At 38.0% G+C, this 45,979-nt stretch carries 39 protein-coding genes; 18 read left to right on the plus strand and 21 right to left on the minus strand.

The genetic code is table 11. The features are described 5' to 3' along the window. Positions 1-65 precede the first annotated feature (65 nt). Positions 66-4,634, minus strand: coding sequence for a glutamate synthase large subunit (gltB, locus tag ACI4WO_RS04240; protein ID WP_439806315.1), 4,569 nt, complete (start codon positions 4,632-4,634; stop codon positions 66-68). Positions 4,635-5,158: 524 nt separating this feature from the next. Here gltB and ACI4WO_RS04245 point away from each other — a divergent pair. Next, the gene (locus ACI4WO_RS04245; RefSeq protein ID WP_439806316.1) at positions 5,159-6,424 is read left to right on the plus strand and encodes an O-acetylhomoserine aminocarboxypropyltransferase/cysteine synthase family protein; all 1,266 of its coding nucleotides are present in this window, start codon (positions 5,159-5,161) and stop codon (positions 6,422-6,424) included. Positions 6,425-6,714: 290 nt separating this feature from the next. Here ACI4WO_RS04245 and ACI4WO_RS04250 read toward each other — a convergent pair whose 3' ends face one another. The 4 genes from ACI4WO_RS04250 to ACI4WO_RS04265 all read right to left on the minus strand — a co-directional run bounded on the left by ACI4WO_RS04250 (position 6,715) and on the right by ACI4WO_RS04265 (position 10,641). Further along, positions 6,715-7,341, minus strand: a complete 627-nt coding sequence (locus tag ACI4WO_RS04250; RefSeq protein WP_439806317.1) for a hypothetical protein — start codon at positions 7,339-7,341, stop codon at positions 6,715-6,717. A 53-nt stretch (positions 7,342-7,394) separates the two neighbouring features. After that, positions 7,395-8,927 (minus strand): NAD(P)H-hydrate dehydratase, encoded by a 1,533-nt coding sequence (locus ACI4WO_RS04255; RefSeq protein ID WP_439806318.1) that lies wholly within the window; start codon positions 8,925-8,927, stop codon positions 7,395-7,397. A 66-nt stretch (positions 8,928-8,993) separates the two neighbouring features. Beyond that, a complete protein-coding gene (locus ACI4WO_RS04260) occupies positions 8,994-10,133 on the minus strand; it encodes an enhanced serine sensitivity protein SseB C-terminal domain-containing protein (RefSeq protein ID WP_439806319.1) in 1,140 nt (379 codons plus the stop codon). Between the two features lie 19 nt (positions 10,134-10,152). Continuing rightward, positions 10,153-10,641, minus strand: a complete 489-nt coding sequence (locus ACI4WO_RS04265; RefSeq protein WP_439806320.1) for a hypothetical protein — start codon at positions 10,639-10,641, stop codon at positions 10,153-10,155. Between the two features lie 483 nt (positions 10,642-11,124). Between ACI4WO_RS04265 and pheS the strand changes: the two genes are divergently transcribed. Together pheS and pheT are read left to right on the plus strand one after the other, a co-directional pair. Next, complete coding sequence (pheS, locus tag ACI4WO_RS04270; RefSeq protein WP_439806321.1) at positions 11,125-12,144, plus strand: phenylalanine--tRNA ligase subunit alpha; 1,020 nt, start codon at positions 11,125-11,127, stop codon at positions 12,142-12,144. Between the two features lie 21 nt (positions 12,145-12,165). Further along, positions 12,166-14,562 (plus strand): phenylalanine--tRNA ligase subunit beta, encoded by a 2,397-nt coding sequence (gene pheT / locus ACI4WO_RS04275; RefSeq protein ID WP_439806322.1) that lies wholly within the window; start codon positions 12,166-12,168, stop codon positions 14,560-14,562. Between the two features lie 215 nt (positions 14,563-14,777). On the opposite strand, the gene ACI4WO_RS04280 is transcribed toward pheT, so the two are convergent. Further along, positions 14,778-16,289 (minus strand): oligosaccharide flippase family protein, encoded by a 1,512-nt coding sequence (locus tag ACI4WO_RS04280; protein WP_439806323.1) that lies wholly within the window; start codon positions 16,287-16,289, stop codon positions 14,778-14,780. A 171-nt stretch (positions 16,290-16,460) separates the two neighbouring features. On the opposite strand from ACI4WO_RS04280, the gene rpe reads away from it, so the two are divergent. Continuing rightward, positions 16,461-17,111: a ribulose-phosphate 3-epimerase gene (rpe, locus tag ACI4WO_RS04285; protein WP_439806324.1), complete on the plus strand. Its 651-nt coding sequence runs from the start codon at positions 16,461-16,463 to the stop codon at positions 17,109-17,111. Here rpe and ACI4WO_RS04290 read toward each other — a convergent pair. Then, a complete protein-coding gene (locus ACI4WO_RS04290) occupies positions 17,097-17,645 on the minus strand; it encodes an adaptor protein MecA (RefSeq protein WP_439806325.1) in 549 nt (182 codons plus the stop codon). The two genes, rpe and ACI4WO_RS04290, sit on opposite strands and share 15 nt — an antisense overlap. Before the next feature lie 103 nt (positions 17,646-17,748). Between ACI4WO_RS04290 and ACI4WO_RS04295 the strand changes: the two genes are divergently transcribed. The 10 genes from ACI4WO_RS04295 to ACI4WO_RS04340 all read left to right on the plus strand — a co-directional run bounded on the left by ACI4WO_RS04295 (position 17,749) and on the right by ACI4WO_RS04340 (position 27,633). Beyond that, positions 17,749-18,882, plus strand: coding sequence for a putative glycoside hydrolase (locus ACI4WO_RS04295; protein WP_439806326.1), 1,134 nt, complete (start codon positions 17,749-17,751; stop codon positions 18,880-18,882). A gap of 179 nt (positions 18,883-19,061) precedes the next feature. Next, a complete protein-coding gene (gene speD / locus ACI4WO_RS04300) occupies positions 19,062-19,871 on the plus strand; it encodes an adenosylmethionine decarboxylase (RefSeq protein ID WP_439806327.1) in 810 nt (269 codons plus the stop codon). A 16-nt stretch (positions 19,872-19,887) separates the two neighbouring features. Then, positions 19,888-21,336, plus strand: coding sequence for an aminotransferase class I/II-fold pyridoxal phosphate-dependent enzyme (locus ACI4WO_RS04305; protein ID WP_439806328.1), 1,449 nt, complete (start codon positions 19,888-19,890; stop codon positions 21,334-21,336). Positions 21,337-21,345: 9 nt separating this feature from the next. Then, the gene (speE, locus tag ACI4WO_RS04310) at positions 21,346-22,206 is read left to right on the plus strand and encodes a polyamine aminopropyltransferase (RefSeq protein ID WP_439806329.1); all 861 of its coding nucleotides are present in this window, start codon (positions 21,346-21,348) and stop codon (positions 22,204-22,206) included. 2 nt (positions 22,207-22,208) lie between these two features. Beyond that, positions 22,209-23,063: an agmatinase gene (gene speB, locus ACI4WO_RS04315; RefSeq protein WP_439806330.1), complete on the plus strand. Its 855-nt coding sequence runs from the start codon at positions 22,209-22,211 to the stop codon at positions 23,061-23,063. A gap of 1 nt (position 23,064) precedes the next feature. Next, entirely contained in the window at positions 23,065-24,000 is a 936-nt protein-coding gene (locus tag ACI4WO_RS04320; protein ID WP_439806331.1) for a YwqG family protein, read from the plus strand. 30 nt (positions 24,001-24,030) lie between these two features. Then, positions 24,031-25,233, plus strand: coding sequence for a saccharopine dehydrogenase family protein (locus ACI4WO_RS04325; RefSeq protein ID WP_439806332.1), 1,203 nt, complete (start codon positions 24,031-24,033; stop codon positions 25,231-25,233). A 22-nt stretch (positions 25,234-25,255) separates the two neighbouring features. Next, a complete protein-coding gene (locus ACI4WO_RS04330) occupies positions 25,256-25,567 on the plus strand; it encodes a YbjQ family protein (protein ID WP_439806333.1) in 312 nt (103 codons plus the stop codon). A gap of 25 nt (positions 25,568-25,592) precedes the next feature. Next, entirely contained in the window at positions 25,593-26,753 is a 1,161-nt protein-coding gene (nspC, locus tag ACI4WO_RS04335) for a carboxynorspermidine decarboxylase (RefSeq protein ID WP_439806334.1), read from the plus strand. Next, entirely contained in the window at positions 26,743-27,633 is an 891-nt protein-coding gene (locus ACI4WO_RS04340; RefSeq protein WP_439806335.1) for a radical SAM protein, read from the plus strand. Before nspC ends, ACI4WO_RS04340 begins: the two co-directional genes overlap by 11 nt. A 37-nt stretch (positions 27,634-27,670) precedes the next feature. Here the strand turns inward: ACI4WO_RS04340 and thrB are convergent, their stop codons facing one another. From thrB to ACI4WO_RS04395, 11 genes are all read right to left on the minus strand, one after another. After that, positions 27,671-28,558 (minus strand): homoserine kinase, encoded by an 888-nt coding sequence (gene thrB, locus ACI4WO_RS04345; protein WP_439806336.1) that lies wholly within the window; start codon positions 28,556-28,558, stop codon positions 27,671-27,673. Between the two features lies 1 nt (position 28,559). Further along, a complete protein-coding gene (locus ACI4WO_RS04350; protein WP_439806337.1) occupies positions 28,560-29,927 on the minus strand; it encodes a TrpB-like pyridoxal phosphate-dependent enzyme in 1,368 nt (455 codons plus the stop codon). Between the two features lie 338 nt (positions 29,928-30,265). After that, on the minus strand, positions 30,266-30,667 hold the full coding sequence (atpC, locus tag ACI4WO_RS04355) for an ATP synthase F1 subunit epsilon (protein WP_439806338.1): 402 nt from the start codon (positions 30,665-30,667) through the stop codon (positions 30,266-30,268). Further along, positions 30,667-32,061, minus strand: coding sequence for a F0F1 ATP synthase subunit beta (atpD, locus tag ACI4WO_RS04360; RefSeq protein ID WP_439806339.1), 1,395 nt, complete (start codon positions 32,059-32,061; stop codon positions 30,667-30,669). The genes atpC and atpD overlap by 1 nt, the downstream gene beginning before the upstream one ends. 44 nt (positions 32,062-32,105) lie before the next feature. After that, positions 32,106-32,966, minus strand: a complete 861-nt coding sequence (atpG, locus tag ACI4WO_RS04365) for an ATP synthase F1 subunit gamma (RefSeq protein ID WP_439806340.1) — start codon at positions 32,964-32,966, stop codon at positions 32,106-32,108. Between the two features lie 65 nt (positions 32,967-33,031). Continuing rightward, positions 33,032-34,546, minus strand: coding sequence for a F0F1 ATP synthase subunit alpha (atpA, locus tag ACI4WO_RS04370; RefSeq protein WP_439806341.1), 1,515 nt, complete (start codon positions 34,544-34,546; stop codon positions 33,032-33,034). An 18-nt stretch (positions 34,547-34,564) separates the two neighbouring features. Continuing rightward, entirely contained in the window at positions 34,565-35,095 is a 531-nt protein-coding gene (gene atpH / locus ACI4WO_RS04375) for an ATP synthase F1 subunit delta (RefSeq protein WP_439806342.1), read from the minus strand. Beyond that, positions 35,092-35,589: a F0F1 ATP synthase subunit B gene (locus tag ACI4WO_RS04380; RefSeq protein WP_439806343.1), complete on the minus strand. Its 498-nt coding sequence runs from the start codon at positions 35,587-35,589 to the stop codon at positions 35,092-35,094. The genes atpH and ACI4WO_RS04380 overlap by 4 nt, the downstream gene beginning before the upstream one ends. A 36-nt stretch (positions 35,590-35,625) precedes the next feature. Further along, the gene (gene atpE / locus ACI4WO_RS04385) at positions 35,626-35,880 is read right to left on the minus strand and encodes an ATP synthase F0 subunit C (RefSeq protein WP_439806344.1); all 255 of its coding nucleotides are present in this window, start codon (positions 35,878-35,880) and stop codon (positions 35,626-35,628) included. Between the two features lie 69 nt (positions 35,881-35,949). Next, positions 35,950-36,681: a F0F1 ATP synthase subunit A gene (locus ACI4WO_RS04390; protein ID WP_439806345.1), complete on the minus strand. Its 732-nt coding sequence runs from the start codon at positions 36,679-36,681 to the stop codon at positions 35,950-35,952. After that, the gene (locus ACI4WO_RS04395) at positions 36,678-37,064 is read right to left on the minus strand and encodes an ATP synthase subunit I (RefSeq protein ID WP_439806346.1); all 387 of its coding nucleotides are present in this window, start codon (positions 37,062-37,064) and stop codon (positions 36,678-36,680) included. Before ACI4WO_RS04395 ends, ACI4WO_RS04390 begins: the two co-directional genes overlap by 4 nt. A gap of 424 nt (positions 37,065-37,488) precedes the next feature. On the opposite strand from ACI4WO_RS04395, the gene ACI4WO_RS04400 reads away from it, so the two are divergent. Beyond that, positions 37,489-39,111: a Cof-type HAD-IIB family hydrolase gene (locus tag ACI4WO_RS04400; protein ID WP_439806347.1), complete on the plus strand. Its 1,623-nt coding sequence runs from the start codon at positions 37,489-37,491 to the stop codon at positions 39,109-39,111. A 31-nt stretch (positions 39,112-39,142) separates the two neighbouring features. Here the strand turns inward: ACI4WO_RS04400 and ACI4WO_RS04405 are convergent, their stop codons facing one another. Both ACI4WO_RS04405 and ACI4WO_RS04410 read right to left on the minus strand, forming a co-directional pair. Continuing rightward, the gene (locus ACI4WO_RS04405; protein ID WP_439806348.1) at positions 39,143-39,919 is read right to left on the minus strand and encodes a YdcF family protein; all 777 of its coding nucleotides are present in this window, start codon (positions 39,917-39,919) and stop codon (positions 39,143-39,145) included. Between the two features lie 164 nt (positions 39,920-40,083). Further along, positions 40,084-41,379: an O-acetylhomoserine aminocarboxypropyltransferase/cysteine synthase family protein gene (locus tag ACI4WO_RS04410; RefSeq protein ID WP_439806349.1), complete on the minus strand. Its 1,296-nt coding sequence runs from the start codon at positions 41,377-41,379 to the stop codon at positions 40,084-40,086. Between the two features lie 980 nt (positions 41,380-42,359). Here ACI4WO_RS04410 and ACI4WO_RS04415 point away from each other — a divergent pair. Together ACI4WO_RS04415 and ACI4WO_RS04420 are read left to right on the plus strand one after the other, a co-directional pair. Next, a complete protein-coding gene (locus ACI4WO_RS04415; RefSeq protein ID WP_439806350.1) occupies positions 42,360-42,545 on the plus strand; it encodes a hypothetical protein in 186 nt (61 codons plus the stop codon). 230 nt (positions 42,546-42,775) lie between these two features. Next, the gene (locus ACI4WO_RS04420; protein ID WP_439806351.1) at positions 42,776-44,344 is read left to right on the plus strand and encodes a recombinase family protein; all 1,569 of its coding nucleotides are present in this window, start codon (positions 42,776-42,778) and stop codon (positions 44,342-44,344) included. 8 nt (positions 44,345-44,352) lie between these two features. On the opposite strand, the gene ACI4WO_RS04425 is transcribed toward ACI4WO_RS04420, so the two are convergent. Next, positions 44,353-45,123 (minus strand): sulfite exporter TauE/SafE family protein, encoded by a 771-nt coding sequence (locus tag ACI4WO_RS04425; RefSeq protein ID WP_439806352.1) that lies wholly within the window; start codon positions 45,121-45,123, stop codon positions 44,353-44,355. A gap of 331 nt (positions 45,124-45,454) precedes the next feature. Between ACI4WO_RS04425 and ACI4WO_RS04430 the strand changes: the two genes are divergently transcribed. Next, a partial coding sequence (locus ACI4WO_RS04430) for an N-acetylmuramoyl-L-alanine amidase (protein ID WP_439806353.1) occupies positions 45,455-45,979 on the plus strand: 525 nt, incomplete at its 3' end.

Below are 45,979 nucleotides of genomic sequence, written 5' to 3' on the forward strand. Positions count from 1 at the left end.
AGGGCCTTGTTGTTGCGCCTGTTTGGCGGTGCATTGATTGTTTCTTTCACGCTACACCCTCCAAATTATTTTGTATTGGCATAAAAGGCTTCAATTCTTGCCTCTTCATGGCTCATGCCTTCTGCCTCGAATTTACGAATGCCGCTCATCATTTTTGCATATTCATGCGGTACAATCTTTTTAAACCGTGGAAGATATATATCAAAATTATCAAGAATTTCTTTTCCACGTACAGAGTGTGTAAGTTCAACATGCTCCTCAATCAGTGATCTGAGTTCTTCGATATCCTCCGGAGCAGTAACCTTGCTGAATCCTACCAGAGCCTTGTTAAGCTTTGTATATAAATCGTTTTCTTCGTCCAGAACATAGGCAATACCGCCACTCATACCTGCCGCAAAGTTTTTGCTTGTTTTACCGAGAATAACAGCACAGCCGCCTGTCATATATTCACATCCATGATCTCCGACGCCTTCAACAACAACTGTCGCTCCTGAATTTCTTACGCAGAAACGTTCACCGGCAACACCGGCAATAAATGCCTTTCCGCTTGTTGCTCCGAACAGTGCAACATTTCCGATAATGATATTTTCATCTGCTTTATATCTTGCATTTTCTGGAGCATATACAATCAATTTACCGCCTGAAAGTCCCTTTCCGAAATAATCATTGCTGTCGCCTTCAAGTTCCAGTGTAAGTCCCTTAGGAATAAATGCACCAAAGCTCTGTCCGCCTGAACCGTGACATTTCAGAACAAATGTATCGTCATCCAGAGTATTATAATATTTTCTTGTGATCTCTGCACCAAACAGTGTACCCAAAGTACGGTTAAGGTTATTTACATTCAGTTCCATTGTTTTCGGAGTTTTATTTTCAAGAGCTTCCTTCATTTCCGGAATAATAACTGTTTCATCAATAGTTTCATTAAGCTTAAAGTCATAAGCATCTTCCGGACGGAAATGAGAAGCAGCATCTGATCCTACATAAGGATTTTCAAGAATGCTTGACATATCAATTTTATTTGCTCTGCTGCCCTTCGGATATTTTTTCTGTACCAGCAGATCAGAACGGCCTACCAGTTCGTCAACTGTATGAATACCAAGCTTTGCCATATATTCACGCATTTCCTGAGCCACAAAGCGCATGAAATTTACTATATATTCCGGTTTGCCTTTAAAACGTTTTCTGAGTTCAGGATTCTGTGTTGCAACGCCCACAGGACATGTATCCAGATTGCAGACACGCATCATTACGCATCCCATAGTTACCAGCGGAGCAGTTGCAAAGCCATATTCCTCAGCACCCAGCATTGCAGCTATTACAACATCTCTGCCCGTCATCATTTTACCGTCTGCTTCAATAACGACCTTTGAACGCAGTCCGTTCATAATAAGTGTTTTGTGAGTTTCTGCAAGACCCAGTTCCCACGGAAGTCCGGCATTATGAATAGAGCTTCCCGGTGCGGCACCCGTACCGCCGTCATAACCGGAAATCAGGATAACCCCGGCACCTGCTTTGGCAACTCCGGCAGCAATTGTTCCAACGCCTGCTTCAGAAACCAGCTTTACAGAAATTCTTGCATTTTTGTTTGCATTTTTCAGGTCATAAATAAGTTGTGCCAGATCCTCAATGGAATAGATATCATGATGAGGCGGAGGAGAAATAAGAGCAACACCCGGAGTTGAATGTCTTGTTTTAGCGATCCACGGATAAACCTTCTTTGCCGGCAGATGTCCGCCCTCACCGGGCTTTGCACCCTGAGCCATTTTGATCTGGATTTCTTTTGCAGATGTCAGATATTTTGAAGTAACGCCAAAACGTCCGGACGCCACCTGCTTTATAGCAGAACATTTGTCAACAGCACCGCCGCTTGTAACAATACGCTCAAGGTCTTCGCCGCCTTCACCGCTGTTTGACTTTCCTCCTATACGGTTCATGGCAATTGCCATACATTCATGAGCTTCTTTAGAAATAGAACCGTATGACATAGCACCTGTTTTAAAACGATGCATAATGCTTTCTACACTTTCTACTTCTTCAATAGGAATTCCGCCGTCCTCGGCGTATTTGAAATCAAGTGTACTGCGGAGTGTAAGATTTTTATCTTCAGCATTCAGACATGCGGAATACTGTTTATACATATTATAGTCATCACGCCATGCAGACTGCTGAAGCAGATGAATAGTCTGAGGATTATAAAGATGCTCTTCCTGATTGCTTCTTGCCTTATGGCTTCCGATACTTGCAATGGATTCGTTTACAGTAAGGTTACATGGATCAAATGCCGCATCATGCAGTGCAATTACACGGTCGCTTATATCATCAAGATCAATACCGCCTACACGGCTTACAGTATCCGGGAAAAATTCGTTGCGTACGCTTTCGCTGATACCGAGTGCCTCAAAAATCTTTGAGCCCTGATATGACTGAATAGTTGAAATACCCATTTTAGAAGCAATTTTTACAATACCGTCCACAACCGCCTTTACATAGTCGTTTGCAGCTTCTGTGTATTCCTTGTCAAGTGCTCCGGAAGATGTCATATCATAAAGAGTATCAAGTGCAAGATACGGATTTACAGCACTTGCGCCAAATCCCAGAAGTGTTGCAAAGTGGTGAACCTCAGTAGGTTCTGCTGTTTCTACGATAATTGAAACAGCTGTATTTTTTCTTGTTTTTACAAGATATGTTTCAAGTGCTGCAACAGCCAGCAGTGATGGGATTGCCATATGTTCCTGGTCAACGCCCCAGTCTGTAAGAATGAGAATTGCCGCACCGTCTTCATGAGCCTTATCTGCCTGTACATAAAGATTTTCAATTGCATCATGCAGACTTACATCTTTTGTATAAAGCATTGAAATATCAGCTGTTTTCAGTCCTTCTATATTTGCCTTGCGGATTTTCAGCAGGTCGAGATTTGTAAGCACCGGATTCTTTACTTTAAGTACACAGCAGTTATCTTCATTTTCCTGCAGGATATTGCCTGATGCTCCCAGATAAACCGTAGTATCTGTAATTACAGATTCACGGATTGAATCTATCGGCGGATTTGTAACCTGTGCAAAAAGCTGTTTGAAGTAATCAAATAGCGGAGGATTCATTTTGGACAATGCCGGAACAGGCGTATCAACGCCCATTGCAGCCGTAGGCTCTGCACCGTTCAATGCCATCGGAATCATAACATTATTAATTGTTTCATATGTATATCCGAATGCATGCTGAAGGCGTTCAAGCTGCTCACCAGTGTTTCTTTCAGGACGCTTGTTAGGTATTTTCAGTTCATCCAGAGGATGCAGATTATGATCAAGCCATTCACCGTAAGGCTGACGCTTGCTGTAGTAATCCTTTAAAGTTTCATCATCTATCAGTTCGCCTTTTACAGTATCTACAAGCAGCATTTTTCCAGGGTGAAGGCGTTCTTTTTTAACGATTGTTTCAACAGGAATATCCAGTGCACCCACCTCAGATGAAAGAATGAGGTATTTTCCGCCGTTTCCGTCATCTGTAATATAATAACGTGAAGGACGCAGACCGTTACGGTCAAGCACAGCTCCTACCAGATCGCCGTCAGAAAAGATAATGGATGCCGGACCGTCCCAAGGTTCCATCATTGTTGCATAGTACTGATAAAATGCTCTTTTTTCACGGCTCATAGTACTTATATGCTGCCATGGTTCAGGAATAAGAGCCATAACAGCCAGAGGAAGGTCAACTCCTGCCATTGTCATAAATTCAAGTGTATTGTCAAGGCGTGCAGAGTCAGAACCAGTTACATCAAGAATAGGAACTATATCTTTCATTCGGTCGCCCAGAGGCTCGCTTTTTAAAATTGCCTCACGGCTCAGCATCTTATCAACATTTCCTGTAATAGTATTTATTTCGCCGTTATGAACCATCATACGGTTAGGATGTGAACGCTGCCAGCTTGGATTTGTATTTGTACTGAAACGTGAGTGAACAATACCAATAGCTGAATTATAGTCAGGACTGTTCAGATCCTCATAGAATTCACGAAGCTGATTTACAAGGAACATACCCTTGTATACAATGGTACGGCTTGAACATGAAACGACATAAGTTTCCTTTTCTCTCTTTTCAAATACCATTCTTGCAACATAAAGCTTTCTGTCGAATTCAATTCCCTTTTCACAGTTTTCAGGTTTTTTTATAAATGCCTGCATAATATTAGGCATACTTTCCAGTGCCTTTGTTCCAAGAACTGAAGGATTTACCGGAACCTGACGCCAGCCGATAAATTCAAGCTTTTCTTCTTCCAGAACCTTTTCAAAGGTTTTCATTGCCTTTTTTAATTTCTTTTCAGACTGCGGGAAAAAGAACATGGCTATACCATATTCACGTCTGTCTCCGATATTCATACCTGCTTCTGCCGCAACCCTTGAAAAATATGTGTGGGAAATCTGAAGCAGAATACCAACACCGTCACCGGTTTTTCCCTCTGCATCCTTTCCAGCTCTGTGTTCCAGAGTTTCTACAATACGGAGTGCATTATCAACAACCTTATGATCGCTTTCACCATTCATATTGACAACTGCACCGATACCACAGTTTTCATGTTCAAACCTCGGATCATAAAGACCATGTCTTTCAAAAGGTTCCTGATTTCTGTAATTATCCATAGCCACTGCTCCTTTATTAAATAATAAATAATTTTTTCTTAAAGTCTGCAAAACAGTATTATATAACAATTTCCTGCACACAGACAAAAAAAGACCCCCACATAAACTGTGTATACACACCGTTCATGTAAGCGTCTTTGCTTCATATATTCATTTATTCACTGCCAATTGCATTGTGTTATTATTGTACACCAAAAAAACTTTTTTGTCAATAGTAAAATCGGCTTTTTTTCTAAAAAAATAAATTTTTTCAGTATTTTTTCCTTTTTTAATTAAGAAATATCCCATTTTTTATAAATCAACTGTTCCGGCATTTAAAATATACTGTTTTTGCACCCACTTATTTATTAAATTAAGATGAAATGACTTTAATAGTATTGACCGGAATGCTAAAATGTGATATGATAAATTTGATATTATTTCAAATTCGGCATCCGTCTGCCGTAAAGACGGAAACCGACTGGAAACTGCTGCCGATAAATTATGTCCGGTACAGATTCTTAATTCGGTAACGGAGTTACATTATGAAAATCGAAACAAAATGTCTTCATGAAGGATATCATCCTAAAAACACTGAACCGAGAGTAGTGCCAATAGTACAAAGTACTACATATGTTTACGATTCGACAAATGACATTGCAGATGTTTTCAATGATCCTACAAAAAGTCTTATTTACTCAAGATTTGAAAATCCAACAGTAATGGCTGTGGAAGAAAAAATCGCAGCATTAGAGGGCGGCGTTGCAGCAATGGCAACCTCCAGCGGTCAGGCAGCGTCATTGTGTTCTATCCTCAACCTCTGCAGTGCGGGGGACAGCTTTATTTCAACCGGAACTATTTACGGCGGAACTGTCAACCTGTTTGCTGTTACCCTTAAAAAACTTGGCATTGAATGTATATTTGTAGATGCTGACGCTTCAGAAGAAGAAATCCAGAAAGCCTTCAAGCCGAACACAAAGGCTGTTTTTGGTGAAACACTTGCAAATCCTGCACTCTCAGTTCTGGACATTGAAAAATTTGCAAAGCTTGCACATCAGAATAATGTACCGCTTATTGTAGACAACACCTTCCCTACTCCTATACTTTGCAGACCTATTGAACACGGAGCAGATATAGTTGTTCATTCTACTTCAAAGTATATGGACGGACATGCAGTTCAGGTAGGCGGCGTTATTATTGACAGCGGCAACTTTGACTGGACAAACGGAAAGTTCCCTGAATTTACTGAACCGGATGAAAGCTATCATGGTACTGTTTATACAAAAGACTACGGCAAGCTTGCTTACATCGTAAAAGCAAGAATGCAGCTTATGAGAGATTTCGGATGCTATCCGTCAGCTAACTCTGCATTCCTTTTGAATCTTGGTCTTGAAACTCTGGCAGTGAGAATGAAACAGTACTGTGAAAATGCTATGAAAGTTGCTGAATATCTGGAAGCTTCTGACAAAGTGGTTTCAGTAAACTATCCGGGACTTAAATCCAATAAATACTATGACCTTGCTAAAAAATACATGCCGGACGGCTGCAGCGGAGTAATAACATTCACAATAAAGGGCGGCAAGGAAAATGCTGTTAAGTTTATGGACAGCTTGAATCTTGCTTCAAATGTAGTTCATGTTGCAGATATAAGAACATGCGTTCTTCACCCTGCAAGCTCTACTCACCGTCAGCTTACTGACGAACAGCTTAAAGCTGCTGGTATTGACGGCGGTATGATTCGTTTCTCCTGCGGACTTGAAAATATTGATGATATTATCGAGGATATTGCTCAGGCTCTTGAGAAAATCTGATTTAAGTCTTATAAATCAGATTTTACAGCAATATATCCGAAACCCTGCTGGGGCAAACCTTTCTGATGAAAGGTTCTTCCCCAGACCCCTTTCCAAAGACTTTTATTTGATTTTTTCTCAAAGGGGCATTCGCCCCCTCTTGAGAAAAAATCAGGTAAAGTTTTAGGAAGAGAGTTTGAGAGACAACCCTTTTTCAAAAGGGTTTCCCTCAATAAGTTACGAAGATAGTTGCTGTATATTCTGATACGCAAAATACCCGGAAAGAAAACAAAATCTTTCCGGGTGTTATTTTATTCATCCTGAGGGTCTTGTGCTTGTGTTTCCGCTGATGTTTCAGACTGTGTTTCTTCGGAAGCAGTTGTTTCTGCCGGAACAGTTTCTGTTGTTTCCATCGTTCCGGAACCGTTTTCCATAAAATCAGTGAAAATCATTTCAAGATTAAGGCTCGGCATGCTGAATCCTGTCAACGCACCGTTCTGAGCCATTTTCAAAGTATATTTCCCCTGATCATTTTCACCTTCCATAATGTAAAAGCCGTCTTTTTCCTCACAGCTTATCTCCTGCATTTCAGCTGTTTTGTCAACAATATCAATTAAAGATGAAATTATTGATTTAAGCGGCAAAGCACTTTTAGGTACGGAAAAGCTTAACCCCTTATATGAGGCTTCTACATTGCCGTCCCTGTACGACAGCAAAACTCCGGCAAGCGTATTGGGAGAAGAAAATTCAACATCCCAGTTATCCTTGCCAAGTCTTTTGATAACCGCATTTGATTCCTGATCATCATACTTAATCTGTGCTGTAATGCTGAACGCCTTATTTAATTTCGGTTCAAATTTAACACTGCTTTTTCCGCCGCAGGCGCACAGACTGATCATTAAAATAAAAGATAAAAATAAACTAATATACTTTTTCATATAAAGCTCCTTAAAATTATTTTATAAAGCTTTACATTCCTTTTATTTTATTACTATTCCGTCAATTGTTTAAAAGCCTCCGGCAACTCATTGATTATATCAGTTGCCGTCATGCTCTGCATGGACTTTTTTTCTGCCGCAATATCACCGGCAATACCATGAACATAAGCTCCCAGAACTGAAGCGTTCAGAGTACTGATTCCCTGAGCCGCAAGAGAACTGATTATTCCGCTTAAAACATCTCCGCTTCCCCCTTTGCCCATTCCGGGATTACCGGTAAGATTTACATATACATTACCGTTTTCAGCGATAACCGTTCCGGCTCCTTTTAATACAACTGTCGCATCATACTTTTCTGAAAAGCTTACCGCAGTTCCAAGTCTGTCGGACTGAACTTCCGCCGTGCTTTTTTTACAGAGTCTTCCCATTTCAGCAGGATGTGGAGTAAGTATAATGCTTGACTTTTTTTGTTTAATAATATCTATGCTGTCAGCTATGCAATTTATTCCATCAGCGTCTAAAATTACAGGACAATTTATATTTTTAATAAGTTCCTTCACAAGTTTTTTAGTACCGTCGGTAACTCCCAGTCCGCAGCCTATTAAAACGGCATCAGCTTTCTCTGCCGCACTCATAATTTTATCGAAATTGTTTTCAGATATAAATCCGTTTTCATCTGCCCCCATAGGTTCAAGCATAGACTCCGGAAGCCGATTGGTTACTGATGTGAGAACGCTTTTTACAGATGCAATCTTAAGCAGTCCCACACCGCTTTTTGCAGCCGCCTCAGCTGCCATTATACATGCTCCCGGCATTTTCTCGCTGCCGCAGACAATAAGAAGTCTGCCGTAATTTCCTTTGTGAGAATCCGGACGTTTTTTGGGTATTACCTTTTCTGCAAATTCCTTAGTTGTCTTTATAATTTTATGTTCAAAATCATATGTGAACTTCTCCGGAATTCCTATATCTATAACCTGAATTTCTCCGCAAAAACTTTTAAGAGGATACTGCGCCATACCGAATTTTTCAAAGGCAAACGTATAAGTATAAACAGCATTCATTGTGCCGTCAGAAACATATCCGGAAGAACAGTTTCCGCCGCTTGGCACATCAACTGCAATTACTATTCCTCTTTCAGATGCCGCCGAAAAAATTTCCTTTACATCACCGGGAAGCTCCCCATGGAAACCTGTTCCGAATACACCATCTACTATAAGCTTTAAGTTTCCGGAGGACAGCTGATTTATAATTTCCTGCTTTCCGGTAAATACTTTCTGAGCCTGCATTCGTGAGAAATTAAGCTTTGCAAGATCTGTTTTAGGTTCTCCGCAAAGCATTGCAACCGTTGATTTTATACCTGATTCATCAAGATATCTTTGTGCCACAAAGCAATCTCCGGCATTGTTTCCGTTTCCGCAAAGAAAGAACACATCCAGCTTAATTTCATTTTCAACAGATTTTAAAATTTCCTGTATTTTTTCAGCAAGTCCCCGTCCTGCCTTTTCCATAAGCATTTCATAAGTATTTCCGTTTCTGTCTGATTCAGCCTCAAGAAATTTCATTTGCTTCGGAGTTACTACAATCATTATTTCACCGCCGCTTCGTTTTAATAGTTAAAATACAACCGATACTTTTATACAAATCAAGTATAACTATTTTTTATTATAAAATGCCGATGCACCTTTAAATGCCTTCTTTGCAAAGTCTGATGAATAGTCAATAAAATCTATCGGCATTTTATCAGCAAACGGCAACGCCTTCTCAGCAATTTCATTGAAAAGCTCAATTGGATTTTCCGGTAAATTTCCTTCTAAAGCCACAAGATAGCTTTCTTTGCCGTCCTTTAGCATAAGCTTCAGATAAGCGGCAGTTACATTTTCCTTATCCCATAAAACCTCTGAAATTTTTCTGAGCATTTCAAGAGGATAATTTTTAGGATCACCTACCATAATTTCCGAATTTTCCTTCTTGTAATCATTTGATACCTTTACAATATCATTAAGCATATCAGAAGTCAGGACAATATTTGCACCATATGGATTAATAACGATTCCGTCAGCTTTTCCGGCAAAAGCTTTCATATCTTTAAATCCTCCGACCATACCTGTAAACTGGGATTTCATATCATATTTTCTAAGCTCATTCCAGTCAGTAAAAAACGGATAATATCTCTTTCCTTCACTGTTCTGAAGCAGCGGAAAAGATACCTGACTGTTATTAACATCAATTTCATTACCGCTTGTTTTAAGTTTTGATGTATCTGCCGGAATAATATATTCACCTTGAAAAATTTCACTAAATAAAAGCTGCCACATTTTCTGTCCGGCAGTTCCTTTGGCATTTTCCTGCATAAACCAGTTAATAGTTCTCATGAGGCTTGGATTAAGAACATATCTGCTGTCTTTAGGCATTTTGTCTTTGTCCGGAATCTGAACAATATCAGACATGCTGATATTTAAAAATGTCTGCCCGTTATCAATAACAATATTTTCAAATCCGCATCTGAACAGATCCCCGAAGAAAGCCATTCTGTATTCCTTTGAATTCTCAACAGCCTTTATTTCATCTCCTTTTTTCTGCAGATGAACATAATATTTATCAAAATACTCTTTTTCACTGAATATATATGCTGCCGCTTTTCCATTTTCATTCCCCAGAAAATAATTATTGGAAGCAGTTGAAAAAGCAATCCATATTTTATCAATACTCTGAATTTCCTTTATAATGCGAATATAAAGTTCCTGATTTTTGTTTTTGTTAAATTTAACTATTAATTCCTGTAAAACTGACATACTTTTCTCCTTTAATTTATTATTTAAGTGTTCTCGGCAAATATGGTTTAATACAGTTCAGAACCTTTTCATTTGGTGAAAATACCAGTCTTGTTTCCCCATACTTCTCACTATGAAAATCTGCAAAATAAGGTTCTTCCTCATCACCCATTGCCATTACAGTGGTTCCTCTGAAATTATCATTTGCCTGACGGTAATCCCCAAAATCTGTAAAATCCTTTACATCAACAGATATCATGGAAACCCTTTTACGTCTTGCAATAATTTTATCTATATCGATGGAACCGTTGGTAACCGTATATTCATACTCAACATTCTGACATGTCAGAAGCCAGTATGCACCGTAAGCCGCACCGCATGCTGCAATAATAGCAATCGGCATAATATATATTGTAACGAATAAAAGTATCAGAATTACTGCTATACCCCCGACGATAATTCCTATTTTTTTCATCTGGTCTGATGAATTTTCACATTTTTTTACAAGCTGTTCAGAATATGTATCCATTATATTTCTCCTTTTTTCTTTTTAAGTCATTATACCACAGTTTCAAAAAAACTTCAATAAAACACTTGCTTTTTTTTGAAGAATTGTATATAATAAAAGTAACATGCTGACTGAGAGAGTAAATATCCGGTCATAAAACCCCAGAGAGAAGTGGTCTGCGGCTGAAAACTGCTTTGATTTTTACGGATATTGAAGTTCACTCACGAGTGGCGGAGCCGAAGTTTTATGGTTGTTTCTGAAATTTATTGCAGCACATGTATGCAATGAAATTTTAGATATGATGTTATTGTAAGTTCCGACGTATAGTCTGCGTTAAAGGCTGGGGAGTGTCGGCTCTTTGAAAATGGGTGGTTTAGAAGCAAGTATGTCTTGTCCTGTTTGGGCAGGGCTTTTTTTATGCAATCTTTATGATTGCCCTATATATTCCGACATAATACTAATCCATATCAGTTAGTATAAATTATTATTTTATGAGGTGATTTAATGAAACAACAGCTGGAAAATATTGAAAAATCAGCCATGTCAGAAGCTTCATCCAGTGATTCAATAAAAGCTCTGGACGAGCTCAGAATCAAATATCTCGGAAAAAAAGGAGAGCTTACTGCAATCTTAAAGCAGATGGGAAAACTTTCATCTGAAGAACGTCCGGTAATAGGTCAGCTTGCCAATAAAGTAAGACAGGATATTGAATCCGCTATTTCCGGAAAAATGTCTGCACTTAAAGCAAAGGAACAGGAAATGAAAATGGCAGCTGAGTCCATAGACATAACTCTTCCCGGAAAGCCTCAGAGTATCGGCAGACTTCATCCGCTGAAAATTGTTGAAAATGAAATCAAGGAAATATTCCTGGGAATGGGATTCAGCATTGCTGACGGTCCGGAAGTCGAATATGACTACTATAACTTTGAAGCCTTGAATCTTCCTCCTGATCATCCGGCAAGAGATACTCAGGATACTTTTTACATTACTGACAATATTCTTCTGAGAACCCAGACATCTTCCGTTCAGGTTCACGTTATGGAAAATCAGAAGCCGCCTATCAGAATTATCTCTCCGGGATGCGTTTACCGTTCAGACGCTGTTGACGCTACCCACTCCCCTCTCTTCCACCAGATCGAAGGACTTGTTGTGGACAAGGGTATTACAATGGCAGACCTTAAGGGTACTCTGGAAACACTTATGAAAAAGCTTTACGGAAACGACTGCAAAATAAGACTCAGACCTCATCACTTCCCGTTTACAGAGCCAAGTGCAGAAGTAGATGTCATGTGCTTTAACTGCCACGGAGAAGGCTGCCGTATCTGCAAGAATGAAGGCTATATAGAACTTCTCGGTGCTGGTATGGTTCATCCTAAGGTACTGGAAGGCTGCGGAATTGACAGCAGCGTATATTCCGGATTTGCTTTTGGTCTCGGACTTGAAAGAATTGTAATGAGAAGATATAATATCAGTGATATGCGTCTTCTTTTTGAAAACGATGTAAGATTCCTTGAACAATTTTAATTACTGACTGGAGGTTAACACATGGATTTATCAATGAAATGGATCAATGATTATGTTGATCTTAAAAATACAGATATAAAGCAATTCTGTCATGGCATGACTATGAGCGGTTCAAAAGTAGAAAGCTATGAAACCGAAGGCAGTGAAATTTCAAATGTTGTTATCGGAAAGCTTCTCTCTGTAGTTCCTCATGAAAACTCAGACCATCTTGTTGTATGTCAGGTCGATGTTGGAAAGGAAGAGCCTATTCAGATCGTAACAGGTGCTCCGAATGTAAAGACCGGGGACATTGTTCCTGTTGCATTGCACGGTTCAACTCTGCCTAATGGAGTCAAAATCAAAAAAGGCAAGCTCAGAGGTGTTGAAAGCAACGGAATGCTCTGTTCTCTGGGAGAACTGGGACTTTCCGTTCACGATTTTCCATATGCAATTGAAGACGGTATTTTCATAATCGAAGAGGACTGTCAGATAGGTCAGGACATACATGAAGCACTGGGACTTGATGATACATCTGTAGAATTTGAAATAACTTCAAACCGTCCGGACTGCCTGTCCGTTACAGGTCTTGCAAGAGAAGCGTCAGCTACCTTCGGCGTACCGCTGAATATTAAAAAACCGTCATTCAAGGGTGTTGACGGTGATATAAACGAAATGCTGAAAGTCGATATCAAAAATACTGATAAATGCAGACGCTATTGTGCAGGCATTGTAAAAAATGTTAAAATAGAACCGTCCCCAAGATGGATGAGAGAAAGATTAAGAGCAAGCGGTGTTAGACCAATAAATAACTTTGTTGATATCACAAATTATGTTATGCTTGAATACGGTCAGCCTATGCATGCTTTTGACCTGAGATATGTAAAGGATGCACATATCAATGTCAGAAATGCTGTAAACGGTGAAAAAATCACAACTCTTGACGGCGTTGAACGTGAGCTTTCAGATGAAATGCTTATTATTGCCGACTCCGAAAAGCCTATTGCTGTAGCAGGCGTAATGGGCGGTGAATACAGTGGCATTATGAATGATACCACAACCGTTGTTTTTGAATCAGCCTACTTTGAACCTGTTCAGGTTCGCAGAACTTCTAAAAAACTGGGACTGAGATCAGACGCTTCCGCAAGATACGAAAAAGGCGTTGATCCGCTTATCAGCATGACTTGTCTTGAAAGAGCATTTGAACTTGTTGAAATGCTGGGTGCAGGAGAGGTTGTTAAAACTGTAATTGACAATGACTTTACAGATAAAACTCCTAAATCCGTTGATTTCAGTGCTGAATGGATAAATAATTTCCTTGGTACAGATATTCCGGAAGCCGACATGATAAAATACTTAAATTCACTGGATTTTACTGTTGAAAACGGCAAGGCAATTGCTCCGAGCTTCAGAATTGATATAGAGTACAAAGCTGATATTGCTGAAGAGGTAGCAAGAATTTACGGCTACAATAATATCCCGTCTTCACAGTTCAAGGGAGTTGCCGAAGCAGAATACACTCCTGAGCAGAAATTTGCCAGATCTATTGAAAATACAATGACAGCACTTGGATGCTATGAAATATCCACATTCTCATTTATTTCTCCAAAATACTTTGACAAGATAAATCTTCCTGCTGACAGCACACTCAGAAAAACTGAAACTATCATCAATCCTCTTGGTGAGGATACAAGCGTTATGAGAACTACAACTATTCCTTCCATGCTTGAAATTCTTTCCAAAAACTATAACAACAGAAATGCTGAAGCCAGATTATTTGAAATCGGCAAGGAATACCTACCTACAGATCCTGACAAGCTGCCGGACGAACCTCTTCGCCTCACAATCGGAATGTACGGCGGAAATGTTGATTTCTATGACATCAAAGGCATTTCCGAAACCCTTTTAAATACTCTCAGAATATATGGCTGTGAATATGTAAGAACCTCTGATTCAGATGCATTTGATGAAGCGTGTGCATTCCATCCGGGAAGAAGTGCCGTAATTTTAAAAGACGGTACTGCCATTGGAATTCTGGGTGAAATTCATCCGGACGTTGCTGAAAACTACGGAATTGAAACTAAGGTTTATGCGGCAAAATTCAATATTCCGCAGATGCTTGAGCTTTCACAGAAGGAAGTAACATACAAACCGCTTCCTAAATTCCCGGCAACAACCAGAGATTTAAGTCTTATCTGTGATGAAAAGCTGCCGGCTGCGGCAATCGAAAAGGCTATCAGAAATGCTGCAGGCAGTGTCCTTGAAAAGGTTACATTATTTGATGTATACAAGGGCAAGCAGATTGAAGAAGGAAAGAAAAGTATTTCATATTCCATCAGCATGCGCTCTCATGACGGTACACTGACTGACGAACAGGCTGATTCCGTTATGAAAAAGGTTCTGAAAGCACTTAAGGAAATCGGTGCAGAACTGAGAATGTAATCACATCTTATACAAGTTCACCATAAAATCAACTAACTTTTCAAATCTATAAAATTGATTATACAAAGGGAACGTCCTCACTTGATGGGCGTTCCCTCTTGCTAAATTGCCGTAAATAAAATTTAGCCATTTACCCTTTGCGGAACACCTCTCAGGCAAAGCTCCCTGCCCTTACAAGCTTTTGAAAAAGCCTGACCAAAACTTTCAAACAGTTATCATATCTTAGCTTCTGTACCTGTACGGTTATCAATAAGCTTATATATGGTTTTCTGTATTATTATGTACACTATCATTGTAAGCAATGCGAAAATAACAGTTTCTGCTATTACATTCATACGGTCAAGATGCGTAAGCCTGTCAATCACTGCAATGATCTGAATGGAAAATACAGCGGATATAATGGGTATGATTAAATTATCTGTGAAGCTGAAATGTATTCTTGTAATTTTAATAATCATTATAAGTCTGGTTGTATTACATACAATATTGCTTGTAAGGTATGATATAACTATACCGTAAAATCCGAATATCGGCACACATATAAGCAGTACTGAAATTCGTATAGTGTATTCTACAAGGTAATTAAGAGATGAAAAACTATGTTTTCCCATGCCCTTGAGAATCCCCTCAAGAATGATCTCAAGATATATGAACGGAACAGCTGGAGAAAGTATCGTAATTATTTTTCCGGCAAAATAATCACCGCTCATCAAGTATCCTATTTCCTTTCCGAAGCACAGAAAAATTACTGCAATGAAAATTGAAAAGCTGAAAGTCTGTCTTAAAACTTTATTTATAAGGCTTACATTTTTGTCATTATTGTCTGCACCCCTCTCTCGGGACAATTCCGGAACAAGTATACTGGACAAACTGCATAAAATACTTGACGGAAAAAATAATGCCGGAATTACGATAGCTTCAAATATACCAAACTGACTTAAAGCTTCAGCTGTGGAATTTCCGTATTGTTTTAATGTAAGCGGAACAAGTGCATCATTTGTACTGCTGAGTACTGATGTAACAATACTGTTTAAAAAAATTGGTACTGAAGACATAACAAACCATTTGAATCCTATGGAACAATCATTGTTACACGAACGCCTGAATTTCAGATAGCATAAAATAAGAAAAATACAGCTGAAAATCTGTCCGGCTGCAATACTCAGAGCAAACGCTGTCAGGACATTGATTTTTCCCTCTGTAATACAGAATTCTGCAAAAAAAGCAAACAGTCCGGACTTTATCAGAAACTCCAGCGTTCCGCCGGCAGCTGCAACTGTGACATTTCTGATGGCATTAAAATAACCTTTGATACAAGCACTTACAGAACCAAACGGCAGTATCAGTGCCAGTATTCTTATGGGGATTATCATCTGATCGGTTTTTAAAATATTAATGCTTATTATTTTTGAAAAAATAAATATTACAGATGATGTAATAACACTTAGTCCTACAGACGATATAATACCATAATTGAAAACCCGTCCGGGATTTCCGTCTTTTTTCCCTATCTCCTCAGAAATAAACCGGCTTGATGAAAGATAAATATTTCCGCTTGAAACAATCGTTGCAAAAGAAAAAAAAGTACTTATCAGTGAAATCATACCCATAACTGACGAGCCTAATTTTCGTGTAATAAATACATTCAGAAGCAAAGACAACCCCTGAAGAGCAAGATCTATAACCGTAAGAAAACAGGTATCCCTAAATATTTTGCTTTTATTCATCGTTTTATTATCCCTCCGATATTAATAGCCCTTTTTAAGTTTATTACAAAAATCGGAGAATAATGCTTTATTTTTGTTGACGATGTGAAAAATATAATATATAATTAATATGTGGACTGCTGATGCAATCTACATTATTCGTAAATTAATTTTATTTTCCGGAGGCAGACTTTGAAAAATCAAGTTTCAGTATCAATTCTAAGTGCAGATTTTCTGGAATTGAAAACAGAAATAGACAAAATTGAAAAAAGTAATGCGGATATGCTGCATTTTGATGTTATGGACGGCGTATTTGTTCCGAATATATCATTCGGATTTCCAATTCTGGAAACTGTAAATAAATATACTGACATGCATCTTGATGTACATCTCATGATCATAAATCCTGTAGATTACATTGAACAGTGCGTCAGGTGCGGCGCTGATACTGTCACTATTCACCTTGAATGCGACAGCGATATTGCCCAGACTATAAAAATGATTAAAAAATCGGGTGTAAAAGCAGGACTTTCCATAAAACCCTCCACTCCGTTTGAATCTGTAATTCCATATCTGGACAAAATTGACATGCTTCTGATAATGACGGTAGAACCGGGATTCGGCGGACAGTCATTCATATCAGATATGCTGAATAAAATATCCTCAGCTAAAAAATATATAGATGAACATAATTTAAATGTAAGCATACAGGTTGACGGTGGAATCAATGAAAAAACCGGAAAGCTTGCGTCAGATGCCGGTGCAGATATTCTTGTAGCCGGAAGCTATATTTTCAAAAACGGCAGTGTGACAGAGGCTGTAGCATCTTTAGCCGGGCAATGATAATACTTTCTGTATTGCTTCAGATGACTCTATGCAGCTGAAATATTCTTCTGTAACTCCTGTGTTAATTTCATTTCCCGGCAGAACTTTGCAGTATTGTCCGGCTATTCCGGTCAGAATATAGTAATCTGACCTCACTCCTATAATAAGGCGTATATGATTATTATTGCCGTAAAGCTGACTGAACTTTATTTTTTTCATATAAGAATCTCCTAACCGAAAGCAGAAATTTCTGAGTTTCTCAAAATCTTCAAACTGACAGATAAGAACTTTTCCGGATGCATCGGATTTCTGACTTTCCCCGGAACATGAAATAAAAATCAGACATCCGCTTTTCTTTGCAAAAACTTCAACATACAATTTTTCATTACTCATATCAATATTCAGTATCTCGGATATTTCATCTGACAGCATAATAATCAATTTTTTTATACATGAAGAATCTATATCATAAAAATTTATTTCAAGCTTTTCAAGATCATTTTTATTCAGGTAAATTTTCAGTGCATAGTCGTTCAGTTTATCAATAGTCATTCTTCAGCCTCCCGCATATATTCTTGCCTGTCTTTCAGGAAAAAAACATATATAATTATTTTATTCCCAAACAAATTAAATGTGTATAATAACGGAGACCAAAATGAAAAAGAAAAAAAATGTATATAAGCCCAAACGGCATCCTCATCTTTTGAGCAATATCCTTTCAATAATGTTTACTCTTGTTATTGCTTCGTTTTTCGCAGTTATCGGATACAGTGTTGCAAAACCCTTCGGGGAAATCGGCGAAATATCGTCCAGCAGAACAGATTCCGGAGTTAATGACAATCTTGAAACTGTTGAAAGTGAAAGTGTAAAAATCCCAAGAGGCTTTAAAGCATACTGGATAAAGGACAGGGAAATCCCGGATCTCAAAACACTGCAGAGTACTCTGGACAGCATAAGCACAAGTGAATATAACATGGTTATTGTACCGCTGAAAATTGAAGGAGGTACACTCAATTATAATTCATCCAATGAAGGTGCAGTCCTTGCAGAAGCCGGAAACGAACTGTCACTTTCATCTGTAATTGAAGCTGTGAAGGCTTCCGGATTTACTCCCGCTGCATCTATAAATACAATGCAGGACAACTTATATCCAAAAGCAAACAAAAATGCCGGATTTTTATTGGAATCCTCAAAAGCCTTATGGCTGGATTCCAATAATAAAGAAAAAGGCAAACCGTGGATGGATCCTTCGTCTTCTGCATCAAAAGAATATCTCTCTTCTCTGACAGGTGAAATTGCTCAGGCAGGCTTTGAATATATTATAAGCACAAATGTTGAATACCCTGCATTCAGCGAAAATGCTCTTAAAGATATTGGTTCTAAGGTTACTGACAGCAACAGATATCTGGATCTTATTGATACAGTCAATACTATGAACAAAATTGCTGAGGACAAGGACAGCAATATGTGGATTGAAATTCCTGCTTACGAAATGCTTACAGGCACTTGTGAAGTCTTTCAGCCTATTCTCTTAAATACTCAGAAATATGTTTTAAAAATTGATCTGAGTAAATTCAATTCAGAAATAGAATGCAACGGCAAAAAAATAAACTTTGCCTCTATGAGTATCGGTGAAAAGGTTAAAACAATATGTGAAGAAACTGAAACAAAAATATACAAGACATCATTTATTCCCGAAATTTCTTCACTTTCACTAACAAGTACTCAAAAAGCTGAAATATACAGTACATTTTCAGACCTGAAATATGATTCATATATAATAAGATAAAAATTGCACTTATTTGCAGTACCGGCTCTGCAGATAAGTGCATTCATTTCCTGTGAAAATATATTCTTATTTTTTAAAAAAGAAAAAATTTCTGTTAAATGTTTAGAATATCATTGCATTTAATGTGAAAATATGATAAAATAAACTCCTGTAAACTAAAATAAATTATCCGAAAGGCCGTGATGTTAGGGTTGGAAAAAAAGTTGACATTATATGGTTTTAATAATCTCACAAAAACATTAAGTTTTAATATCTATGATGTCTGCTATGCGAAAAGTAAGCGTGAACGAATGGATTATATTAGGTATATTGATGAACAGTATAATTCCGAACGTCTTACAAAGATTTTGTGCGATGTCACTAAAATGATTGGTGCTACTATACTTAATATATCAAAACAGGATTACGAACCTCAGGGTGCTTCTGTAAATATTCTCATTGCAGAAGGTCACGTTCCGGAAAAAATTGATAAATCATGCAATCAGGGACTTGGCTTTGTACAGAACGACACTATTCACGCCCACCTTGACAAAAGCCATGTTACTGTTCATACATTTCCGGAATCACATCCTGAAAATACTGTATGTACATTCAGGGTTGATATAGACGTTGCCACATGCGGTGAAATATCCCCGCTGAATACTCTGGACTATCTTATAAGCAGCTTTGATTCTGACATTATTACTATTGATTACCGTGTCAGGGGTTTCACAAGAGATATGTGCGGAAAAAAGTATTTTATAGATCATGACATAACTTCAATTCAGGATTATATCGACAGCAAAACTCTTACTAAATATGATGCAATAGATGTCAATGTTTATCAGTCGAATATTTTCCATACTAAAATGCTGATCAAGGAAATCCAGCTTCAGAACTATCTGTTCAATACTGATGTTTATGAACTACCACCCAAAGAAAGACTGGATATTACAAACAGTCTGAGACGGGAAATGATTGAAATTTTCAGTGGAATGAATATTTACTGACAAGGGGGCTTTGATTATGATATTTTCCCAGAGCAAAGCACCTGTTCTTGAGGCAATGCAGCAGCATCTTCAGAACAGAGTCGTTCCATTTGATGTTCCGGGACATAAAGGCGGAAGAGGTAATGCAGAGCTTACTGACTTTCTTGGCAAGTCATGCCTTAAAGCTGATGTCAACTCAATGAAACCACTGGACAATCTATGTCATCCGGTTTCTGTTATCAAAGAAGCACAGGATCTTGCCGCTGAAGCATTCGGTGCAGAAAACGCATTTTTTATTGTAAACGGTACTACTGGTTCAGTACAGGCTATGATAATGACCGCATGCAAAGCTGGCGAAAAAATCATCATGCCCAGAAATGTTCACAGAAGCGCAATTAATGCTCTTGTTGTCAACGGTGCAATACCTGTTTATGTAAATCCGGGAACAAACAAGGAACTGGGTATTCCTCTTGGTATGTCTGTTGAAAACGTTAAAAAGGCAATCGAAGAAAACCCAGACGCCAAAGCGGTTCTTATTAATAATCCAACATATTACGGCGTCTGTTCAGATTTAAGGGAAATCGTACGTATTGCACATGAACACAATATGCTGGCTCTTGTTGATGAAGCTCATGGCACTCATTTTTATTTCGGTGAAGATATGCCCGTGTCAGGTATGGCAGCCGGAGCAGACATGGCAGCTGTAAGTATGCATAAAACCGGAGGTTCACTGACCCAAAGTTCAATTTTACTGTGCGGTCCAAACATAAATGGCGATTATGTACGCCAGATAATTAATCTTACCCAGACTACAAGCGGTTCATATCTTCTCATTTCATCTCTGGATATTGCAAGAAAAAATCTTGCCCTGAATGGTAAATCAATATTTAATAAAACTGTACAATTTGCAGAATACGCAAGAAATGAAATCAACAAGCTCGGCGGATATTATGCATTCGGCAAGGAGCTTTGCGATAATGATGCATTTTATGACTTTGACAAAACAAAGCTCTCTGTTCATACCCGTGATATTGGTCTTGCGGGAATTGAAGTATATGACATTCTCCGTGACGATTACGGCATACAGATTGAATTCGGGGACATCGGCAACATACTTGCTATCATTTCTGCCGGAGACCGTGCACTGGAAATTGAACGTCTGATTTCCTCACTTTCTGAAATAAAACGTCTTTATTCCAAAGACAAAAGCGGAATGTTCGACCATGAATATATTAATCCGGAAGTCATAACTGCTCCACAAAAGGCTTTTTACAGCAGGAAACGGTCAGTACCTATCAATGAAAGCAGCGGACATGTATGCGGCGAATTTGTAATGTGCTATCCTCCCGGAATTCCGATTCTTGCTCCGGGTGAAAAAATAACAGATGAAATAATAAATTATATTAATTATGCCAAGGAAAAAGGCTGTTTTATGACAGGTACACAGGATATTAAAATTGAAAATATCAATATTGTTGAAGAATAGGAGCAGAAAATGGAACTTTGGTACACGGAAAAACATACCGATAACGTAAAATTTTCTATAAGGGTCGATAAGCATCTGAGAAGTGCTGAAAGTGAATTCCAGAGAATTGATATTTTTGAATCTCAGGAATTCGGCCGAATGCTTACTCTTGACGGATACCTTATGGTTACTGAAAAGGACGAATATATTTATCATGAAATGATAACTCATGTCCCAATGGCTGTAAATCCTGACATTCAGAATGTTCTTGTAATCGGTGCCGGAGACGGCGGAACAATAAGAGAGCTTACACGGTATAATCATGTAAAAAATATCGATATGGTTGAAATAGACGAAATGGTGGTAGAAATCTGCCGTGAATATCTGCCCCAGACCGCCTGCCGTCTGACTGATCCGAGAGTTCATATATTTTATCAGGATGGTCTGCGGTTTGTCCGAAACAAAGAAAATGAATACGACCTTATAATCGTAGATTCCACAGACCCCTTCGGTGTGGGTGAAGGACTGTTTACAAAGGAATTTTATGGCAACTGCTACAAGGCTCTTAAAAGCGACGGTATTCTTGTAAACCAGCATGAAAGTACATTTTATACTTCCTATGCAAATTCTATGAAAAGAGCCCACAGCAGAATAAAATCCACTTTCCCGATCGCACTGGTATATCAGGCTCATATTCCTACATATCCGTCAGGTCACTGGCTTTTCGGATTTGCTTCTAAAAAATATGACCCCAGAGCCGATCTGAAAGCAGATTGGTGGAACAGTCTGGGTATAAAAACCAGATACTACAATACAATACTTCATACAGGCTGCTTTGCAATCCCTAACAATGTCAGGGATCAGTTAAGAGAATCAGGAGAACATAAATAATAATGGAAAAAAATATACACACATTTATAGGCTGCGACAATGATTATGATGAAAGCAAAATAGTTATTTTTGGCGCACCTTTTGACAGTACGACCTCATACCGTCCGGGTACAAGATTTGCAAGCTCTGCTATGAGAAATGAAAGCTTCGGCATTGAAACATACAGTCCATATCAGGACAAGGATCTTATGGATATAAAAGTCTTTGACGGCGGTGATCTTGAGCTATGCTTCGGCAGTCCGGAATCGGCTTTAAAGGATATTGAGGAATTTTCATCTGAAATTCTAAAAGATCACAAGCTTCCTGTTATGATAGGCGGAGAACATCTGGTAACTTTAGGAGCAGTCCGTGCAGCGGTGAAAAAACACCCTGATCTATGTATAATCCACTTTGATGCCCATGCAGATTTAAGAGATGATTATCTGGGACAAAAACTTTCTCATGCATGCGTGATGAGAAGATGCCATGAGCTTGTGGGAGATGGGAGAATCTTTCAGTTTGGCATAAGAAGCGGCGACAGAGAAGAATTTATATGGGGAAAAAAGCATGTTTCCACAAATAAATTTAATTTTACAGGACTTGAAAAAATCAAAGATAAAATAAAAAATAAGCCCGTTTATTTTACTCTGGATCTTGATGTACTTGATCCTTCATGCTTTCCGGGTACTGGTACTCCGGAAGCAGGGGGAGTAAATTTCACAGAGCTTATGCTTGCTATTCAGTTCGTTTCTACACTGAATGTAATAGGACTTGATGTTAATGAGTTATCCCCTGCACTCGACCAGAGCGGTGCGTCAACTGCTCTTGCGTGCAAACTTTTAAGAGAAATTTTATTATATTTTTATAAGGAGAACTGAAATGGGATTTTTTGATAAATTTAAGAAAAAGAAAGATGACCTTACAAGTGAACTGGAAAATTATAAATCCGATTCAGCCAAATCGTCAGAAGACGATAATATACAGCAATCACTTGATGAAATGTCAGCCGCCAGAAAGATACTGAAAGAAATATATGATGAAACATCTGTAAACTGTGTAACAATGGAACTGACAGACGCAAAACCGTCAATTTTTGAAAGTAAATTAGGCGGTATGGGCTATATTCCTCATGACGGAAACTTTCCTCAGGACAGCAAGGGTAATCAGCTAAGACTTCTTGCACAAATTAAATGTTCTGATATTTCACTTGAAGATTTCCCTAAGCAGGGACTTTTACAGTTCTGGATTCTGAATAATGACTTAAGCGGTGCTGATTTTGAAAATAACACAAAACAGGATTCCTTCAGAATTGTGTATCATAAGAATATTGACAATAGTGTTACTGAGGAAGAAGTAAAATCAAAATTTTCCAGGAATGAATTTGACGATGATGATATGATGCCTGTAACGGGTGAATACGGTGTAACATTCACAGCTGATACTGATTTCATGTCGGATAATGACTACAAATTTAATAAAATATTCTGCGATAAATATAACAAGCTGAATTCTCCTAAAACAATATCAACAATGTATAATGTTGAATGTGATCTTGATGAAATTGAAGAATATACTACAGGATCAGAAAAAGCGTTCGGGCATAAAATAGGCGGATATCCGGGATTTACACAATATGATCCAAGAGACGAAGGAGATACCCACGATTTTCTCCTGCTTCAGCTTGACAGTGATTTCGACGATGACGATGACAAAATTATGTGGGGCGACTCTGGAATCTGCAACTTCTTTATAAGCCGTGAAAAACTTAAAAATCTTGATTTCAGTGATGTTTTATATAACTGGGACTGCTGCTGAAAAATTCTAAACCTGAAAGGAATTAAAACTATGTCTAAAGCATTAATTATAGGTGCCGGCGGAGTAGCCGGAGTTGTTATTCACAAGTGCTGCCAGAACAGCGAAGTATTTACAGAAATCTGCATAGCAAGCAGAACAAAATCCAAGTGTGACAAATTCAAGGAAGAATTGCAGAACAAAACATCCACAAAAATCACTACTGCTCAGGTGGATGCAAATAAGGTCGAGGAACTTGTTGCTTTAATTAACAAAGAAAAACCGGATATTGTAATAAATGTTGCTCTTCCCTATCAGGATCTGACAATTATGGACGCATGTCTGGAAACAAAAACAGACTATCTTGATACTGCAAATTATGAACCTGAGGATACTGCAAAATTTGAATACAAATGGCAGTGGGCATACAGAGAACGCTTTGAAAAAGCAGGAATTACGGCTGTTTTAGGCTGTGGATTTGATCCGGGTGTTACAGGAGTATTCTCCGCATATGCCCAGAAGCATTATTTTGATGAAATTAATTATATTGATATTCTCGACTGCAACGGCGGAGATCATGGCTATCCATTTGCAACTAATTTCAATCCGGAAATCAACATCCGTGAAGTATCTGCAAAGGGCAGCTATATCGAAAACGGAAAATGGGTTGAAACTGAACCTATGGAAATTAAAAGAGTTTACAACTTTGATGAAGTCGGTGAAAAGGATATGTACCTTCTTCACCATGAAGAGTTAGAATCTCTGGCAATCAATATCAAAGGTATCAGGCGAATCAGATTCTTTATGACATTTGGTCAATCTTATCTTACACATCTGAAATGCCTTGAAAATGTAGGAATGACATCAATTGAACCTATTATGTTTGAAGGAAAGGAAATCGTACCGCTTCAGTTTTTAAAGGCAGTACTCCCCGACCCTGCTTCACTGGGACCGAGAACTGTTGGTAAAACTAATATAGGCTGCATTTATCAGGGCTTCAAAGATGGAAAACCTGTTAATTATTATGTTTATAATGTCTGTGACCATCAGGAATGCTATAAGGAAGTAGGCTCTCAGGCTGTTTCGTATACAACCGGAGTTCCGGCAATGATCGGTGCTATGATGGTACTGACTGGCAAGTGGAAAAAAGCCGGCGTATACAATGTAGAAGAATTTGATCCGGATCCGTTTATGGATGCTCTTAATAAGTGGGGACTTCCATGGAAAGAAAACTTTAATCCGATTTTAGTAGATTAATATCAAAAGGAAAGGAAAAATTATGATTTTAGTAAATACTGATTATATAACAGGAAAAGAATTTGAAATGATTGCTCTCGTTAAAGGAAGTACTATTCAAAGCAAAAATATAGGCCGTGATATCACTCAAAGCTTTAAAACAATAGTCGGCGGAGAATTAAAAGCTTACACTGAAATGATGAATGAAGCCAGAGAGCTTGCAACAAACCGAATGATTAAAGAAGCAGAAGGGCTTAATGCAGATGCCATTATAAATATTCGTTACACAACATCTTCTATCACACAGGGTGCCGCTGAAGTTATGGCTTATGGTACTGCAGTTAAATTTTTATGATTTTCCAAAGGAAGGAAATCTGTAAATGCTTGATGTTAGTATAATTAAAACCCCTTGCTATGTTATAGATGAAGCAAAGCTTATCAGTAATCTTGAAATTCTCAAATCAGTACAGGATAAAACAGGCTGCAAAATTCTGCTTGCACAAAAGGCATTTTCAAATTTCAATTTTTATCCTCTGATTTCAAAATATCTTGCCGGAACTACAGCAAGCGGTATTAACGAAGCGATGCTTTCACATGATTATATGCCGAATGCTGAAAACCACGTTTTTGCTCCGGCTTATACTGAATCCGATATGTCAGAAATTGTAAAAATATGTGATCACATTGTATTTAATTCATTCGGTCAATGGGAAATGCATAAAAATACAATAAAAAATTCCGGACGAAATATTGAATGCGGAATCAGAATCAATCCCGAATATTCTGAAATTGAAACAGATATTTACAACCCATGCTTTAAAGGTTCACGAATGGGTGTTACTCTTAAAAATTTTGATGACAGCAAACTTGACGGTATCAGCGGACTGCATTTCCATACTATGTGTGAACAAAATTCTGATACCCTGGAGCGTACTATTAAAGTCGTTGATGAAAAATTCGGCAGACATCTTAAGAATATGAAATGGATAAACTTTGGCGGAGGTCATCATATTACAAGAGATGATTATGATATTCAAAAGCTTATTGAATGCATAATGTATTTTAAAAATAAATATCATATTCAGGTTTACCTTGAACCGGGTGAGGCAGTTGCATTAAATGCAGGTTATCTGGTTTCAAGTGTTCTTGACATAATTGAAAATGGTATGGATATTGCAATTTTAGACGCATCTGCCGCATGCCATATGCCTGATGTACTGGAAATGCCTTACCGTCCTGATATAATCGGAAGTGGGAAGGCAAATGAAAAAAAATATACTTATCGTCTGGGAGGCAATACCTGTCTTGCCGGAGATATAATAGGAGACTACTCCTTTGACGCTCCGCTGAAAATAAATGATAAACTGATTTTCTGTGATATGGCAATTTATACCATCGTCAAGAACAATACTTTCAATGGAATTAATCTGCCGTCGATTGCTGTTCTCCGTAAAAACGGCAGTCTTGAAATGATATGCGAATATAATTATGAACACTTTGCACAGCGTCTGGGCAATGACAGGATATACCATGAACAGTAATTATTCAAACTGTAAATTATGCCCAAGACAATGCGGTACAAACAGAAGCATTACAGCAGGTGTCTGCGGTTCTGGTGACAAAGTAAAAGCTGCTAAAGCATGTCTGCATTACTGGGAAGAACCTCCTATAAGCGGCAAAAACGGTTCAGGTGCTGTATTCTTCTCAGGCTGCTCATTAAAATGCTGTTTCTGTCAGAACTATCAGCTAAGTCATGATGGATTCGGCAGGGAAATCACCACAGAAAGACTTGGTAATATTTTTCTTGAATTACAAGAACAGGGTGCGGAAAATATTAATCTGGTAAATCCTACCCACTATGTTTACTCCATCATCAAAGCCCTTGATATGGTAAAACACAAACTTAATATTCCGGTTGTATATAACAGCGGAGGTTATGACCGTGTTGAAACTTTAAGGCTTCTTAAAGGATATATTGACATATATTTGCCTGATTTAAAGTACTTTTCCAGTGATCTTTCAAAAAAATATTCACAAACACCTGATTATTTTGAATATGCATCAAAAGCAATTCTTGAAATGCATAATCAACAGCCTGAGCTTATGTGGAACGGAAACTTACTTCAAAAAGGACTGATTATCAGGCATCTGATACTTCCCGGCTGTCGTCATGATTCTATTAAAATTATAAAATGGCTGTCTGAAAATCTGCCTGTTGACAGCTTTTTACTAAGCCTTATGAGCCAATATACACCAACGTATAACAGCAGTAAGTTTCCGGAAATAAACAGAAAGGTGACCACGTTTGAATATAATTCAGTACTTGACCAAGTAATAAAACTGAATATAAATGGATATACTCAGGATAAAAAATCTGCTTCACTGAAATATACACCTGACTTCAATCTTAATGGAATATAAAATCTCCCCTTGACCATAAAGTCAAAGGGAGATTTCTTTATATCAGCTTAGTACCATCATTATCAATATGAAATTCCTTTACCTCCCATCCGATCAGTCCAGCATTATCAAGAGAGAATTTCATTTTACCGGCAAAATATGTATTATTTTCATCAACTATCGCAACAATTGTCGGTCCGGCACCGCTTATATATGTCGCATATGCTCCATGATTATACGCTATGTCAAATACTTCTCTGGCATTGGGAATCAGTTCCATTCTGTAAGGCTGATGCAGCTTATCATGTACACCTGTTCTTAAATTTTCAAATTTACCCGTAAGAAGTGACGCTGAAAATAGCGCAGCTCTGGACAAATTATAAACCGCATCCTTATGCGAAACCTCAGTTGGCAGACAAGCTCTTGCCTTTTCTGTTTTAAGTTCAAAATCCGGGATAATTGCAGCAAATTTAAGCTTTGTATAAACCTCCTGCTTCACCCAATGTACCTTCTGACCATCAAAAACAGCAGTCACAATTCCCCCCAGCAATGCCGGAGCAGTATTGTCAGGATGACCCTCAATCTGTGCCGCAAGGTCAACAAGATCATCTGCTGTAAGAGGATTTCCAAGCAATGTGTTTGCACCTACAAGACCGGCAACAATGCATGCGGAGCTTGAGCCTAATCCCCTTGCCATGGGAATATTATTTGTCTGACGAATTTTAAGACCGCTTATTTTTTTTCCGCATACATTAAATAAATCTTTTGCAGAAACATATATCAGGTTATTTTCATCAACTGGTACTTCAACATTGTCAAGAGAGGAAATTTCTATTTTATCAGACTCTTCCATCTCAACATAATTATAAAATGTCAGTGCAAGTCCCAGTGCATCAAAACCAGCACCCAGATTTGCAGACGTTGCGGGAATCTGTATTTTAATCATATTAAACCTCTGGAAGATTCTTCAGACTATCTTCCAGTTCCTTATCAGTAGGAATATAATCTGTCATAACGCCGTCATTATATTTCTGATATGCAACCATATCAAAATAACCTGTACCAGTAAGACCGAACAAAATAGTTTTTTCCTCTCCTGTCTCCTTGCATTTCAGTGCCTCATCAATTGCAACTCTGATTGCGTGACTGCTTTCCGGTGCAGGCAGTGTACCCTCAATTCTTGCGAACTGTGTAGCTGCATCAAATACGGAAGTCTGTTCAACTGATCTTGCTTCAATCAGACCCTCATCATAAAGCTCGGAAACAACACTGCTCATACCGTGATAACGAAGTCCTCCGGCATGATTAGCTGATGGAATAAATCCGCTTCCCAGAGTGTACATTTTAGAAAGTGGGCATACTTTTCCTGTATCACAGAAGTCATAAGCATACTTACCTCTTGTCATTGACGGGCATGAAGCCGGTTCAACAGCAATAAATTTATAGTCAGCTTCCCCTCTGAGCTTACGTCCCATAAACGGAGAAATAAGTCCGCCAAGATTTGAACCGCCGCCGGCACATCCGATAATAATGTCAGGTTTGATATCGTACTTGTCGCATGCAGCCATTGTTTCCAGACCAATAATTGACTGATGCAGCAAAACCTGAGACAAAACCGAACCCAGAACATATCTGTAACCTTCACTGGAAACAGCAGTTTCCACTGCCTCAGAAATTGCACATCCCAGAGAACCAGTTGTACCCGGGAACTGTTCAAGGATTTTTCTTCCAACATTTGTTGTATTGGACGGTGAAGGTGTAACGGAAGCACCATAGGTTCTCATTACTTCACGTCTGAAAGGTTTCTGTTCATAGGACACCTTAACCATGTATACTTTGCAGTCAAGGCCGAAGTAAGAACATGCCATTGAAAGTGCAGTACCCCACTGACCGGCACCTGTTTCAGTAGTAACACCTTTAAGCCCCTGTTTTTTAGCATAATATGCCTGAGCGATTGCACTGTTAAGCTTATGGCTTCCGGAAGTATTATTTCCCTCAAATTTATAGTAAATTTTAGCAGGTGTTCCCAGAGCCTTTTCAAGGAAATACGCACGTACCAGCGGTGAAGGGCGATACATCTTGTAAAAGTCACAAATTTCTTCAGGAATATCAAAATAAGCTGTATCATTATCAAGCTCCTGCTTTGCAAGCTCTGTACAGAATACTCCGCTTAATTCTTCCAGGGTCATCGGTTTCAATGTAGCCGGATTAAGTAAAGGTGCCGGTTTCTTTTTCATATCAGCCCTTACATTATACCACTGTTTGGGCATTTCATTTTCCTCAAGATAGATTTTATAGGGAATTTTATTTTCCATAGGATTATACCTCACAATTTTAAAATATATTTTTATTTTACCAGTTTTTAAAAAAGTTGTCAATACAAAATGAAATTTTCTGCCTGAATCTATTATGCATTATTCCTCATAAAAAGAAGTAATATCTTCAATACTTTTATATTTAGGTATTTCCGGATTTGCATTACTGCATCTCAATCTGATTACGCTCACAAATATATAAATTATTATATATCTCATAATTCTTATGATAAAGATAGCACACTGCTACTGCAAATCTGCAATAACAGTGTGCTTATATAATCCGCCATATCAGTCTTACGATATCACAAATCACTCAACCAATTTTACAGATTAATTTATTTCATTGAAGAAATATTAATTCTATTCAATGCACGTTTAAGCTTCATTTCAGCAAGTCTGTGTTCAAAATCACTCTTGCTTTCATTCAGACGTTTTAAAGCGTCTTCCTGAGAACGCTTTGCCCAGTCAAGATCTATTTCGTCTGCCCATTCTGCTGCCATAGCAAGAATTGTTGTAGTCTCCTTAGATACCTTAAGCACTCCGCCTGAAATTGCAGCCACCTTAAATTCACCGTCTATTTTTACACGAAACGGTCCGGGTGGCAGATCGGAAACATAATTTTCATGACCTGCAAGGACACCGATATCGCCCTCAGTAGTTCTGACGATTATCTGTTCTGTTTCAGAATCAAAGAAAACCTTTTCCGGTGTGATAATTTTTAATTTAAAAGACTTCATCAGCTTTCACCTTTTTTAGCCTTTTCAACTGCTTCATCAATTGTACCGACAAACAGGAATGCTGATTCAGGAAGATCATCATGTTTTCCTTCAATAATTTCCTTAAAGCCTCTTATTGTTTCTTTTATCGGTACATACTTGCCCTTCATACCTGTAAACTGTTCTGCAACAGTAAACGGCTGAGACAAAAATCTCTGAATTTTTCTTGCACGGTTAACTGTCAGCTTATCCTCATCTGAAAGCTCGTCCATACCCATAATAGCAATAATATCCTGAAGTTCAGTATATCTCTGAAGAATTGTCTGAACAGCTCTTGCCACCTCATAATGCTCATGACCCACGATTTCGGGTGACAGAATTCTTGAATTACTTTCCAGCGGATCAACTGCCGGATAAATACCCAGTGAAGAAATCTGTCTTGAAAGAACAGTTGTAGCGTCCAGATGAGCAAATGTTGTTGCCGGTGCCGGGTCAGTCAGGTCATCTGCCGGAACATATACTGCCTGAACAGATGTAATTGAACCTCTGTTTGTTGATGTAATACGTTCCTGAAGTGCACCCATTTCTGTTGCCAGAGTCGGCTGATAGCCAACGGCTGACGGCATACGTCCGAGAAGTGCTGAAACCTCTGAACCTGCCTGAGTGAAACGGAAAATATTATCAATGAACAAAAGTACGTCCTGACCCTCAACATCACGGAAATATTCCGCCATTGTAAGTCCTGAAAGACCAACTCTCATTCTTGCTCCAGGCGGTTCATTCATCTGACCGTAAACCAGAACAGTTTTGTCAATAACTCCGCTTTCCTTCATTTCATTGTAAAGGTCATTACCTTCTCTTGTACGTTCGCCTACGCCGGTGAATACTGAAATACCGCCGTGCTGATTGGCAACGTTATTGATAAGCTCCTGAATAAGTACTGTTTTACCTACTCCGGCACCTCCGAAAAGACCGATTTTACCGCCCTTAAGATAAGGTGCAATAAGATCGATAACCTTTATGCCTGTTTCCAGAACTTCATTTGAAGCTGTCTGTTCTTCATAGCTTGGAGCTTCTCTGTGAATGCTCCATTTTTCTTTTGTTTCAACTGGAGCGCCGTCATCAACCGGCTCTCCCAGCAGATTAAAAATTCTGCCCAAAGTTTCCTTACCAACCGGTACCTTAATCGGTGAACCGGTATCAACTGCATCCATACCTCTTACCAGTCCGTCAGTACTGCTCATAGCAATGCATCTTACAATATCATCGCCGATATGCTGAGCAACCTCAAGAACCAGTTTTTTGCCGTGATTATCAACTTCTATAGCATTAAGCAAATTCGGAAGACAATCTTTATCAAACTGTATGTCAACAACCGCACCGATAATCTGTACTATTTTTCCGGTATTCTGCATAATTTCCTCCGTATAAAAGCGATTAAAACCGCATTAATTTTGCACTATTCCTGTGCATTTGCACCACTAACTATCTCAGTAATTTCCTGAGTAATCGCAGCCTGACGAGCTCTGTTATACACAAGTGACAAGTTGCTTATCATTTCATTTGCATTGTCAGTTGCATTTTCCATAGCTGTTCGTCTTGCCGCCTGTTCAGCCGCAAATGAATCTACAATCGCTCCAAACAGAACACCTGCTATATATTTCGGGATAAGAGAATCAAATACCTCTTCCGGCGACGGATCATAATTGGTCAGACTGATATCACTCTTATCCACTTCAATGTCAAGAGGAATAAGAGGTATATGCTTTTCCTCCTGCACCAGCGGAGAAACGCAGTCAGTGTAAAAAAGCTCAACCCTGTCAATCTTATCCTTATTATAAACGTCTATTATCTTATCCGCAATACTCATAGCTCCGTAAATAGAGATATTTTCAGAAATATTTTCATATCTGGTCATAATCTTGAAATTACGCTTTTCAAAATATTCAACAGCCTTTCTGCCTATAGGCAGAATTACAACCTGAGTCTGTCCAGAAAGTTCATCATATCTCTTCTGAGCAAGCTTTAAAACATTTGCATTAAAGCCTCCGGCAAGACCTCTGTCACCGCCGATCACAACCAATAACGTCACATTATTTTTTCTTTTTCTTGTATAGATAGAACTGAATGTAGCGTCTTCCCTTACGATCTCGCACATTGCATCATAAATGGCATTAAAAAACGGTTTGGAGTTATCTGCTTTTTCTTTAGCTTTTCTAAGCTTTGATGAAGCTACAAGCTGCATAGCATTAGTAATCTGTTTTGTGCTTTCAACACTTTTCATGCGGCGTTTTATATCTTTCATATTTGATGAAGCCATAAAAATCTCCATTCATGCCGCTGTATGTCAATACAGCACGCCGTATTTTACCTGTGTAATTTCATTTATTTATCCGATATATATTTTGATGAAAAATCGGAAAGTACTTCTTTAAGTGCTTCTTCATTTTCTTTTGTCAGTTCCTTTGTTTCAGAAATTGACTTTATTATATCCGGATACGAGTTATCAATAAGCTCGAACAATTCATCCTGAAAATCTGATATCCGGTTTATTGGAATATCCTTAAGATAGTTATTAACAACAGCATAAATAATTATTACCTGATGTTCAACTGTCATAGGTGAATTTCTGTCCTGTTTAAGAACCTCAACAACTCGTTCGCCCTGTGCAAGTCTTGCCTTTGTATCAGCATCCAGATCAGATCCGAACTGTGAGAACGACTGAAGTTCACGATACTGAGAATATGTCAGCTTCAGGGATGATGAAACCTTTTTCATTGCTTTGATCTGTGCATCACCGCCTACACGAGAAACGGAGATACCAGGGTTAACCGCAGGACGTATACCTGAATTAAAAAGGTCTGTTTCCAGGAATATCTGACCATCAGTAATTGAAATTACATTAGTTGGAATGTAAGCGGAAACGTCCCCTGCCTGAGTTTCAATAATAGGCAGAGCTGTAAGGCTTCCGCCGCCGTAATCTTCATTCAGGCTGCATGCTCTTTCAAGCAGTCTTGAATGCAGATAGAAAACGTCTCCCGGGTAAGCTTCACGTCCCGGCGGACGTTTCAGCAGCAGCGACAGTGTACGATAAGCCACCGCATGCTTTGAAAGGTCGTCATAAATACACAAAACGTCCTTGCCCTGATTCAGGAAATATTCACCCATAGCACATCCTGAATAAGGAGCAATATACTGCAATGGTGCAAGCTCTGAAGCACTTGCAGATACAACAATAGTATATCTCATTGCTCCGGCCTTTTCCAGAGTTTCAACCACGTTTGCAACAGTAGAACGTTTCTGACCTATTGCAACATAGATGCATATAACATCCTGATCCTTCTGATTGATAATAGTATCAAGAGCAATTGCAGTTTTACCAGTTTGTCTGTCACCGATAATAAGTTCACGCTGTCCTCTTCCTATTGGAACCATAGCGTCAATAGCCTTAATACCGGTCTGCAATGGCTTATGAACCTTTTTTCTTGTAATGATACCAGGAGCAATTTTTTCAATCGGTTCTGTCTTATCAGTAACAATAGCGCCCTTGCCGTCAATAGGCTGTCCCAGAGCGTTTACTACTCTTCCCAGCAGTTCATCACCTACAGGAACAGACACGATTTTATTTGTTCTCTTTACCGGATCTCCTTCTTTGATCTCAGAATCGGAACCCAGCATAACTGCACCGACAAAATCACGCTCCAGATTAAGCGCCATGCCGTAAACTCCGCCCTCAAACTCAAGAAGTTCTCCGGACATACATTTTTCAAGTCCGTGAATTGTCGCAATACCGTCTCCGACAGTTACAACAGTACCCACATCCTTAAGCTCCAGCTTTGAGCTGTAATGCTTTATTTGTTCTTTAATAATACCAGTTATTTCATCCGGGCGTAAATTCATTAATACACCTTCTTCTAATTATTGTATTTTAAGCTGCTTGGCAACAGCTTCCAGTCTTCCCCTTATACTGTTGTCTATCAGGGTATTGCCCTGTTTTAAAATAATTCCGCCGATAATCGCCGGGTCAACTTCTTCCTTAAGCTTAACTGTTTTTCCGGATTTTTCCTCAAGCTTTTTTACAAGCTTGTCCCGCAGTTCTTTTTTAAGCGGCATACTTGTAATAACAGTCATTTCAGCAACATTTTTATATTCGTTATATCGAATATTAAAACTGTCAGTCATTTTGTCAAAATAACCTATTCTCTTTTTATCGGTAACAAGGCAGATAAAATCATGCACTATTCCCTCGCTGCCGAAAACACTGTTTATAACATTCTTTTTTTCGTCATTTAAAATCACCGGCGAGCCGAGGAGCTTTACAAGCTCAGGATTATCGTCAAAAACCATGCGGCACTGGTTCAGGTCTTCATGCACTTCTTCAATGCATCCTGATTCAGTACACAGTTCAAACAAGGCATCAGCATATAATTTTCCTACATCACCTGTCATTTCAAATCACCCACATTGTCAATAAATTCATTGATAAATCGTTCGTGATCGGCTTCAGTGATTTCCTTTTCAACAACCTTCTGTGCAACAAGAACTGCCAGTTCGGAAACTTCTCCCCTGAGTTCATTCTGTGCACGTTTCTTTTCTCTTTCAACATCTTCATCAGCTCTTGCAAGTATTGCTGACGCTTCGCTTTTCGCTTCGGAAATGATTTCGTCTGAGCGCATCTGAGCCTTTTTGGACGCTGCCTTTATCATCTGGGCAGATTCCTCCTTAGCTCCCTCCATCAGTCCTGAATATTCAGATTCAAGAGATTTTGCATGTTCCAGTGCCTCATCAGCCTTGTTATATGTTTCAGAGACATCATTCTGGCGCTCATCGAGAATTTTATATACTCTTCCGAAAAGAAAATGCTTAAACACCAGAAACAAAATCAGCAGATTGCATAATGTAAAAATTATGGTGCCGATGTCAATGGATAAAAATTCCAGCATTTATATTCCTCCAGCTTTTCTATTTTAATTTACAGCTTAGAGTTTACCCAGGAACGGATTAATAAACATCAGAATAAGAGCTACAACGAATGCATAAATACCTGTTGATTCAGCAACGGCACATCCGACGAACATTGTTCTTGTAACTGCGCCTGAAGATTCAGGCTGTCTTCCGATTGCTTCACAGGCTTTACCTACTGCAAAACCTTCACCAATACCAGGACCTATACCTGCGATCATTGCCAAACCAGCGCCGATAGCTGACGCTGCCAATACTAATGCTCTTTCCATAAATTACTCCATTTCTCCTCCGGTTTAAATTTAATAAAATGAATTTTTCCTCTTCCGGGGCAGAGGATTTTAGTCTTCTGCTTTTGCACTTGAAATATAAATCATTGTAAGCATTATAAAAATAAACGCCTGCATAAATCCTGAGAACAGATCAAAATAAAGCGACAGTATAGCCGGAAGACCTATTGTAAACACAGGCACAACCAGTCCTATTGCATTTGAAAGACCTGTCAGGGCAAAGTAAATAAGACTTGTGATAATCATACCGCCGGCAACGTTTCCGAAATGACGGAATGACATTGACACAGGTGTAGACACTTCGCTTACAATATTCAGCGGATTTATAAAGCTTTTAAGATAACCGCCGACACCGTCAGCCTTGATTTTTGCAGCCTCAATCATTATAAAGCTCATCAGAGCCCAGGTAAGCGTCGTACTGAAATCCGCAGTAACAGATCTCAGACCTATCAGACTTACAAGACTTCCGAAAATTGAAGAAGCAAACAAAGCTGCTATATAAGGACCAAAAGCCTTGTATCCTTCGCCCATAGTGTTTTTCACCAGATTATCCACAGTCTCAACAAGAAATTCTGCTATAACCTGTCTTTTCTTTTCTGGCTTTTTCTTCATGTCATGTGTCAGAAACAGCACTAATGCTGTCAAAGCGATTACAATTGCCCAGCTTATAAGTATTGTTTCAGTCACATTTATTCTGACACCGAAAACATCAAAGTGAAAAGCAATTTTAGGTCCATGTACATTAACTTCCTTGGCACCCTGAATAAAATCAGACGCTTTCATTCAGCCTTTTCCTCCTTCCTGAATAATGTTCTTCCCGCATAAATAAGCTTAGGATAAAAATACGGAATAACTGTACCAACCATACATCGCACAGATATAAGCATTGACACAGCGATTATCATCATAACAATAATCATTCTGACAATGTATCCGCCGAACATTTTATTCCCGGCTTTCATTCCTCCGCTTTTTACAATCCTGTAAACTGATTTATTAAGCAGAAAAAGATTTAGCAGCATACCGAATGTACCCATAAGCAATCCGATAGCAATTGATAAGGTAAATCCGATAAATACTACCGAAATCAGATATGCTGAAAGATTCAGAAATAATGATCTAACAAAAATAATTTTCAACTCTTTATTTAAATCTTCTTTTTCCAACAGCTTCCTCCGATATGTAATTTAACCTTATTAATTTTTATAACTACTATTATACCATATTTTTCAGAAAAATCAAATATTTTTTTAATTAATTTTATATTTTTTTATGTTAATTATATATAATTAGGACTTTTACTCATAAAATAAAAATGTTAAAACTGCTCAAAAAAGCGGCATTAATAATATATCAATACCAGATAATGAATCTGCCTTTTTATAAAATTATATTTATTCCGGCATAAATAGCAACGGTCAGATACTGACAATTGTTGAAAAAAAGGACAAAAAAGCATAGTTAATGGTCAAATATCTGTTTATTTATATTGAAATTTTCTGCAAAATAGTATACAATATAAATAGAAGAACAATGCTATTCCTAGAGCGTAATGACACGCTCTTATATTAGAAAGGTTTTGCTGAAATAATGAAAATAATAAAAGGAACCAGTGTAAGCAGAGGCATTGCATTTGGAAATATTGTATTGGAAAAAAAGTGCATTCCAGATATAATTAAAATCAGCAATATCGATCCGGTGGAAGAAATAAACAGATTTTTTAAAGCAAGTGCAGATACTCTTAACCATTTGCAGTATCTTTATGAACGTACACTGCATATTGCAGGAGAAACATACGCTCAGATTTTCAGCATACAGCAAATGATGCTTCAGGACGGGGATTTTGTTGACACAATAATAAAAACTATAGAAACGCAAAATGTCAATGCGGAATATGCTGTATATCTGGCATCAGGTATTTTTTCGGATTTTTTTATGGATATGGACGATGAATCCATACGGTCTAAATCAAATGATATTCTGGATGTTTCCGGACACATTATCAGGCATCTTAATAAGGAGACTATAAAGCCTCCGGTTTATTCAGGCGGCTGCCATATACTTGCCGCAGACGGATTTCTTCCCAGTCAGATCGCAGATATTGACAGAAATATCGTATCTGCGGTTATTTCAGCCAAAGGTCTTGCACGATCACATGCTGCATATCTTGCCAGACATATGCAGATACCAGCCGTTATAAATACAGGCATCCATCTGAATGACAGCATTGAGGGAAAATATGCTGCAGTAGACGGTTTTACCGGAGAAATATTTATTGAACCCGATGAAAAAATGATAAATTCACTTAAGAAAAGACAAAGCAAATATTCTGATATTAAAAGGATGGTCGGAATAATGAAGGATAAAATGAACTTTGCAAAAGAAACCAGAAAGATTCAGATGATTGCTTTGGATCTTGACGGGACAATCATAAGCAATGGCAGTATTCTTTCTGAAAAAAGCGCCGAAGCCATTGAAAAGGCTGCTGCTTCAGGAGTTGTCATTGCAGTATGCACCGGACGGGTACTTATGGAAATTCCGGAAGAGGTAAAAAAAATAAATGGTATTCAGTATTTTATCACTTCAAACGGAGCAGCAATTTATGACAGCAGATTTAACTGCATATACGAGGACCCTCTTCCTGAGGCAACTGCTGACAAAGCAATAGAAATACTTGACGATTATAACTGCCTGCTGGATTTGTATGTAGGAGGACATGGATACGTACAGGCAGATAATGTAAAGAATATTGAGCAATACAAAATCGGTCAGGGATTCCATGCAGTATTACAAAATAACAGAATACTGGTGGAAGATATACATGATTTTTACTACAGCAATAAACCTGATATTGAAAAAATAAATCTTTTCTTTGCTGATCTGGACGAACGAAGCGAAGCTATCGGAAGACTCAGCAAGCTTCTCCCTCCTCCGAATATAACATATTCTATGGGAAATAATCTGGAAGTAAATTCAGGTAACTGCTGCAAGGGTCAGGGAGTACATTTCCTGAGCGGAAAACTCAGTATTAATCCAAAAAATATAATGACTATAGGCGACAGCAATAATGATATTTCTATGCTGGAATATGCCGGATGTTCGGTGGCAATGGGCAATGCTCCTGAAAATGTAAAATCCGCTGCAAAGTATATCACCAGTACCTGTGAAAATGACGGAGCCGCAGAGGCTATCGAAAAATATGCACTAATATAACAAGCAATAAGCGGTGAAATCAAATAAGATTTCACCGCTTTAAACATTTCAGATACTCATTTGTGATTGCCATCCATTCACGTACATAATACGTCGGAGTCATGGTTGCATTATAAAAATCTGTTACTGAATTTATCGCTGAAGTATCATATCCGAACCTGTCCGCAATAAATCCCGCACGATATTGATGAAACCCGTCAGTTACAATAGCAATATCTCCGGTTATGCCCATTTCTTTCAATATTCTGCATGAATTTTCAAGGTTTTCATAAGTGCTCACCGACTGGTCTTCCATAATTATTCTTTCTTCAGAAATACCTTTCTGAACAAGATAAGTCTGCATTGCCTGTGCCTCTGATATTTGTTCATCATCTCCCTTTCCGCCGGAAACAATACAGAATACATCTTCATGCTCAGACAGAAATTCAGCAGCAGCGTCAAGACGTCTTCTCAGCATACGGCTGGGACTGTCCCCTTTTACCTTACACCCCAGAACAACAACTGCCTGTGAATTCTCCGGAGATTTAACACAGGCATTTATCATAAGTCCGGTAAGAACAGCCGCATAAATTATACCGGCGGCAACAATAACAGAAACAGAAATAATCACAATTTTACCACCGGTATGTTTAAACATATTTTCACATAATTCTTTAAACTTATTCCAGAAAACGGTTATTAAAATTAATACTGCACTTATAAACATTCCTGCTATATTTCCGGGATTTAATATATTAGAAAAAACCGGAAGCAGAAAAAACATCATTATAACTATTTCAACAGCTAAAAAGATATACCTTAATTTCATTCGTTATTCTCCTGATATTGATTTATTATTTAATGATAACATCTCCGTATAAATTTGTCAACAAACCTGAATATTTTTTCCTTTTTTACAAAAATAACCCCTGAGAAATCAATTTTTTCTCAGGGGTTATAATCATAAGGATATCAGAATTAATAAACTTAAATTTATTTTATTGCTTTAAAAGCTTCATCCAGATCATATATAATATCATCTATATGTTCTGTACCAATTGAAAGACGTATTGTATTAGGCTTGATTCCCTGATCAAGCAGTTCTTCTTCTGTCAGCTGTGAATGTGTTGTAGATGCAGGATGAATTACCAGAGATTTTACATCTGCAACATTGGCAAGAAGTGAAAATACCTTGAGATTATCAATAAACTTCTTTGCATCTTCTTCAGTACCTTTAATTTCAAATGTGAAAATAGAACCTCCGCCGTTAGGGAAATATTTGTTGTAAAGTGCTTTCTGCTCTCCATCTGCAAGTGACGGATGATTTACCTTTTCAACCTGCGGATGATTATTAAGATAATCAACAACCTTTAAAGTATTTTCAACATGTCTTTCTACTCTCAGTGACAATGTTTCCAGTCCCTGTAAAAACAGAAATGCATGGAAAGGAGAAAGTGTGGCACCTGTATCTCTCAAAAGTATTGCTCTGATTTTTGTTACAAATGCAGCAGCTCCTGCAGCCTTTGTAAAGCTTATTCCATGATAGCTCGGATTCGGCTCGGTTATTGACGGAAACTTGCCGCTTGCTTCCCAGTCAAATTTACCGCTGTCAACAATTACACCGCCTATAGCTGTACCATGTCCGCCGATAAATTTTGTTGCTGAATGAACAACTATATCTGCGCCGTATTCAATAGGTCTTACAAGATATGGAGTAGCAAAAGTATTATCAATTACCAGTGGAATCTTATGCTTATGAGCAATTTCAGCAATTTTTTCAATATCAATTATATTTGAATTAGGATTTCCCAGAGTTTCAATAAATATTGCCTTGGTATTTTCTTTTATAGCATTTTCAAAAGAATTTTCCTCGTCCGGGTCAACAAATGTTGTTGTTATGCCATAAGTCGGAAGAGTATGGGCAAGAAGATTATAAGAACCGCCGTAAATTGTCTTGGAAGCAACAATATGATCACCTGCACCGGCAAGATTCTGAATAGTATATGTAATTGCTGCTGCACCGGATGCTACGGCAAGTGCTGCAACACCGCCCTCAAGTGCTGCTATTCTCTGCTCAAAAACATCCTGAGTAGGATTTGTAAGTCTTCCATAAATATTTCCGGCATCCTTTAAACCAAAACGGTCAGCCGCATGCTGTGAATTATGGAATACATACGAAGATGTAGCATATATCGGTACTGCTCTTGCATCAGTTGCCGGATCTGCATTCTCCTGACCTACGTGAAGCTGAAGTGTTTCAAATTTATATTTTCTATTAATATTACTCATGATAATAACTCCTTTTTTAATATCAATTCATTTTATATTTATAATTTCACAAGGCTCATGCCTATAAAAAAAGCTGTTTCCACAGAAACAGTTTACATTCATTATATGTACTGTTATACTGTTCTCGCAATACACGAACATGCATATATTCGAAGAACAGACATATCAGTTGTTTTCCGTTTTTACACTGCGGATTTTCAGATATATCAGCATTTCTCTCCACTGCACATTCGCTGAGTATTAAGTTTTCTGCAATAACACATTCGCATAGTGAGCATACACATCATCTTTTTCATCTGTAAATCCTCCTGATTTTATTTAATCTATCTGTTCGATAGGATTACTATGGTTATATACTACACCATAAAAACCGTTTTGTCAATAGGTTTTGATTTTTTTGTAAAATATGACAAATTCTCCCTGATTGATATGACCGTATTTGTTTTATTTTTACAACCAGACTTTTTATTTAATTTTAATCCCGAAAGCAGTTTGAAAGAACCACTTTCGGGATTGTTATTGTTATTTTATTATTCACATAAATCAGTATTTTCAGCAACTATCTTCGTAACTTATTGAGGGAAAACCTTTTGAAAAAAGGTTTCCCTCAAACTCCCTTCCTAAAACTTCACCTGATTTTTTCTCAGAGGGGCAATGCTCCTCTGAGAAAAAATAAATAAAAGTCTTTGGAAAGGGGTCTGGGGAAGAACCTTTCTTCAGAAAGGTTTGCCCCAGCAAGGTTTCGGATATACTACTGTAAATTCCGATTTATCTTAATACTTATTATACCGCAAAGTAATCTCAGTGACAATACTAATGCAACATACTCTCCGACATGATAAGCGGAGGAGCTATTCTTAATCTTCTTTTAATATACATATAAGTAAAAGAACGGTGCATATTTATAAAATTATTTTCATAATCATTAAATAAGACAAGTAGATATTATATGTCAGACTATTTATAATATGAGGTGGCTTATGAAAAAGATCAATAAAAAAATTTTAAAAAGACTCGCATGTGTTACATCCGCATTAGTTATTGCAGGCGGAGTAGTTGTATATTCAATAAACAAGTCTCAGCAGAAAACTATTGCAACGCTCGGAGAAGTCAATAATGACAAACCAATTATTATTCTGGATGCGGGACATGGGGAATGTTATTAAACATAGTTCTGAAAATAATGGCAGACGCATAAGCGTTATGCCTTTGTATAAGTTTTAATCCAAAGGAGAATACTGAAAATGAAATATATTATACATACTAAAAATATTTTTAAGTCAAAAAATACTGAAGATATCAAAAAAGCAGTTACCGAAAAGATAGAAAAACTTATAAATACTCAGCTTAAACATTCTATATAAAGCTTATATTAAATCATAATCGAGGTGATATAATGCCGAATACAGGTATTTATTGCAGACTTTCAATTGAGGACAGGAATAAGCTTAAAGATGATGACAGTCAAAGTATTCAGAATCAGAAATCCATGCTTCAGACCTACTGCAAAGAGCGTGACTGGGATATTTATGATATTTACTGTGATGACGGTTACAGCGGTGTTGACCGCTGCCGTCCGGAGTTTAATCGTATGCTTAAAGACTGCGAATGCGGAAAAATAAATATTGTACTTTGCAAGGATCAGTCACGATTTTCCCGTGATACTGTAATTATTGAACAGTATATCAACGATAAGTTCCTTGAATGGGGAGTTCGGTTTATAGGCGTTGCCGACAACGCCGATTCCGACAGCGAAAGTTATGGTACAATGCGTTTATTCACCAGTGCATATAACGAAATGTACGTCAAAGATATTTCATCTAAAATCAGAAAAACTCTTGCATACAAACGTGAGCAGGGACAGTTTATAGGATCTTTTGCACCCTATGGCTATATGATAGATTCCAATGACAAACATCATCTTGTTATTGATGAAAATACCGCACCAGTTGTCAGAATGATTTTTGGAATGTATATTCAGGGAACAAGTTACAGAAATATCGTTAAAGAACTTAATTCCAGGAAAATTCTCAGTCCGTCAGCATACAAGCGAAAGACTGGTTCCGGATATGTAAACTGCAATGCTGAATCAAGTAACTCCAGAGGTTTATGGACACAATCCACAGTAGCTTCGATTCTTCGCAATGAGATGTACACAGGTACACTTGTTCAGGGAAAGTCGCACAATATAAGCTATAAAAATAAAAAGAAAAAGAAAGTGCCTCCTGAGAACTGGATAAAAATTCCCGGCTCACACGAGGCAATTATTGATAATCATACATGGAAAGCGGCTCAGGACCGTATACAAAGCAGAGTTCGTGCAAGCAGTGCCAAACAGATGATTTCACCGCTGTCGGGAAAGGTTAAGTGTGCAGTCTGCGGAAAACCCATGAAACGAAATGTATACTACAATAAGGCTAAAACTATTCAGTATTATGGATTACAGTGTGCATCCTGCAAAACAGGAGCTATGAACTGTACCAATGAAAAAAGTATCAGCGGAAAAGAGCTTGAAAAAATAATAATTGATGAGCTTAATAAAATCATTTCAGAATATTGCAATAAAGATAAAATAAAGCTTATTGATATTTACAGCGAACAGACTGATGCCATGAAACATCAGATTGAAGTACTGAAAAAGCAGCATCAAACAGCTAAGTCAAGGCTTATAAAAACGTATAAGGATAAGCTTGACGGACTGATTTCCGCAGAGGACTTCAAGGTATTCAGAGAAAATCTTTCTGATGAAGAAATACAGCTGTCCGGGCGTATTAAAGAACTGACTAATAAACTTGAATCCAGTCAATTAAATCAAAATGCTGAAGATAAATATTCTGTAATTGAAAAATATACCCATTTTTCAGAGCTTACACGTACTGTCACAGAAGAATTTATTGATCATGTGGAAGTCAGCAAAGTTCAGGATAACGGCGAACGTGAGATACATATTCATTGGAATATATAGATGATATATTACTGTATTTTATTAACGATGATCATTACTGTACCAAGAACAGTCAAAACTGCTCCGGTAGCACGGTTTAATGTTTTAGGTTCAGCCTTATTTGCAAATTTAGCTGCAATTCTTGCCCACAGCAGAGTAGACAATATACAGAAAATCATTACAGAAATATCAGGAGTTCCGCCTATGGCAAAGTGAGAAACAGCTCCTGTAAGGGCAGTAAATGTCATAATGAAAACACTCGTTCCCACTGCTGTTTTCAATTCATACCCAAGTACAGTGGTCAGAATAAGAAGCATCATCATTCCTCCGCCGGCACCTACAAAGCCACAAATCAGTCCTATTACAATACCGCATACAACAGACTGTATAAATCTTTTTTTTGCAGAAACTTCCTGCATTTTCTCTTTGGTAGTCATAACAGGCTTAACAATAAATTTGATTCCTAACAGTAAAGTCATAATCATTGAAAATGCACCCATAGTGTTCTGAGATATCAGACTTGCAAGAAGACTGCCGACAAGTGTAAAAATCAAAACCGTAAACATCATAACAAGCCCATTTTTTATATCAATATTTTTATTGCGGTAGTAAGTATACGCTGATACGCCGCTTGCTAAAACATCACTTGCCAGTGCAATTCCAACAGCCTGATAAGCCGGAATATCAAGAAAAGTAATCAACATAGGACTGATAACGGCAGCCGCACTCATTCCCGCAAAACCTGTTCCCAGTCCTGCACCTAATCCGGCAATAAAACAAATAATAAATTCAAACAGCATAAATACTTTCGTCTCCTATCTATCGTTCATATAATTATAACACGCTATATGATGAATAATTCATCAATGCAGTGTTTATAGCGATACCGCAAATTTTGCTGTACCTTTTAATTCTATTACTGCTCCGCCAAATCAGACAAGATTTAACTTACACAGCAATATCTATTATAACACTAATAACAGATAATTTCAACAGAAGTTTAGTTTAATTGATGAAGCGATATAAAAGCGTTGATTTTTCTGAAGTTTAGTGATATACTATAGAATGCATATACATATAAACATCAGAAAAATTTTTAACCCGGTTTAAGAACACTCCCCACATGGCGGCATTGACGGCGGATGTTCATCTGCAGACGGAGTACCTGAAAAAGGAATCAATCTTAATATTCTTCTATGCCTTCGGGATATGTTCCGCCTTTACGGGTATGATGTGGAGGTCACAAGAGATACCGACCGTTCCATTCATGATGACGGAGTAGAAGGAATAGCCAATCAGAAAAGTTCTGATATGGATAACCGTCTGGCATTGTTTAACAAATACCCCAATGCTATATGTATCTCAATTCACCAGAATCAGTTTACTGATTCCAAATATAAAGGCGGTCAGATGTTTTATTCTGACACAAATTCCCAAAGTAAATATATAGCTCAGGCAATTCAGGATAAATTTGTTGAATTTATTCAGCCGGATAATGACAGGGAAATTAAGCTTTGCGGCAAAGAATTGTTTTTGTGCTACTTCTGTAATAATCCTACTGTAATGGTTGAATGCGGATTCCTTTCAAATCCTGAAGAAGCTGAAAATCTGAAAAATGAAGAATACCAGAATAAAATAGCTTTTACTATATTTGCT

Origin of the sequence: Porcipelethomonas sp., assembly GCF_051893655.1 — a bacterium.
Taxonomy (GTDB): Bacteria; Bacillota; Clostridia; order Oscillospirales; family Ruminococcaceae; genus Porcipelethomonas.

What these genes read in the sequence shown, in the direction of transcription:
- gltB (WP_439806315.1), bottom strand. Translation starts at nt 4,634, where the DNA reads ATGGATAATTACAGAAATCAGGAACCTTTTGAAAGACATGGTCTTTAT.
- ACI4WO_RS04245 (WP_439806316.1), top strand. Translation starts at nt 5,159, where the DNA reads ATGAAAATCGAAACAAAATGTCTTCATGAAGGATATCATCCTAAAAAC.
- ACI4WO_RS04250 (WP_439806317.1), bottom strand. Translation starts at nt 7,341, where the DNA reads ATGAAAAAGTATATTAGTTTATTTTTATCTTTTATTTTAATGATCAGT.
- ACI4WO_RS04255 (WP_439806318.1), bottom strand. Translation starts at nt 8,927, where the DNA reads ATGATTGTAGTAACTCCGAAGCAAATGAAATTTCTTGAGGCTGAATCA.
- ACI4WO_RS04260 (WP_439806319.1), bottom strand. Translation starts at nt 10,133, where the DNA reads ATGTCAGTTTTACAGGAATTAATAGTTAAATTTAACAAAAACAAAAAT.
- ACI4WO_RS04265 (WP_439806320.1), bottom strand. Translation starts at nt 10,641, where the DNA reads ATGGATACATATTCTGAACAGCTTGTAAAAAAATGTGAAAATTCATCA.
- pheS (WP_439806321.1), top strand. Translation starts at nt 11,125, where the DNA reads ATGAAACAACAGCTGGAAAATATTGAAAAATCAGCCATGTCAGAAGCT.
- pheT (WP_439806322.1), top strand. Translation starts at nt 12,166, where the DNA reads ATGGATTTATCAATGAAATGGATCAATGATTATGTTGATCTTAAAAAT.
- ACI4WO_RS04280 (WP_439806323.1), bottom strand. Translation starts at nt 16,289, where the DNA reads ATGAATAAAAGCAAAATATTTAGGGATACCTGTTTTCTTACGGTTATA.
- ACI4WO_RS04290 (WP_439806325.1), bottom strand. Translation starts at nt 17,645, where the DNA reads ATGACTATTGATAAACTGAACGACTATGCACTGAAAATTTACCTGAAT.
- ACI4WO_RS04295 (WP_439806326.1), top strand. Translation starts at nt 17,749, where the DNA reads ATGAAAAAGAAAAAAAATGTATATAAGCCCAAACGGCATCCTCATCTT.
- ACI4WO_RS04305 (WP_439806328.1), top strand. Translation starts at nt 19,888, where the DNA reads ATGATATTTTCCCAGAGCAAAGCACCTGTTCTTGAGGCAATGCAGCAG.
- speE (WP_439806329.1), top strand. Translation starts at nt 21,346, where the DNA reads ATGGAACTTTGGTACACGGAAAAACATACCGATAACGTAAAATTTTCT.
- speB (WP_439806330.1), top strand. Translation starts at nt 22,209, where the DNA reads ATGGAAAAAAATATACACACATTTATAGGCTGCGACAATGATTATGAT.
- ACI4WO_RS04320 (WP_439806331.1), top strand. Translation starts at nt 23,065, where the DNA reads ATGGGATTTTTTGATAAATTTAAGAAAAAGAAAGATGACCTTACAAGT.
- ACI4WO_RS04325 (WP_439806332.1), top strand. Translation starts at nt 24,031, where the DNA reads ATGTCTAAAGCATTAATTATAGGTGCCGGCGGAGTAGCCGGAGTTGTT.
- ACI4WO_RS04330 (WP_439806333.1), top strand. Translation starts at nt 25,256, where the DNA reads ATGATTTTAGTAAATACTGATTATATAACAGGAAAAGAATTTGAAATG.
- nspC (WP_439806334.1), top strand. Translation starts at nt 25,593, where the DNA reads ATGCTTGATGTTAGTATAATTAAAACCCCTTGCTATGTTATAGATGAA.
- ACI4WO_RS04340 (WP_439806335.1), top strand. Translation starts at nt 26,743, where the DNA reads ATGAACAGTAATTATTCAAACTGTAAATTATGCCCAAGACAATGCGGT.
- thrB (WP_439806336.1), bottom strand. Translation starts at nt 28,558, where the DNA reads ATGATTAAAATACAGATTCCCGCAACGTCTGCAAATCTGGGTGCTGGT.
- ACI4WO_RS04350 (WP_439806337.1), bottom strand. Translation starts at nt 29,927, where the DNA reads ATGGAAAATAAAATTCCCTATAAAATCTATCTTGAGGAAAATGAAATG.
- atpC (WP_439806338.1), bottom strand. Translation starts at nt 30,667, where the DNA reads ATGAAGTCTTTTAAATTAAAAATTATCACACCGGAAAAGGTTTTCTTT.
- atpD (WP_439806339.1), bottom strand. Translation starts at nt 32,061, where the DNA reads ATGCAGAATACCGGAAAAATAGTACAGATTATCGGTGCGGTTGTTGAC.
- atpG (WP_439806340.1), bottom strand. Translation starts at nt 32,966, where the DNA reads ATGGCTTCATCAAATATGAAAGATATAAAACGCCGCATGAAAAGTGTT.
- atpA (WP_439806341.1), bottom strand. Translation starts at nt 34,546, where the DNA reads ATGAATTTACGCCCGGATGAAATAACTGGTATTATTAAAGAACAAATA.
- atpH (WP_439806342.1), bottom strand. Translation starts at nt 35,095, where the DNA reads ATGACAGGTGATGTAGGAAAATTATATGCTGATGCCTTGTTTGAACTG.
- ACI4WO_RS04380 (WP_439806343.1), bottom strand. Translation starts at nt 35,589, where the DNA reads ATGCTGGAATTTTTATCCATTGACATCGGCACCATAATTTTTACATTA.
- atpE (WP_439806344.1), bottom strand. Translation starts at nt 35,880, where the DNA reads ATGGAAAGAGCATTAGTATTGGCAGCGTCAGCTATCGGCGCTGGTTTG.
- ACI4WO_RS04390 (WP_439806345.1), bottom strand. Translation starts at nt 36,681, where the DNA reads ATGAAAGCGTCTGATTTTATTCAGGGTGCCAAGGAAGTTAATGTACAT.
- ACI4WO_RS04400 (WP_439806347.1), top strand. Translation starts at nt 37,489, where the DNA reads ATGAAAATAATAAAAGGAACCAGTGTAAGCAGAGGCATTGCATTTGGA.
- ACI4WO_RS04405 (WP_439806348.1), bottom strand. Translation starts at nt 39,919, where the DNA reads ATGAAATTAAGGTATATCTTTTTAGCTGTTGAAATAGTTATAATGATG.
- ACI4WO_RS04410 (WP_439806349.1), bottom strand. Translation starts at nt 41,379, where the DNA reads ATGAGTAATATTAATAGAAAATATAAATTTGAAACACTTCAGCTTCAC.
- ACI4WO_RS04415 (WP_439806350.1), top strand. Translation starts at nt 42,360, where the DNA reads ATGAAAAAGATCAATAAAAAAATTTTAAAAAGACTCGCATGTGTTACA.
- ACI4WO_RS04420 (WP_439806351.1), top strand. Translation starts at nt 42,776, where the DNA reads ATGCCGAATACAGGTATTTATTGCAGACTTTCAATTGAGGACAGGAAT.
- ACI4WO_RS04425 (WP_439806352.1), bottom strand. Translation starts at nt 45,123, where the DNA reads ATGCTGTTTGAATTTATTATTTGTTTTATTGCCGGATTAGGTGCAGGA.